This is a genomic window from Micromonospora sp. NPDC000207, from assembly GCF_040300925.1.
In the GTDB taxonomy this organism is placed as follows: Bacteria; Actinomycetota; Actinomycetes; order Mycobacteriales; family Micromonosporaceae; genus Micromonospora.
Window position 1 is genome coordinate 1 of the sequence record NZ_JBEPEQ010000008.1, and the last position, 57130, is coordinate 57130.

Consider the following 57130-nt stretch of genomic DNA (forward strand, 5'->3'; position numbering starts at 1 on the left):
AGACGTGTTCTCTTCAGATATATCTCGCCGCCACCGCCGGTGGGTCAGACGGCCACCGAGGCCAGTGCCGGTTCCACCTCCGCCCAGGACGAGCCGAGTCGGGCCGACCGTTCCACAGCCTCCAGCACCAACTGGACCTGGAGGGCGTCGGCGAAGGACGGGGCCGGGTCGACGCCGAGGGCGATCGCCTCGACGAGGTCCCGCATCTGGTGGGTGAAGGAGTGCTCGTACCCGATGAGGTGCCCCGGCGGCCACCAGGCCGACATGTACGGGTGGTCGCCCTCGGTGACCAGGATCCGGCTGAAGCCCTGTTCCGCGGCGGGTCGCGTCGCGTCGTAGTACTCCAGTTCGTTGAGGCGTTCCAGGTCGAAGACCAGGGTGCCCAGTGAGCCGTTGACCTCGACCCGCAGGGCGTTCTTGCGACCGGTGGCGAACCGGGTCGCCTCGTACGTCGCCACCGCGCCCCCGTCGAGTCGGGCGACGAAGACCGCCGCGTCGTCGACGGTGACCGGCCCGGTCGCCACTGCGGTGTCACCGGTCGGGCCGTCGGCGGCCAGGCCGGTGGATCCGGCCGTCAGCGGCCGTTCCTTGACGAAGGTCTCGGTCACCGCACTGACCCCGGCGATCCGCTGTCCGGTGACGAACTGGGTCAGGTCGATGATGTGCGCCCCGATGTCACCGAGCGCACCGGAGCCCGCCTTGTCCTTCTGCAACCGCCACACCAGGGGGAACTGCGGATCGACGATCCAGTCCTGGAGGTACGCCGCCCGGACGTGCCGGATCGTTCCGAGCCGCCCGTCGGCCACCAGTTGCTGCATCATGGTCACCGCAGGCACCCGGCGGTAGTTGAAGCCGCACATCGACCGGACCCCGGCGGCCTGGGCGACGGCCGCCGCAGCGGTCATCGCCCTGGCCTCGGCGACCGTGTTGGCCAGCGGCTTCTCGCAGAGCACGTGCTTGCCGGCGGCCAGCGCGGCGAGGGTGATCTCCGCGTGGCTGTCCCCCGGCGTGCAGACGTCGACGAGGTCGATGTCGTCGCGGGCGATCAGCTCCCGCCAGTCCGTCATCGCCGACTCCCAGCCGAGCCGGTCGGCCGCGTCGGCGACCTTCTCCGGGTCACGGCCGCAGATCGCTGCCATCCGGACCCGCGCCGGCAGGTCGTAGACGCGGTTCACGGTCCGCCACGCCTGGGAGTGCGCGGCGCCCATGAACGCGTAGCCGACCATGCCGACTCGCAGTTCTCTGTCTTTCGTGGACAAGGTGGGTCTCCCCCCGTACGTCAGAACCCGAGCTTGAGGTAGTTGCTCGCGTTCTCCTTGGTGATCGTCTCGGAGGCGAGCACGATCGTCTTCGGCACCTGGAGCTCCACCAGGTCGGACATGCCCCGGTTCTGGCCGATCAGGCGGGCCAGGCTGACCGCCGACGAGGCCATCGAGGGGCTGTAGGTGACGGTCGCCTTCAGCGGGGTGTTGTCGGCCTGGATGTCCTCCATGGCCTTGCGGGATCCGGCGCCGCCGACCATGACGAACTCGTTGCGGTTGGTCTGGTTGATCGCCGCGAGGACACCGATGCCCTGGTCGTCGTCGTGGTTCCAGACCGCGTCGAGCTTCGGTACGGCCTGGAACAACCCGGTGGCGGCCTGCTGCCCGGAGTCGGCGGTGAACTCCGCCGGCCGACGGTTGGCCACCCGGAACCCGGCCTGGGCCAGGGTCTCGCTGAATCCCCGGGACCGCTCCTGGGTCAGCTCCAGCGAGTCGATGCCCGGGATCTCGCCGATGACCGGGGCGCTGATCCCCTTGGCCTTCATCTGCTCGATGATGTAGTTGGCGGCGGAGACGCCCATGCCGTAGTTGTCGCCCAGGATCTGGGTCCGGTACGCCTTGGCGTCCGGGAACGCCCGGTCCAGGTTGACCACCGGGATGCCGGCCTGCATCGCCTCCAGACCGGCGGCGTTGAGCTCCTTGCCGTCGTGCGGCAGCATCACGATCACGTTGGGCTTCTGCGAGATGAGGGTGGACAGGGCCGCCCGCTGGGCCGCCGCGTCCGCTCCCGCCTCCACCATGTTGAACGTGACGTCCGAGTACGCCTCGGCCTGGGCCTTCGCGTTGCTGGTGATGGCGGCCAGCCAGCCGTGGTCGGCGGCCGGGGCGGAGAACCCGATCGTCACCGCCTGGCCGGGCTCGCTGTTGGCGTTGCCGCCCTCGCTGGTGTTGATCTGTGCCTCGTTGGGGGCGGCCTCGTTGCTTGTGCAACCGGCGAGCAGGACACCTGCGCCGACTGCGGCACCGCCGAAGAGCAACCGGCGACGACTGTGCTGGGTCATGACGACCTCCAGGTGAGGGGGTGGGGGTGGGGGAGGGAGGAGCCGACCCGGCCGAGGGTGCACCGGGCCCGGCCACCGGCAGGGTGGCCGTCGGAGGAAGCGTGGGTGGGGACGGGGCCAGGGGGGATGATCAGGAGGTCTGCGTGCCGCGGTGGCGGGCGATGAACTTGCCCAGGCTGCCGAACTGCACCTGCTGGATCAGCACCGCGGCGACGATGATGCCGCCCTTGACCATGTTCTGCGCCTCGGTGGAGAGTCCGTTGATGGCGAACAGGTTGGTGATGGTGGAGAAGATCAGCACGCCGAGCAGCGAGCCGACGATGGTGCCCCGGCCGCCGCTGAGCAGCGTGCCGCCGATGATCGCCGCGGCGATCGCGTCGAGTTCGTAGAGGTTGGCCATCGCCGCCTGGGCCGAGGTGGCCTGGGCGGTGAGCATGATGGCGGCGATGCCGCAGCAGAGACCGGACAGGGCGTAGAGCAGGACCGTGTGCCGCTTGACGTTGATACCGGCGAGCCGGGCGGCCTCGGGGTTGCCGCCGACAGCCACCGTACGACGGCCGAAGGTGGTCCGGTTGAGCAGGATCCAGCCGCCGAGGACCACAGCGACCAGGATGTAGACCAGCAGCGGGATGCCGAGCAGGCTGTTCGCCGCGATGTCGTTGATGAACGTGTTGTTGGAGACCTGGGTCTGCTTGCCGGAGATCTCGGCGGCCAGACCTCGGGCGGCGACCAGCATGGCCAGTGTCGCGATGAACGGCACCAGCCGGCCGTACGAGATCAGGATGCCGTTGACCAGGCCGACCGCCACGCCGACGGTGAGCGCGGTGAAGATCATGCCGCCCGCGCCGAAGCTCTGGGTGGCGAGGGTGGTGGCCCACACCCCGGACAGCGCGATGATCGCACCGACGGAGAGGTCGATCCCACCGCCGATGATCACGAAGGTCATGCCCACGGTGACCACGCCGACCACCGAGGCGAGCTTGAGGATGGTGAGGAAGTTCCCCCACACCCAGGTGGAGTCGGAGTAGAGGTCGGGGCGGGTGGCGACACCGATGATGACCAGCACCACCAGCACCCCGATCAGGCCGAGGTTGCGCTTGGCACCCTCGCCCCCGTCCCCGCTCCACCAGGACAACCTGGGGGCGGTGGCGGTCTTGCCGACCGCCGCGTGGGTCTCGGCCGGGTCGACGGGTGGGGACTGCGCCGGCAGGTCGGCCGAACGCGACGATGTGGCTGTGGAGGTGGGGGCCTCCTCACTCATGTTGGTACGCCTTCCATCAAGGACCCCGCCATGACGAGGTCGAGCACTGTGTCTTCGTCCAGTTCGCCGGCCGGGGCCTCGCGGATCATGCGGCCCTCCCGCATGACCAGCACCCGGTCGGCCAGGCCCAGCACCTCGGGAACCTCGCTGGAGACCAGCAGTACCCCGACGCCCTGGGCGGCCAGTTCCCGGATCACCTGGTACAGCTCGGCGCGGGCGCCGACGTCGACGCCCCGGGTCGGTTCGTCGAGCAGCAGCAGTCTGGTGCCGCCGAGCAGCCAACGCCCGACCACCACCTTCTGCTGGTTGCCGCCGGAGAGGGTGCGAACGGCCCGGTTGACGTCCAGGGGCCGCAGTTCGAGGTTGTCGGCGATCCGGTCGGCCTCCGCCCGCTCCCTGCCGACGTCGGTGAACCCGAGGCGGGCGTACCGGCTGAAGGTGGCGAGGGTGACGTTGCGGTAGATCGGCTCCCCGAGCAGCAGCGCCTGGCTCTTGCGCTCCTCCGGGGCCATGCCCATCCCGGCCTTCACCGCAGCGCCGACGCTGCCCGGCCGTAGGGCCCGGCCGTCCATCCGGATCGTGCCGGCATCGGCCCGTCGGGCACCGAAGATGGTCTCCATCAGCTCCGACCGGCCGGACCCGACCAGGCCGGCGATGCCGACGATCTCCCCGGCCCGGACGCTGAGCGAGACGTCGTGGAACTCGCCGTCGCGGGTGAGCCCGTCGACGGTGAGCAGCTCCTTGGCAGCCGGTTCGGCGGCCGGGCGCTCGGGGAAGACGTACTCGATGGTGCGGCCGGTCATCCGACTGACCAGGTCCCGGGTGGGGGTGTCCCGGGCCGGGAGGTTCGCCGCCGTGGTCCGGCCGTCCTTGAGGACTGTGACCCGGTCGCCGATCTCCCGGATCTCCTCCATCCGGTGGGAGATGTAGATGACGGCGATCCCCTGGGCGGTCAGCTCCCTGATGATCCGGAACAGGTTGCCGACCTCGTCGTGGGCCAGCACCGCGCTGGGTTCGTCCATGATGATCAGTCGGGCCTCGTGGGAGAGCGCCCGGGCCATGCTGACCACCTGCTTACCGGCGGCGGGCAGCGCCCGCACCATCCGCCCCGGCGGGATCTCCCCGTGCCCCAACCGGGTGAGGATCTCCCGGGTACGCCCCGCCATGTGTCCCCGGCGGACGAAGCCGGCGACCTTCGGTTCGTGGCCGAGGAAGGCGTTCTCCGCCACCGACAGGTCCTCCACCAGGTCGAGTTCCTGGTAGATGGTGGCGATCCCGGCCCGCATGGCGGCCTGGGGGTTGGCGAAGCTGACCGGCTCGCCGCGCCACTCGACCTGCCCGGAGTCGGGGCGGTGCACCCCGGCGAGCACCTTGATCAGGGTGGACTTGCCGGCACCGTTCTGCCCGAGCAGGCAGTGCACCTCACCGGCGCGTACCTCCAGCTGCACGCCGTCGAGCGCCCGTACGCCGGGGAAGGTCTTGACCACGTCGGTCAGTCGCAGGACCACCTCGCCGTCGACGACGTCGGCGGGGGCCTCTACCAGGGGTTCGGAAGGTTGACTCATGATGCCTCCCCGAAGGCGACGTCACTGGCGAGCACCGCTGCTCCGGCGACACCGGCCCGTGGGCCGAGTTCGGACAGGACCACCGGAAGGTTGCCGGTGGCCAGGGGCAGCGACCGGCGGTAGACCACGCTGCGGATCTCGGCCAGCAGGATGTGGCCGAGCTGGGCGAGACCACCGCCGATCACGATCATCGAGGGGTTGACGAAACTGACCAGGCTCGCGAGCACCCCGCCGACCCGTCGACCACCGTCCCGGATCAGGTTGATGCAGGTCACGTCCCCCTCGACGGCGCCCTCTGCGACGTCGAGGGCGGTCACCGCGCCGCGCAGCTGGAGCCGCTCGGCCAACGCGGGTGAGGTGCCGCTGCGGGCGGCCATCGTCGCGTCCTTGGCCATCGCGGCACCGCTGAACAGCGCCTCCAGGCAGCCGACGTTCCCGCAGGAGCAGGTGGGGCCGTGGGAGTCGACCTGGATGTGCCCGATGTCGCCGGCGCATCCGTCGGTGCCCCGGTACACCTCACCGCTGAGGTAGATGCCACACCCTATTCCGGTGCCGATCTTCACGAAGAGGAAGTCGTCGACGGAGTGGGCGACCCCGCCGTGCCGCTCCCCGACGGCCATGATGTTGACGTCGTTGTCGACGACCGCGGGACACCCGTGCTCCCGGGTCAGCAGTTCCCGGACCGGGAACCGGTCCCAGCCGGGCATGATCGGTGGGGAGACCGGGACGCCGTCGCGGAAGCTCACCGGTCCGGGGACCCCGACGCCGACGGCGTGCAGCCGCTCGTACGCCCCGTCGACCCGGGCCTTGTGCAGCAGCTCGTTGACCCGCTGGAGGGTCACCTTCGGGCCGGACCGGATGTCGGCGGTCTCGGCGTACGCGGCGACGGTCTCCAGTCGACCGTCCACCACCTCGACGTCGATGGAGCTGGCCCCGAGGTCCACGGCGGCGAACCGCAGTTGCGGGTTCAGCTCGACGAGGGTGGAGCGTCGGCCGCCCCGGGAGGCGGCGAGCCCGGCCTCGGCGACGTACCCGAGGGCGACGAGTCGTTCCAGCTCGGCCAGGAGTCGGGGGCGGGGCATCGACAGCCGGTCACCCAGCTCGGCCCGGGACACCGCACCCTCGTCGCGAAGCAACCGCAGAAGCCGTACGTGCAGAGGGTCCTCCGACCGCACCGGGCTCACCTCCACACCATGTGCCTGTCACATCGACGAAACGTCGACGTGTTGTGCTCGACACAGTAGGAGCCTTCGGTGAGCCCTGTCCAGAGCTTCGACCAATCTGATCCAAACTTTTGTCCGAACAAGCAAAAGCTTAAAGTGGATCAAGGAAAGAGTTGCGGCCCGTCAGGTTTTCCCTGCAAGGGGTACATGATCAACGCGTTTTGCGGCATCTGGTGGGGTTGATGGGCCCGGCGCGTACCCGGGATGTCGGCATCTGCCAGGGTTCGCGCCGGGCCCTCGGCGGCGACCGCCCTGCCCTACCGCAAGGGGCGACCGCCACCCCCTACCGGCCGGGGCGGGGTGCCCTCGCCCTACCGGCGGAGGCGACCGCCGCCCCCCCTACCGGCGGGGCGGGGTGTTGCGCTTCTTGCGCAACTTGCGGTCGTCGCGGAGCTCGACGTACGGCTCGGTGTCGGGGTCGTGTCCGGCAGCGATGGCCCGACTCCGTTCCAGTTCGGCGTCGAACTCCGCGCCGAGCAGGATCGCGATGTTGCTCAGCCAGAGCCAGACCAGGAAGATGATCACACCGGCCAGGGCACCGTACGTCTTGTTGTAGGACCCGAAGTTGCTCACGTAGAGGGCGAAGAGCCCGGAGATCGCCAGCCAGATCACCACAGCCAGGACCCCGCCGGGGCTGACCCACCGGAACCCGCCGTGCCGGGCGTTCGGCGACGCCCAGTAGAGGATCGCGAACATCAGGCTGACCAGCACCAGGAGCACCGGCCACTTGGCGATGTCCCAGACCGCCACCGCCGTCGAGCCGAGTCCGATCGCCGACCCGACCTGCTCGGCGAAGCGCCCGGTGAAGACCACGATCACCGCGCTGGCCAGCAACAGGGCGCCGATGATCGCGGTGACCCCGACCCGGATGGGCAGGGTCTTCCAGATCGGCCGCCCCTCCGGCACGTCGTAGATCGCGTTCGAGGCCCGCATGAAGGCGGCGATGTACCCCGAGGCGGACCAGAAGGCACCGACCAGACCGATCACCGCGGCGACCCCGGCCAGCCCGCCGTTCTGCTGGGCCTGGCTGATGGCGGCGTCGATGATCTGCCTGATGTTCTCCTCCGGGACGGCCTGTTCCACGGTGTCCCGGACCCCCTGGGTGGCACCGGGCCCGAGCAGGCCGAGCAGCGAGACCAGCACCAGCATCCCGGGAAAGATGCTGAGCACCCCGTAGTAGGTCAGGGCCGCCGCCCAGTCGGTGAGCCCGTCCTCGGAGAACTCCTTGACGGTCCGGCGCATCGTGGCCTTCCAGCCGGTCCCCGACAGGTCGGTCGGACTGTCCGGACCGTCGTCCGGGCCGACCGGACGGTTCGCCCTTCCGTGTCCCGACCCGACCGACGAATCGGCGGCGTCCCGGTCGCGGACGGCCGACCCGTCGGCGGTGACGCCGGACCCGTCCCGGACGACCGACCCGTCGTCGGCGGTGGTCGCCCGGTCGCGGGCGGGCGACCCGTCGGCGGACGGGTCGGCGGAGACGCCGGCCCGGTCACGGGCAGCAGACTCGTCGGCAGCCATCGGTCCTCCCTGGGTATCGCGGTTCTCAACCCCGATGTGCCCCCGGGCCTGGCCTGGTAACCCTCCGACGGTCGGAGGTGACCCGCTAGCGGTAGAGCACCGCGCCCATTCGGCGGGACGCGACGAGCAGCCCCACCACCGTGACCACCACCAGGTAGGCCACGTCGAGCGCCGAAACCCACCCGGTGGTGCCGATCGAGATGTCCCGGATCAGATGCACGGCGCGGTAGAGCGGGGTCGCCTCGACCAGCCAGTGCAGCACCGTCGGGTACGCCTGGGCGGGCACGAACGTGCCGGAGAAGAGGAACAGGGCGAACTGGGCCGATCCGAGCAGGTCCAGGTCCTGCCAGCTTCGCAGGAACGTCGAGACGGCCAGGCCGAGCGCACCGAAGGCGAAACCGACGAGGACCGCCGCCGGCAGGGCGACCAGGGCCCGCAGCACTGTGGTCAGGTCCATCGCCACCATCACCACCAGGAAGGCCGCCGAGTAGACGGTCCCGCGCAGCATCGCCCAGCCCAGCTCGCCGAGGGCGATCTCGAAGGGGCGGATCGGGGTGGCGATCATCCCGTCGTACAGCTTCAGGTATTTGATCTTGCCGAAGAAGGTGAAGGTGGTCTCGGCCAGCGCCCCGGCCATCGCCGACACCGCCAACATCGCCGGTGCGACGAAGGTGGCGTACGCGACGACCTGCCCGCTCGGCAGGGTGAGGTCCCCGATCAGGTTCCCCACCCCGACGCCGATGGAGAAGAGGTAGAGCATCGGCTCGACGAGTCCGGAGGCGACGAGCACCCAGTAGACCGGCTTGAACGCCGCGACGTTGCGTCCGGCGACCGAGGCCGACCGGCGGGCCACGGCCTGGGCGGCCACCAGCCGGGGCAGCACGAGAGCGACCATGACCGCCTCCTAGACGACGAGCCGACGGCGGAACGCCCGGCAGGCCAGGAACCAGCCACCCAGCCCCCACCCGGCGAGATAGAGCAGGTGACCGGGGATCGACCACTGCGGGGCGATGCCCAGCGTGGCCGCCCGGCAGAGGTCCACGGCGTGCCAGAGCGGGCTGAGGTACGCCACCTGACGCAGCACCACAGGCAGCGACTCGACGGGGAAGAAGACCCCGGCGAAGAGCATCATCGGCAGCACCGCGAGCCGGGACAGGATGGTCAGGTAGGTGTCGGTGGGAGCCCAGGCGCTGTACGCGAAGATCGGCGCGGCCAGGGCGAGGGTGAGCAGGGCCAGGACCGGCAGGACCGCCAACGCCCAGACCGAGCGCAACGCCCCGAACGCGGCTGTCACCAGCAGGAACGCCGTACCGGCGGTGAGCACCCGGAACAGGACGAAGGCCAGGTGACCGGTGACGATGTCGCCGACGCGCAGCGGAGCCGCGTACTGACCGAAATAGATCTTGGACCACTGGAACCCGCTGAACACGGGGAACGTCGACTCCAGCGCCGCCACCTGGACGGCTGTGGAGGCGAGCAGCCCCGGGACGAGCCAGTGCAGGTAGCTCACCCCGTCCACCCCCTGGTCGACGTAGGAGCCGACCCCCAGCCCGAACCCGACCACCATCAGCGTCGGCAGGAAGAACGAGGAGAACAGCCCGGCCCGCCAGGTCCGCCGGTAGCTGGTCAGGTAGTAGGCGAGCACCGTCGACGCCGGTACCCGGGGCAGGGCCGGTCCGGTACGGGCCTTCGTCACAGCCACCTGTCAGTCCACCAACGTACGGCCGGTGAGCAGCAGGAAGACGTCCTCCAGGCTGCTACGGCGGACCAGGACGGCGGCCGGTCGCAGGCCCGCAGCCTCGACCTCGGCCACCGCGGCGTCGCCGTCGTGGACGTAGAGCAGGACCCGGTCGGGAAGCACCTCGACCCGGTCCCCCAGCCCGGCCAACCGCTGCGCGTACTCCTCCTGCGACTCGGCGGCGAAGCGGAGCTCCACCACCTCCCGGGTGGAGTACTCCTCGATCAGCGCCCGGGGCGCGCCCTCGGCGACGATCCGGCCGCCGTCCATCACCACGAGCCGGTCGCAGAGCTGCTCGGCCTCGTCCATGTAGTGGGTGGTGAGGACCAGGGTGACCCCCTGCTGCTTGAGCCGGAACAACCGCTCCCAGACCAGGTGTCGCGCCTGGGGGTCCAACCCCGTGGTCGGCTCGTCGAGCAGGACGATCTCGGGCTCGTTGACGAGTGCCCGAGCGATGGTGAGTCGACGCTTCATCCCCCCGGACAGCGGCTCCACCAGGCTGTCCGCCCGCTCGGTCAGCTGTACGAAGTCCAGGAGTTCGGCGGCGCGGGAGCGGGCCGCCCGACGGGAGACGCCGAAGTAGCCGGCGTACACCACGAGGTTCTCCCGGACCGTCAGCTCCGGGTCCAGGTTGTCCAGTTGCGGGCAGACCCCGAGCCGGGCCCGGATCGCGGCCCCGTCCCGGACCGGGTCCTGGCCGAGGATGCGCAGCTCACCACCGCTGGGCGGGGAGATGCACCCGATCATCCGCATGGTCGAGGACTTGCCCGCCCCGTTGGGTCCGAGGAAGCCGAACGCCTCCCCGGCGCGTACCTCGACGTCGATGCCGTCGACTGCGGTGAAGTCGCCGAACCGCTTCACCAGGCCCCGGGCGTGGATGAGTGGGGGTGCGTCGGTCACCGCCCGACCATAGTCACTCCCCGGACGCCTTCGACCCGACCGGGACCAGGCAAAACCGCGAGGTCGGTCACAGGTCGGCGGGGGTGGTGGCGACCCGGGCGGCGGCCACCAGCCGGTCGGTCTCGGCGAGTACCGCCTCGTCGTCACCGGGGGTGCCCGGATCGAACCGGACCGTCCAGGTCAGTCCGTCGACGCCGGGTACCCGCCGGGCCGCGATCCGGCCCGCGCCGCCGGGCAGCGCGTGGTGTTCGGTGTACGCCACCGACTTGGTCACCCGGGCCCGGACCTGGTGGGGCAGCTCCCCCGGGCTGAGCAGCAGGAACCTCTGGATCGGCAGGTCGGCCACCACCAGGTAGCCGTCGCGTTCCCCGACCCGGTCGGCGGCGGTGATCCGCAGTTCCCGCCCCGACCAGGCGGCCTTGAGGATCTCGTGCCAGCCCATCCGCCCCTCGCGTCCGGGCAGCCAGAGCCCCAGGTTGGTGGCGACCACGACGCCGCCGCCCGTACCCTCGCCGGTCGCCGCCCAGGCCAGCACCCGCTCGTCGGTCGCCAGCGGCGGCCGGTCGGCGGCGGGGAGCTTCGGCTTACGGCGGAACAGTCCCAGCACCATCGGAGGTCAGCCTCCCGCAGCTTGTTCGTTGAGGGCACGGGCGTGCTGCTCCAGGGAGAGGAGTTCACCGAAGAGCGCGAAGTACTCGTCCTTGTTGTTGACCGGGTTGACCCGCTGGAGCCTGGACTTCAGCTCCTGGATCCGTCCGTTGACCGACCCCCGTTGCAGTCCGGCCAGCTGGATGGCGACGTAGCGGGGGTCGGGTTCGCCGTCGAGGCGCAACGGCTCCACCGCCAGCTCACCCACCAGCGCCTGGGCACCCAGGTCCGTACAGGCGTCGCGGACCTTCTCGATCCACACGGCTCCGGCGGCGGCCGACGAGGTGCCACCTGCGTCGGCGACGGCGGCCCGGACCGACGCGTGGACGGGATGCCGGTAGTCACCGGCCTCCACCGCGTCGAACATCGGCCCGGCCAGCGCCGGATACTGCAGTGCCAGCTTCAACGCCTCCCGCTCGATGCGGGACTGGGGGCTGTCCACGACCGCCACTGCCGGCGCGCGGCGGGCGGCCGGTGGGGCGGGGGCGGCACGGGTGTCACCGGCGGCGGCCCGGACCGCCCGCTGCACGGTGTCGATCTCCATCCCGAGCAGCTCCTCGGCGAGCTTGCGCCCGTAGCCCTCGCGCTTCTCCCGGTCCTTGATCATGGCGACCAGGGGGGCGGCCCGGCGCATCGCCTCCACCCGACCGTCGACGGTGTCCAGGTCGTACCGGTCGGTGACGTGCCGCAGCGCGAAGTCGACGAGCGGTTCCCGGCGGGCCACCAGGTCACGGACGGCCAGGTCGCCCTTTGCCAGACGCAGGTCGCACGGGTCCATGCCGTCCGGGCTGACAGCGATGAAGGTACGCCCGACGAAGCGCTGGTCGTCCTCGAACGCCCGCAGGGCGGCCTTCTGCCCGGCGGCGTCCCCGTCGAAGGTGAAGATGATCTCGCCGGCCACGTCGTCGGTGTCCAGCAACAGCCGACGGAGCACCCCGATGTGGTCCCCGCCGAACGAGGTGCCGCAGGTGGCCACGGCCGTCGGCACCCCGGCCAGGTGGCACGCCATCACGTCGGTGTAGCCCTCGACGACCACCACCCGACCCTGCTTGGCGATCTCCCGTTTGGCCTGGTCGACGCCGTACAGGACGTGGGACTTCTTGTAGATCGGGGTCTCGGGGGTGTTGAGGTACTTCGGGCCGTCGTCGTCGTCGAAGAGCCTGCGCGCCCCGAACCCGATCACGTCCCCGGTGAGGTCCCGGATCGGCCAGAGCAGCCGACGGCGGAACCTGTCGATCAGGGAACCGGACCGGGAGGGCCGGGACAGCCCGGCGGTGACCAACTCGTCGTGGGTGAAGCCCTGCTGGCGCAGGTGCTTGGTGAGCAGGTCCCAGGCGTCCGGGGCGAAACCGCACCCGTACCGCTCGGCGGCGGCCCGGTCGAAGCCCCGCTGGGCCAGGAACTCCCGCGCGGGGCGGGCCCCGGCGGTGGTGAGCTGCCCCCGGTAGAACTCGACGGCGGCGGCGTGCGCGGCGACCAACCGCTGCTTCTGCCCGTGCGGGGCGCGGGGCCGGGCCGGACCGGCACCGGGCTCGTTCTCCACGTAGCGAAGCTGGATCCCGGAGCGGGCGGCGAGCCGCTCGACGGACTCGACGAAGCTGAGGTGCTCGGCGTCCATCAGGAACTTGATCGCGTCCCCGCCGGCCCCGCAGCCGAAGCAGTACCAGACGTTACGGGCGGGTGAGACGTTGAACGACGGGCTCTTCTCGTCGTGGAACGGGCACAGCCCCTTGAGGTTGCCGCCCCCGGCCGACCGTAGGGTCACGGTCTCGGAGATCACGTCGTCGATCGCGGTACGTTCCCGGACCAGCGCGATGTCCTCGTCCCGAATCCGCCCAGCCATCGCACCCCACCCCCTCGGCCCCCCATCCTGCCCTGCTCGGGTGATCGTGGTCGCCTCGGGTGGGCCCCGACCCCGTACGCGCGGGCGGGCCCGACCCTGCGAACACCGAGGGTGGGCCCGCCATCGACAGCCGTCAGCGGTCGCGTTTACGCAGGTAGCGACGGACCGGAGGGGAGTCCTCCTCGTCGTAGGAGCGGGCGGTGCGCAACGCCTCACCCACGCCGCGTCGCCTGATCCCCGACGGCGGGGGGTTCACCGCCGGGTCCCGGGACATGTCCCGCAGCATGGCGGCGGCGAGACCGAGCATCGCCAGGACGAAGGGGAGCGCCACCATGATCGTCGCCTGTTGGAGGGCGTCCAGCCCACCGGCGAGCAGCAGTGCCGCCGCCACCGCCCCGATCAGGACACCCCAGACGACCACCACCACCCGGTGCGGGCGCAACGCCCCACGGGAGGTCAGCGAGCCGACCACCAGGGAGGCCGAGTCGGCGCTGGTGACGAAGTAGAGCCCGATCAGCACCATCGCCAGGACACTGGTGACAGCGGTCAGCGGCAGCACCTCCAGCAGCCCGAAGAGGGCCTGCTCGGAGCCGTCCGCCGCGTCGGCTACCAGGTCCCGGGCACCGGTGGCCTGGGCGCGCAGGGCGCTGCCGCCCATCACCGCGAACCAGATCGCGCTGGCCCCACTGGGCACCAGGAGGACGCCGACGACGAACTGCCGAACCGTCCGGCCCCGGGAGATCCGGGCGATGAAGGTGCCGACGAACGGCGCCCAGGAGATCCACCACGCCCAGTAGAAGATCGTCCACCCGCCGAGCCAGGCCTGGTCGGTGAAGGCCCCGGTCCGGGTGGACATGCTGACCAGGTTGCTCAGGTAGTCGCCGATGCTGGCCGGAAGCACCTCCAGGACGTACACCGTCGGCCCGACCACGAAGACGAAGAGCATGACGGCGACGGCGAGCACCACGTTGATGGTGGAGAGCCACTTGATGCCCTTGTGCAGTCCGGAGAAGGCCGAGAGTACGAAGGCGAGGGTGAGCGCTGCGATGATCACCAACTCGACCACGTCGCTCTCCTCGACCCCGACGACCAGGTTCAGGCCGGCGGCGATCTGCAACGACCCCAGCCCCAGGCTGGTGGCGGTGCCGAAGACGGTGGCGAAGACCGCGAGCAGGTCGATGCCCTTGCCGATCGGCCCGTCCACCCGGTCACCGATCAGCGGCTGGAAGGCCGACGAGATCCGGTTGTCCCGCCCCTTGCGGAACAGCGAGTACGCCAGCGCCAGGCCGACCACCGCGTAGATCGCCCACGGGTGCAGGGTCCAGTGGAACAGGGTGTACTGCATCGCCGCCGACGCGGCACCCCCGGTCTGGGGCTCCACCCCGGCCGACGGCGGCGGCTCGGCGTAGTGCTGGATCGGCTCGGCGACGGCGAAGAAGACCAGGCCGATCCCCATCCCGGCGGCGAACATCATGGAGATCCAGGCCAGGGTGCTGAACTCGGGTTCCTCGTCGTCGCGGCCGAGCCGGATCCGGCCGAACCGGGAGGCCGCCACCAGCACGGCGAGCACCACGAAGACGTTCGCCGAGACCACGAAGAACCACCCGAAGGTGTCGATCACCCAGTTCAGCCCGGCCTCGCCGAAGCTCGCCAGGGAGTCCCGGCCGAGGAAACCCCAGGCCACCACGGCGAGGACCCCGACGATGCTCAGCGCCAGCAACACCGGATCGGGTCGCCGGTCCGTCCCCGGTCGGGCCGCCGAGTCGGTCGCCTCGGGCGGCTCGGTCGGCTCCGTGGTCTCTGTCGACTCAGTCATGTTTACTCGTCTCACTCATGGGCACGCCCCATACCCATCGTGATCGAGATTCGAACGGGTCAGGTCGAGAATTGCCGAACCTGACCTGCGGCTACACCCCCGCCGTGGGCACCCCGCCGGCCAGGACCCCGGCCTCCTCCACCTCTACCTGACGGTTCCAGTCCGCCTTCGTCGAACGCCACCCCTCGTCGTTAAGACCACGCCGCCAGTACCCGGAGATGGACAGCCACTGCGCCGGTACGCCCCGCTCGACGCGCAGCAGCCGACGCAGCTCCTTGACGAAGGCGGCCTCGCCGTGGACGAAGGCGTGCACGGTCCCCGGCGGGAAGTCCAGCGCCCGTACGGCGGCCACCAACGCCTCACCGACCGGCCGGTCCCCCCGGTGCAGCCAGGTCATCTCCACCGCACCCGGGCTGGTCAACTGCTGCTCGTCGGCCGCCTCGGCGACCTCCACGAAGACCCTGGCGGGGGCACCGGCGGGCAGCCGCTCCAGCGACGCGGCGATCGCCGGCAGGGCGCTCTCGTCCCCGACGAGCAGGTGCCAGTCGGCCTCCGGGCTCGGCGCGTACGCCCCACCCGGGCCGGTGAAGTACACCGGGTCGCCGGGGCGCAGTGCGTCCACCCACGGACCGGCCAGCCCCTCGTCGCCGTGGTGCACCACGTCGATGGTCAACTCGACGGCCACCGGGTCGTACGCCCGCACCGTGTACGCCCGCAGCCGGGGCCAGTGCTCCCGGGGCAGGTCGCGCTTGACGGCGCTCAACTCCATCGGATCCGGGTAGGTCACCCCCGGCACCGGGAACACCAACTTGACGTAGTGGTCGGTGTACTCGCCGACCGGCAGGCCGACCAGCTCCTCGCCGCCCAGCACCAGCCGGACCAGATGGGGGGTGGGCCGCTCGGTGCGTACCACCCGGGCGGTCGTGACGTTCTTCGGGCGCTCCGTCATGCGGTTAGGCTAGCCTAACCGTCCAGCCCTGCCGAGTGCGTGTCCGCTGCTGGGGACCTGTCAGCGGCCGACGACGAGCCGGTCGTGCCACGCCACGGCGGCCCGATCGGTCAGCGAGGCCACCTGGTCGATCACCACCCGGAGCCGGGCCGCGTCGTCGGGAGCGGCCCGCCACAGCGGGGCGAAGACCGGGTCCAACGCCTCCGGGGCGTCCCGCACCAGCGCGGCCACCAGTTCGGTGAGCACCTCCCGCTGACGGGCGTACCTGGCGTCGGCACCGGGACGACGCATCACGTACCGCAGGGCGATCCCCTTCAGCAGGGCGCACTGGGCGCGTACCGGCTTCGGCACGACCAGGTCGGCGGCGTACCGGCGGTGCGGGCCGGGGCCGTACCGGTCCTGGGTGGCGGCCACCGCCGCCGCCACGAACCGACCGGTCAACAGGCTCGTGGTGTCCTTCAGGGCCACCTGCGCCCGGTGACTGCCGTCGTAGTCGGCCAGCCGGGACAGGGCCGGGTCGGCCAGCAGGTCGACCAGGATCGCCGCCAGGTCGTCGACGCTCTCCCCGGAGTACACGGCGGCGACGTCGGCACAGAGCGCGGCCCGCTCGGCGGCGTCGACGAGCAGCGGACGCAGCGTCACGTACCCGCCGTGCACGCCGTCCTCCACGTCGTGCACGGAGTACGCCACGTCGTCGGCCCAGTCCAACACCTGCGCCTCCAGGCAGCGCCGGGTCGGGTCGGGGACCCCCTCGCGCAGCCAGTCGAAGGCGGGGCGGTCGTCGGCGTACACCCCGAACTTGCGCTCACCGGGTCGGCGCGGCCAGGGGTACTTGCCCGTCGCGTCGAGGGCGGCCCGGGTGAGGTTGAGCCCGGCGGAAGAGCCGTCCGGGGCGAGGACCTTGGCCTCCAGCCGGGTCAGCACCCGCAGTGTCTGGGCGTTGCCCTCGAACCCGCCGCACCCGGCGGCCAACAGGTCGAGGGCGGTCTCCCCGTTGTGCCCGAACGGCGGGTGCCCCAGGTCGTGGGCCAGCCCGGCGGTGTCCACCACGTCCGGGTCGCAGCCCAGCCGGGCCCCCATCTCCCGGGCGATCTGCGCCACCTCCAGCGAGTGGGTCAGCCGGGTACGCAGAAAGTCGTCGGTGCCGGCGGTGTGCACCTGGGTCTTGGCGGCGAGCCGACGGAACGCCGCCGAGTGCAGCACCCGGGCCCGGTCCCGTTCGTACGCCGACCGGCCGTGGCCACTGTCCTTGGGGGGCTCGACGACCCACCGCCGCGCCTCCGCGGGCACCGGCGTCGGCTGCGGATCCGGGCGCTCGGGGAAGGTCGGCTGCGCCGCAGGACCCACGCTGCTCACCCCTCGACCCCTCGGTTCGCGCCGCCAGGGGGACACGATCACCTGCACGGTACCCCCACCCCGAGCACTCATCCAGAGTTCAGGACTGTCCATCCGATCATCCGGTCCTGCTGGAATTCGACCCTCGGCCGAGCAGTCCCGCCGGGTGCCGGCCACGTATCCGGGTCAGGAACACCGCGCCTACCGGTACGAGCTGATTCTGATGCGCGAGACCCGAAAACTCCGGCAGGAGGAGGTCGTCGCCACGGACTGCTCCCCACGAGTATCGAGCAGGCCGGTGGGAGCTGGATCACGTGACGTGCAGCTTGTAGCAAATCACTGGTGATCAGGCGAAAATCGCCGAAACCAGGTAGGAGCGCGTAGCGTTGAACGCTGTGAACGACAGACACAGCGGCTAGCCTGTGACCGCCTCCACCAGAGGAGGCACGGGACTCCCCCCATCCCGGAGGTGATCAACATGGCTCGGATCGAAGATGTGGCAGCTTACGTCCTCGACAAACAAGGCCCGATCACAGCGATGAAGCTGCAGAAGCTCTGCTACTACGCGCAGGCATGGAACCTTGTCTGGGAAGATCGACCGCTCTTTGACGCCCGTGTCGAAGCGTGGGCAAACGGTCCCGTCATCGCCGACCTGTACCGGCTGCATCGCGGTCGCTTCGAACTCGGTGCAGGTGACATCGCTGGCGAACCGAAGGCTCTGACACCTGCGGAGCGGGAGACGGTCGACGCGGTCCTCGACTTCTACGGCGGCATGACGGCGCATCATCTGTCGGATCTGACCCATCGAGAGGACCCATGGCTGCAGGCCCGGGAGTCCGCTGGTCTGTCCCCGATGGACCGCGGCACGGCGGAGATCACGACAGCGGCGATGCACGAGTTCTACGTGGCGTTGGCGACGGCCGAAGCAGCGTAGTCTGCCGATGTGAGCAGAGGCTCCGGGAAGCGGGTGCCGGCGGGGAGAATCCAGAAGGGTGCTCCCCGCAAGGCCGTCCCCGCCGTCGCCGCCTCCCCGACCCGAGTACTCGCCGCCGTCGACCAGACCCTGTTCCGCATCCGCTGGAACCACTTCGACTTCCAGGGCCCGTGGTGCATCGGGGCATCGCCGGCCGACGACGTGGTCAAGCTGATGATGCGGCTTCGGGAAATGGAGCGGATGACCCCGCTCCAGGTGTTCTCGGGCGACCCCGGTAAGGACTACGGTGACCCCGCTCGGCTTCCCAACCGGGGCGCACGAGACAAGCTCGTGGATCTGGGCATGGCAGACGAGACCTGCATCAGCAGACTCCGGATCAACGGACCGAGTCGGCTGTACGGGTTCCGGCGAGACCCAGAGTTCTACGCCGTGTTCTGGGACCCCAAGCATGAGATCTGGCCCAGCAACCGCTGACTGACTGCGCCTGCCTTCTGTACCCGACCCCGGACCCCGATCGACGGGGCCCGGGGCAGGGCGGTCAGGCGGTCGGGTTGGTCTGGAGGGCCGCGAGGGTGTGCACCTGGGCCCGGGTATCGGTGTAGAGGCTGGTGTACCCGGCGTAGAGGGTGTCGTAGGTGTCCCGGACGGAGAGGTCGGGGCGGACCACCTGCCCTGGGCGGGTCCAGTCGGTGTCCGGTGGGACCAGCCCGGCCCCCACCGCGGCCAGCAGGGCGTCGCCGTAGCTGGCTCCGATGGTCACCGTCGGCACCTCCTGCTCCCGACCTGTGACGTCACTGACGATCTTCGTCCAGAGTCCACCCTGGGTGCCGCCGCCCACGGCGACCAGCCGACGCACCGGGTTCTCCGGGGTGTCGAGCAGTTCCAGGATCTGTCGGATCCCGAAGGCGATGCCCTCGTAGACGGCCCGGAACAGGTGACCCCGACCGTGCCGGAGGGTCAGCCCGGCGATCACCCCCCGGGCGTCCGGGTCGAAGATCGGGCTGCGCTCCCCGGCGAAGTACGGCAACATCAGCAGCCCGTCGGAGCCGGCCGGCACCTGCGCCGCCTCGGCGACCAGGGTCTCGAACGGCACCTCCCCGACCAGGTCCCGCAGCCAACTGGTCAGACTGCCCGAGGTGGCCATTCCGGCGGCCAGGCAGTAGGTGTCAGGGGCCACCCCGGCGGTGTTCCACAGCTGCGGGTGCCGGGCGACGCCCTCCAACTGTTGGACGAAGAACATGGTGGAGCCGTACATCAGCATCAGGTCGCCGGGGCGGCGGACCCCGACGCTGACCGACTCCGCCCAGGCGTCGACGGTCCCGGCGCAGACCGGGGTGCCCACCGGCAGTCCGGTCGCCTCGGCCGCCGCCGGTGTCACCGCACCGACCACCTCGGACGACCAGGCCAGCCTCGGTGCCGGCAGGTCCGCCATGATCTCGTCGTACCAGGGCCGGTGCCAGTCGCGGGCCTCGATGTCGTAGAGGGGGACCGACTGGCTGGCGGTGTGGTGGTCGAGGACGTACTCCCCGGTCAGCTTGCGCACCACGTACGAGCTGGAGTTGTACCACCGGCGGGCGTTCGCCCACACCTGCGGTTCGTGGCGACGGACCCACAGCGCCTTCGGGCCGACCGCCTGGCTGGTGATCGGCGTGCCGCCACGGCGCAGCACCTCGTCGGCGCTGTACCTGTCGGTCAGCTCGTCGATCTCGGCGGTGGCCCGCATGTCGATGCCGTAGAGGATCGCCGGTCGGACCGGGATGTCCTGCTCGTCGCAGAGGACCAGACAGGGGCCGACCCCGCTGACGCAGACCGCGGCTATCGGGGCGCCCTGGGCGGCGGCACCCAGCTCGGCGGCGATGGACGTCACGTCACCCCACCAGACCGCCTCGGCGTCGACCTCCGCCCACCCGGGTCGGGGCAGCGACATCGACCGGGGTCGGGGGCGTACGGCGGTGGCCACCACGGTGCCCTGCGCGTCGGTGAGCACCCCCTTGCTGCTCCCCGTCCCCAGGTCGATGCCGATCAACAGCGGTTCCACTACAGGTCCACCTCGCCGCAGAGGTGCACCACCAGGCCCAGCTCGGCGAAGAGGGCGGCCTTCGCGGCGAGGGCCCTGTCGGCGGTGGCGGCGTCCGGGGCGTACACCACGTTGAGGTGGTTGGCCTTGTGCCTGCCCATCAGCTGGTCCCGGTCCACGCCGTGCAGGACCGCGTGCATGATCGGCCACTGCGGGTTGGTGGCGTCGAGGCGACGCTGGGTCTCCTCGGCGGGCAGCTCGACGGCGGTGCCCCGACCCAGGTCGACGTGGAGGACACCGTCGGCGATGAAGACCCGGGACCAGACGATCTCCCCCGGCTTGGACACCCCGCTGAGGGTGCCGCCGCCGAGCGGGAAGAACATCGGCGGCTGCCGCATGCTCCAGCTCTTGTCGTAGCCGCCGTTGTGCGAGGCCGGTACGGAACCGGAGATCTCCATGACCCAGACGAACCGGCCGTCGTACTCCTCGCCCCACCTGATGTCGTGCAGGGTGGTCGCCGGGTCGAGCCCCATCGCGGTCCAGATCCGGTTGGTGACCAGCGAGTCCACGGCCACCCCCTCGTCGACCTCGTTGAAGTGCGGCAACGGCTGGTCGGCGTAGAGCTCCCGGGCCCCGTCGCGGCTGCGCACCGGCGGCCGGGAGACGTTGTTGAGCAGCCCCTCGACCAGGTCGCTGGCGGGGACGACGTCCTTGAGGCCCTGCTGGTACTGGATACCGACGGCGTCCAGGCCGAAGTCGTCGGAGATCCGCAGTGCGGCGACGTACATCTTGAACTGGCTGTGCAGCTGGGCGTCGGTCAGCTCGGTGGCCTCGTCGGTGCCGGTGTGGAAGGTCAGCCCGGCGGCGTCCAGCCAGTCCCGGACGGCCTGGGCCTCGGCGTCGGTGACCTTGTTCATCTCGGCGACCAGGGCGCTCTGCGACAGCCGCTCCTTGAAGATGCCCAGCGGGTTGAGCAGCTCGTCGTCGATGATGGCGTTGTACATGCCCATGCAGCCCTCGTCGAAGACCCCGATGATGGCCTTGTCCCGCTTGAGCTGGGTGGCGAGGGCGCGACCGAGGCGTACCTCGTCGGTGTCCGGCAGGGCCGGCAGGTCCCGTACGTGGCTCTGGTCGTGCTCCAGCTTCCCGGTCTCCAGCCAGGTACGCAGCCGGGACAGCGCCCAGTCGTCGGTGAACTTCTCGCTCCACAGGATGGAGTGCTCGACCCCCGCCTTGGTGAGGCTGGCGGTCAGCCCGAGCAGGCCGACCAGGCCGGGGAACTCGCCGCTCCAGTTCGCCACCACCAGGATCGGCCCCCGGTGGGTACGCAGACCGGCAAGCACGTGGTGGCTGTACTGCCAGACCGCCTCGGCGACGATCAGCGGGGCGTCCGGCGGGATCGACTTGAACACCTCGATGCCCTGGCGCTGACTGGCGATGAAGCCGTGGCCGGCCTCCTCGTCGACCGGGTGGGCCCGGTGGACCCGGTGGCCCAGCGAGGTGACAGCCCGTTCCAGGTCGGCCTCGAACTGCCGCTGGGTGGGCCAACAGGTGACGTTGGCGCTGAGCCGCAGGTCACCGCTGGCGACGGTCCAGACCACCCCGGCCTCGGCCTGGGGCTGTTCGGTCAACTCGGGAAAGGCGTAGCTGCTCACGAGAGGCTCCTCGGGGACGGGGTCGGTCGGCAGGGTCAGAGCAGGTCGGCGACGGCGCTCTCCAGCGCCCGCCGGTCGTCGGGGGTGATCGGGTCGAGCGGGGCCCGCAGGCCGCCGGCGGGCAGGCCGCGCAGTTCGAGGACCGTCTTGAGGTGGGCCAGGTCGCCGTGACGGGTGGCGGCCACCGCGCGCAGGGACCGTTCCCGGGCCGCCACGAGGGCCTCGGTGTCGCCGGTGCGCAGGGCGTCCCGGACGGCGAGGAAGGGCTCGGGCAGCACCGAGCTGACCCCGGACACCACTCCGGCGGCACCGGCCGTGACGACCTCGGTGAACTCCGCGTCGGCACCGGAGTAGACGGGCAGCGTCGGGTCGCCGAGCGCGCTCAGGTAGCCGGTCAGCGCCGCCGTCGACTCGCCACTGATCTTGACCCCGGCCAGCCCGGTCCCGACCAGTCGGGCGAGCAGGTCCGGCGAGACCGGGGTGGTGGTCCGGGCCGCGAAGAGGTATCCGTACACCGGGCGACCGTCGGCGGCGGCGACGACCGCCTCGTAGTAGGCGAGCAGGGCGGACTCGGTGGCCGGGAAGTAGTGCGGGGTCAACGCCGCGAACCGGGCCGCCCCCCGGTCGACTGCCGCCCGGGTGAGGCGTACCGCCTGGTGGGTGGAGGCGTGCCCGACGTGCCAGTAGGTCCGGTCGGGGCCGAACGCCTCGGCGGCGGCGGTGCTGACGTCGAGGCGCTCGTCGTCGGTGAGGGTGGTGAACTCTCCCGTCGTGCCGCCCACGAAGACCCCGTCCAGGGGGTGCCGGGCGAGCTGGTCGTAGGCGGCCCGGGTGGCCGAGCGGTCGACTGTGCCGTCGCCGGCGAAGAGGGTCGGCACGGCGCTGATCAGGTTCGCGGCGGGGTGGGCCGTCATGGGGTGCGCTCCGAGGGGTCGAGCAGGGCGAGCACGATGCCGCGCCGCTGCCAGGTGTAGGACACGGCCAGTCGGTCCCCGACGGGGACCAGGCAGGGGTACGAGAACTCGTTCACCCCGGTGGTCGTCACCCCGGAGTCGGCGGGGCGGTAGCCCTCGCCCGCAGTGGAGTCGAGGGACTCCTCCAGGGTCGTCCAGGGGTGGAAGGTCTCCCCGCCGTCGGTGGAGGCGGAGACGACAAGGGGTGCCCGGCTGGCCCAGTCCCCGACCGTCGGGTTGTGGGCCAGGTGGACCGTGTCGCCGAGGCGGGCCACGGCGACGCCGGAGTTGTTGTTCGGCACCGTGTGCAGCGCCCCCGGCGACCAGGTCTCGCCGTCGTCGGCGCTGGTGGCGGCGACGAGCCGACCGGCGGTGCTGCGGGCCAGCAGTCGCACCTCGCCGGTCGGGTTGCGCCAGAGGGCCGGTTGGATGGCCCCGGCACCGGGGAAGGTGTCGTGGTCGAGGGCGATGTCGGGGGTCCGCCGCCAGGTCCGACCGTCGTCGTCGCTGACGTCGACGAAGCAGTCCCAGCGGGGTCGCTCGCCCCACGTCTCGGTGGAGGCCCCGGCGAGCAGCCGCCCGGAGGGCAGCCGGAGCGGCGGGGTGCGGACCGGCCCCCGTCCGCCCCGGTCCGCCTCCCCCACCGGCCGTGGCGGGGACCAGGTCCGACCCCCGTCCCCCGAGACCACCTGGTACGTCACCCAGGCGGAGATGGTCGTACCGACCTTGAACCAGCAGACCAGTTCCCCGTCGGTACGCAGGTGCAGCACCGGGTTCCAGCAGGGACCGAGGTCACCGCTGACCACGACGGGGGTGGACCAGTGGTCCTCGGCCCCGACGGTGAGCTGGATCCGGGAGTCGGGTGCCCCCTCGTGTTCGCCGACGAACCAGGCGACCACGAAGGTGTCCCCGACCGGGCAGACGGTGCTGCCGTGGCACTGCCCCGCCACGTCCCGTACGACGAAGTGCTTCGCCGTCACCGGCTCGCCTCGACGCCCAGCGGCGGGTCGGCAGGGGTGTCGTCGTCCCCCGGGGTCTGCTTGCGGGCCTTGATCCGGGCCCGGATCCGGGGCACCGCGACGGCGAGCACTGCCAGCAGGAGCAGCCCCACCGCGATCGGGCTGGTGTAGATCGTCTCCAGCCCGCCCAGCTCCATCGACCGACGGAAGTTCCGCTCGGCGAGGGGGCCGAGGATCAGGCCGAGGACGATCGGCCCGGCCGGGAAGCCGTACCGGCGCAACATCAGCCCGAGAACGCCGAACATCAGCATCACGCCGACGTCGAAGACGCTGTTGTTCACCGCGTACGTGCCGACGACGCAGAAGGTCAGGATCACCGTCCACAGGAACCGGCTGGGCAGGTCGAGCAGCTTGGCCACGCCGCGCATCCGCAGCAGGCTCAGTCCCAGCGTCAGGACCGTGGCGACGAACATGATGCCGGCGATGGAGTAGACCAGGTCCGGCTGGTTGGTGAACAGGCCCGGACCGGGCTGGATGCCCCAGATGATCATCGAGCCGAGCATGACCGCCATCACGGAGTCACCGGGGACGCCGAGGGCGAGGGTGGTCAGTACGGATCCACCGACACCGGCGTTCGAGGAGCCGTCGGCGGCGGTGAGTCCCTCCAGGGAGCCCTTGCCGAACTTCTCCGGCTCCTTGGAGACCCGCTTGGCCTGGTTCCAGGCGACGATTCCGCCGATGTCCCCGCCGACGGCGGGCAGTACGCCGACCACGGTGCCGACGCCGGAGCCGACGGCCATCGGCTTGACCATCTGCCGGGCCTCCCGCTTGTTCGGCCACCACCGACCGAAGTCGGTGATCGGCTTCTGGGAGGTGTGCCGACGGGAGATCATCTGGCTGAACACCTCGGCGATGCCGAAGAGGCCGATGATCACCGCGATGAAGGGAACCCCCTCGACCAGCTGCGGGATGCCGAAGGTGAACCGGTCCGACCCGTCCATCGGGTCCCGGCCCACGGTGCCCAGGGCCAGGCCGAACAGCCCGGCGATGAGGCCCTTGAGAAGCTGCTTCCCGGAGACCTCGACCATCATCGTCAATCCGAAGATGACCAGGGCGAACATCTCCGGCGAGCCGAACTGCATGGCCACCGTGCTCAGCGGGATCGCGGCCACCATCAGCACCGCGATGCCGACGAAGCCGCCCACCGCCGAGGCGAAGGCCGACGCTGTCAACGCCAACCCGGCCTTGCCCTGTTTGGCCATCGCGTAGCCGTCGAAGGTGGTGGCGATCGACGCCGGCGTACCGGGGGTGTTGATCAGGATGGCCGGGACCCGGTCACCGAACTGCGCCCCGATCAGGATGGTCAACAGCACGGCCAGGCCGGGCAGCGGGTCCATGGTCAGGGTGAAGGCGCTCGCCAGGGCGACAGCCATGGTGGCGGTGATGCCCGGGAAGGCACCGACCAGCATGCCGATCGCCGCGCCCGCAAGGACGCAGAGCATCATCTCTACGGAGAGGAGGGCACCGAAGCCCTCGACCATCGCGTTCACAGCGGAACCCTCAGCAGCAGGCCGAACAGGACATAGATGAGGAGCGTCACCCCGGCGGGGAAGAAGACCAGGTCCTTGATGCCCCGGCCACCCGCGATCCAGGTGAGGGCGGCGACGTACACCAGCCCGGAGACCAGGAAGTGCAGGTAGTACCAGAGCAGGCCGAAGGCCACACTGGCCACGACGAAACCGGCCACCCGTACGATCCCCGAGCGGACGACGGGGCCGTCCTCCTCGTCGTCGACCTTCGGCGTCTTGACGAAGGCCGAGACGATCTGGAGGACCGAGAGGCCCATGATCCCGAAGGCCAGGGCCTCGGGCCAGATACGGGGGCTCACCGCCATCGCCCGGGTCGGCAGCTCGATCGAGCGTGCCAACCCGAGCAGTACGGCGCCCAGCACCAGGAAGACCGCCCCCAGTGCCGCCTCGCGCCATCGCGAGGCGGCACCGTGGTCACCCTTGGTCGTCGGGTGGATGGCAGCCATCAGCCGTAGATCTCACCGAAGCGGTCGAACTCGGCCTGGGTGAACTCGGTGGCCTCGTCCGGCGAGGTGGCCAGCGGGGTGTTGCCGGCCTTGGTCATGACGTCCTTGAAGGTCTCCGAGGAAGCGGCCTTCTGGACGGCGTCGGCAAGGCGCTGCTTGACGTCGTCGGGCAGTCCGGCGGGGGCGCCCATCAGGCCCCATCCACCGATGACCACGTCGATGCCCTGCTCCTTGGCGGTGGGGGCCTCGGGGAGCGAGGCGACCCGCTCGGGGGCCAGCACGGCCAGGATGCGCAGCTGGTTGTTGTTCGCCGCCGAGGCGGACTCGCTGACCCCGGCCATCACGGCCTGGACCTCGCCGGAGACGCCGGCGGCCACGGCGGGGGCACCGCCGTCGTAGGGCACCGGCTTGAAGGTGGCACCGGCCGCCTCGCCGAGGGCGAGGGTGGCGGCCTCCCAGATCGCGCCGGCCCCGGAGTTCGACACGGTGATCGTGTCCGGGTCCTCCTTCGCCGCGGCGATCAGCTGGTCGAGGGTCTGGTACGGGCTGTTGGCCGGCACCGACAGGGTCGCCGGGGCGTTCATGACCTGCCCGAGGATCGTGTACTGCTCGGGCTTGATGTCGGCGCCCTGGTGACCGAGCATGGCCACCTCGACCGGGATGAACCCGATGGAGTAGCCGTCGGCCGGACGGTTCTTGAGGTAGGTCAGGCCGACCCGTCCTCCACCACCGGTCCGGTTCTCCACCACGATCGACCGACCGAGGTCCGCCTCCAGCTCCTTGGCCAGGGTCCGGGCGGTCAGGTCGGAGCCGCCGCCGGCACCGGCGTGCACGACGAGGGTGAGGTCCTTGCCCGGGTAGTTGTCGGAGGACGCCTCGCTGCCGCCCCGGTCGGCGCAGCCGGACAGCACGAGGGTGCCGGCGACGGCGAGAGCGGCGAAACGCAACACACGTGATCTCATTGATCGTTCTCTCTCTGGACGGGGGCGGGGGGAATCGAGGAACGCAGCCGTGAGCAGGTGGTCTGCAGGTGGCGATGGAGCTCGGCCTTGACCTCGGGAACCTTGCCGGCCACGATCAGCCCGGCGAGGTCGTGGTGCTCCCGCGCCGAGGGCGCGAGGTCGGCCAGCCGCTTGCCGGAGGCGTGCAGCAGGCCCTCGATGGTGGGTCGGAACTGGTTCCACAGGACGCTGAGCCGGGTCAGCCCGGCGGACTCGAAGAACGCACTGTGGAACCGGATGTCGGCGGTGGTGAAGGCGGACGAGTCACGATCGGCCAGGGCCGCGTCCATGTCGACCAGGGCGGCCTGCAACGCGACGGCGAGGGCCTCCCGCCGTACGGCGATGGCTCGTTCCACAGCCAGCAGCTCGAATGCCTCCCGCAGCGCCATCAGCTCCTCGATGTCGGCATCGCTCAACGAGCGGGTGACGACGTTGCGGCCGGAGCCCGTGACCAGGCCCTCCGACCGCAGGATCCGGATGGCGTCGCGGACAGGTCCCCGGCTGACCCGGAAGGAATCAGCCAGCTCCTCCTCGACGAGTCGGGTCCCCGAGGTCACGTCGCCCACGATGATCCGGCGGCGCAGTTCGGTGGCCAGCCTCTCGCCGAGGGATTCAACCCTGATCGGCCTGACGTCCAACACGTTTAAAGCCCTCCTGGTAACTGTTAACAGTTAACACTCGACTCTTTCGTCGGTCAACGGTTGGTGACGAGCGAGTTTCTCGAGGTTTCGTACCGATGTCATCCCTGGTCAACCCGGCTGTGCCGGGGTGCGAGGGACCGAGTGGGAGCAGCGGGCCCGGCGGACGGGCGGTGCCCGCGACCGGGCCATCAGACACCGGGAACGGACAGCCGTCAGGCGTCGGAAAGGGCAGGACGGGGACGCCCGGCGCGAGACGGCGCGGCACGGGGACGCCCGGGGTGAGACGGCGCGGCCCGGGGGCGTCCGGCGGCAGAAGGGCACTCGTGCGACAGTGCTGGGGAGCGGTGCCGAGACGGGTCGGCGCGCGCAGGAGGGCACCGGACGGAGCGGCGGGGGCACGTGAGGGTGGTACGGGTGGGCACGCGACAGGCGGTGGGGTGGACGCGCGATCCGGCGCAGTCCCACCGGATGCCGCATCTGGCCAGCCCCCTCAAGCGGGCCAAAACGCCCGTTCGCGCCCAGCCAGGTTACGCGTTCGCAGACCGAACGTCGCGGTGGGAATCGCGCCGGGTGATACTGACAACCTCCGATCAGGCAGCCTTTGTCGACCGATCGACACGCACCCGGGGATCGCGCTTGACACACAGCCACCGGTAGCGTTTCGGAAGCGGAACGTGACCAGTGGACCGGTACGCCTGAACCACGACCTCGAGGAGAGCCGATCGTGAAAGCAGACGCGGTGTTGGTGACGGAGTTGCAGGCGTTGCGCCGCCGTCGGCCGGAGATCAACGGCGGGGTGCTGGCCGGCACCGACGGTCTCCTCATCGCCAGCGATCTGCCCGCCACCGACGCCACCCACCTCGCGGCGATCTCCGCAGCCAGCTTCGGGCTCGGTCAACGGATGGCCGACACCGTCGACCGCAGCGAGTTCCAGGACTTCGTCCTGGCCACCTCGAAGGGGTGGGTGGTGGTCTGCCCCGCCGGGCTCCACGCGCTGTTCACGCTGGTCACCGGCCCCACCGACGACCTCACCCGGCTACGCGGCGAGGCCCGGGAGGTGGCCGACCGGGCCGGTTCGGCCTTCGACGCCCACCGCACCGGCGTGGCCGCCGTCCAGCTCACCCAGGGCTACGGTCCGCTGGCCATGCGGACTCCGATGGCCACCCTGCCGACCCAGCTGCGCCGGACCCGCCCCCCGGCGTGGCGGCGTCCTCCCGTCTGACCCCGGCGTCGCCGACCGGTCGAGGCCGACCGGTCACCGCCGCCGGGGTCGTCGGTCAGCGGCTGTCCGAGCCGGGGTCGTCGAGCACTGCCCGTCCCGCCTCCAGCCGGGCCACCGGGACCCGGAACGGCGAGCAGGAGACGTAGTCGAGGCCGACGTCGTGGAAGAAGTGCACCGAGTCGGGGTCGCCGCCGTGCTCGCCGCAGACCCCGAGCTTCAGGCCCGGCCGGGCGGCCCGGCCCTCCTCGGCGGCGATCCGGATCAGTCGGCCGACCCCGTCCCGGTCGATCGACTCGAACGGCGAGATGCCGAAGATGCCCAGCTCCAGGTAGCGCCAGAAGAACGCGCCCTCCACGTCGTCCCGGGAGAACCCCCAGCCCATCTGGGTCAGGTCGTTGGTGCCGAAGGAGAAGAACTGGGCCGCCTCGGCGATCTGTCCGGCGGTGAGCGCCGCCCGGGGTACCTCGATCATCGTGCCGACCAGCACCTCGACCCCGCTGTCACCCACCACCTCCGCGATGATCTTCTCGGCCTCGGCGCGTACCGTCTCCAGCTCCTGGACCGCGCCGACCAGCGGGACCATGATCTCCGGCCGGGCCGTCGAACCGGCCCTGGTGACACTCACGGCGGCCTCGGTGATCGCCCGGACCTGCATCGCGAACAGGCCGGGGATGACCAGGCCGAGCCGGACCCCGCGCAGGCCGAGCATCGGGTTCTCCTCGTGCATCCGCCGCACCGCCGCGAGCAGGGCCTCCTCCCGGGCCACGTCCTCGCCGCGCTCCTGGGCGACGGCCACGTCCACGGCGAGCTGTTCCAGCGGGGGCAGGAACTCGTGCAACGGCGGGTCGATCAGTCGGACGGTCACCGGTAGCCCGTCCATCTCCCGGAAGATCTCCTCGAAGTCGGCGCGCTGCAACGGCAGGAGGGCGGCGAGGGCCTCGACCCGGTCGGTGTCGGTCCGGGCCAGGATGAGCCGCTCCACCAGCTCCCGCCGGTCCCCGAGGAACATGTGCTCGGTCCGGCACAGCCCGATGCCCTCGGCCCCGAACCGGCGCGCCCGGGCGGCGTCCGCCCCGGTGTCCGCGTTCGTGCGGACCGCCAGCCTCCGCCTGCCGTCGGCGTGTCCCATGATCCGGTGTACGGCCCGGACCAGCGGCTCGTCGCTGGCCGAGGCATCGAGGTCGCCCTCGAAGTAGCGGACCACCTCGGAGGGGGTGACAGGCACCTCTCCCAGATAGACCCTGCCGGTCGTGCCGTCGATGGAGACCACGTCCCCCTCGGTGACCGTCCTCCCGGCGACTGTCAACCGGCGCTGCGGGACGTCGACCTCGATCCCGTCGGCCCCGGAGACGCAGGTCTTGCCCATCCCCCGGGCCACCACTGCGGCGTGGCTGGTCTTGCCGCCCCGGGAGGTGAGGATCCCCCGGGACGCGATCATCCCGTTCAGGTCGTCGGGGTTGGTCTCCCGGCGGACCAGGATCACCGCCTCGCCCTCACCGGCCAGCTCCACGGCGCGGGCCGAGGTGAAGACGACCTTCCCGCAGGCCGCACCGGGGCTCGCGCCGACTCCGGTGGCGACCGGTTCGATGCCGTGGTCGAGCTGGAACCTGGGGAACATCAGCTGCGCCAGTTGGGCGCCGGTGACCCGGTGCAGGGCCTCGTCCAGGCTGATCAGCCCCTCGTCGACAAGCTGGCCGGCGATGACGAACGCGGCGGCGGCGGTCCGCTTGCCGACCCGGGTCTGGAGCATCCAGAGCTTGCCGCGTTCGATGGTGAACTCGATGTCGCACAGGTCCCGGTAGTGCCGTTCCAGCCGGGCCATGATGTCGAGCAGTTCGTCGTAGGAGGACTTGTCGATCCGCTCCAGCTCCTGAAGGGCGACGGTGTTGCGGATCCCGGCGACGACGTCCTCGCCCTGGGCGTTGGCCAGGTAGTCGCCGTAGATCCCCTGGTCGCCGGTTGCCGGGTCGCGGGTGAAGGCGACTCCGGTGCCGGAGTCGGGGCCGAGGTTGCCGAAGACCATGGCGACCACGTTGACGGCGGTGCCGAGGTCGGCGGGGATCCGCTCCTGACGGCGGTAGAGCACCGCCCGTTCGGCGTTCCACGACTCGAAGACCGCCCGGACGGCCAGGTCGAGTTGCTCGCGGGGGTCCTGCGGGAAGTCCCGGCCGGTACGGTCGGCGAAGATCTTCTTGTACGCGTCGACCAACCGGCGCAGGTCGGCGGCGTCGAGGTCGAGGTCGTTGGTGCAGCCCTTGGCGCGTTTGACCTCGTCGAGGGCGTGCTCGAACTCCTCCCCCGGCACCTCGCAGACGGTCTTGCCGAACATCTGGATCAGCCGCCGGTACGAGTCCCAGGCGAACCGTTCGCCGCCGTCGGCGCTTGCGGCGCCCCCGGCCTGGGCGGCCAGCCCGACCACGCTCCGGTCGTTGAGACCGACGTTGAGGACGGTCTCCATCATCCCCGGCATGGAGAACTTCGCCCCGGAGCGGACCGATACCAGGAGCGGGTCGTGCGGGTCACCGAGCCGTCGGCCCATCGCCCGTTCGAGGGCGGCGAGGTGGGCGGCGATCTGCTCGGCCAGCCCGTCGGGCTCCCGCCCGTCGACCAGGTACGCCTGACACGCCTCGGTGGTGATGGTGAACCCGGGCGGCACCGGGAGCCCCAGGTTGGTCATCTCGGCCAGGTTGGCGCCCTTGCCGCCGAGGAGGTCCTTGAGTTCCTTGTTGCCCTCGTCGAAGCCGTAGACGTACTTGTGTCCCGATTGTTCCGTCGTCCGCTCTGCTGTCACCGGAGCCCTCCCACGCACGTCGACCCGACACTTAACGAAGGTTCAGTTTTCGCCCGAAACGCGGCCCACCTGGAGTTCGAGGGGGTTCGCCATCGACGGGTGGGCGAAGGTTAAGCGACTCCGACCTGCTGCGGGACCAATTGGTGACCATGTGCACAGCCGTCACGACCATCCGCTTTCACCCCGGTCCCTGGGAACGATCCCACGCGCACGTTCACGCATATTCGCTGCTCCTCGTATCCTTGACGGCACCCACCGTCAAAATTCGTTTTTGCCATTTCCCACGCGAATACCCCTCGGAGTTGCCAGTGCCCCCCACCCCCGGCGCCCCCGCCCCGTGCCCCGACGCCCGGCCGGACCCCGCCGTCCCGACCCCGAGACCGGCGGTCGAGACGAGCGAGGGCCCGGCCCACCCCGCCCCCGGCACCCGGGCCGAGGCACGGCTGACCGAGGTGGTGCCGGCGCCTGAGCGGGTGGAACCCGCCCCGGAGCAGGACTTCCTCCTCCCGGAGGACGCCGTCGTACGGGTCGGCTGCGGCGCGGGAGCCCGGGACGTCGCCGACCACCTCGCCGACCTGCTCCGCCCGGCGACCGGATACCCGCTGCCGGTGACCGAGACGGCCACCGCCGCGTCGCACGGGGAGATCGCCCTGACCCTGGACGCCGACGCCGGAGACGAACTCGGCCCGCAGGGGTACCGCCTCCGGGTCTCCACCGACGGCGTACGGCTCACCGCCGGCACCGCCACCGGCCTGTTCCACGGGGTGCAGACGCTGCGCCAACTCCTCCCCGCCGCGATCGAGAGCCCCACCCCGGTCGCCGCCGCGTGGGTGCTGCCCGGCGGGACGATCGTGGACCGGCCCCGGTTCGCCTACCGGGGGGCGATGCTCGACGTGGCCCGGCACTTCTTCGGCGTACCCGACGTGCTGCGGGTCGTCGACCACCTGGCCCGATACAAGATCAACCATCTGCACCTGCACCTCACCGACGACCAGGGGTGGCGGATCGCCGTCGACACCTGGCCGCGCCTTGCCACTGTCGGCGGGGCGGGAGCCGTCGGCGGTGGCCCCGGCGGGTACTACACCAGCGACGACTACCGGCTGATCCTCGACCACGCCGCACGGCGACACGTCACAGTCGTGCCGGAGATCGACCTGCCCGGGCACACGAACGCGGCGCTGACCGCGTACCCGCAGCTCGCCCCGGACCGGGTCGGGCCGCCGCCGTACACCGGCACCGAGGTCGGGTTCAGCTACGTCGACCCCACGAGCGAGCAGACGTACGCCTTCGTCACCGACGTCCTGCGGGAGGTGGCGGCGGCGTCACCCGGGCCGTACCTGCACATCGGCGGGGACGAGGCGTTCAAGGTGCCCGCCGACGCGTACGCCCACTTCGTCGAGCGGGTCCAGCGGATCGTCGCCGACCTGGGCAAGACGGTGGTCGGCTGGCACCAGATCGCCCCGACCGACCACGTCGACGGGCGGATCGTCCAGTGGTGGGGCACCGACGGGAACGACCCGACCACCGCCGATGCGGTACGCCGGGGAGCCCGCCTGGTCCTCTCCCCCGCCGACCGCGCCTACCTGGACATGAAGTACGCCCCGGACACCCCGATCGGCCACGACTGGGCCGGTCTGATCGACCTGCACCGGGCGTACGACTGGGATCCGGGGACACACCTGACCGGCGTGCCGGAGTCGGCGGTGCTGGGCGTCGAGGCCCCCCTGTGGACCGAGTCGGTGACCACCCGTACCGAGATCGAGTTCATGCTCTTCCCCCGCCTACCCGCGATCGCCGAACTCGCCTGGTCGCCCCGGGCCACCCACGACTGGTCCGGATTCCGCCATCGGCTGGCCACCCACCTGCCCCGGTGGGACCGGGCGGGCATCACCTACCACCGCGGCACCGAGCTGCCCGGGTCCACCACCGCCACGGTCCCGACACCCCGGACGGAAGCTCAGCCGGACGCTCAGGGGGAGGTGACCCACTCCGGGGCCAACACCGACCAGACCTCGATGTCCTGACGCTGTCCCCGGTACAGATAACTGTCGCGCAGGACCCCCTCCCGGGTCATGCCCAGACGCCGGGCCACCGCGATGCTCGGCGCGTTCGCCGAGGAGACCCGCCACTCGATCCGGTGCACACCCCGCTCACCGATCGCCCAGTCGATCAGGACCCGGCAGGCCCTGGTGACAAGGCCCCGGCCCGCCGCCGACGGCTCCAGCCAGCAACCCGCCTCGGCGGAGCCGTTGCGCACGTCCATGGTCCGCAACAGGACCCCGCCGACCAGCTGACCCCCGGACCAGATCCCGTGGATCCGGCCGGTGTCGGCCGCCGCCCGCTCCGCGTAGGACAGCAGGTACGTCCGGCTCGACTCCAGGTCGGTGACCAGGTCCGGCAGGCCCACGTACCGCCCGATGAACTCCCGACCCCGGTCGATGTGGGCGAGGAACTCCCCGGCCCGCCACGGCTCCAACGGACGCAACTGCGCGCCGTCGCCCAGGTCCACCGCGAACATCCCGCCTCCCGGTTGCACTGTCCTTTCCGACATCGCCGGATCGAGAGTGCCACCTTCGACGACGTGTCGGACACTCCGTCGCATCGGCGGGGTGTCGCCGGTCGCGGTCAGGGGCCAGGGTCGCAGGGACCGGGGTGGTCGGCGATGCGGGGGCACCGGCGGGAGCCCGCGACCCGGGCGTCACACCAGACCCGGGTACGCGCCGACTGATGGTCCTCGGGACTGAGGGTGGCCTCCCCGAAGTCGATCGTGGGCAGGTGCCCCCACGATCCGCGCAGGACACCGACGAGGGCCGCTGCCGCCTCCCGGCTGGTCGAGGTGGTCGGCAGGTGGACCACCCAGCGGGTCCCCGTCGCCGCCGCACCCTGCCTCGGGGCCGGTCGCCGGGGCGGGCCGACCACGAGCGCGTCGACTCGGCGAACCTGTCGAAGCTGCCAGCGGCGTACCGCCCGGCGGATCCGTTCGGCCTCGGACTCGGCGGTGATCCGGTCGCGGTTGAGTCTGTCGAGTTCGTCGGCGATCCGGTCGAGGTACGCGCCGACCCGTTGCGGGTCCAGCCCACGACGTCGAACGTCGAAGGCGACGGCGCGGACGTTGCACGGGTACAGACGGTCACCGGTCGGCTCGGTCACGGCCCTCCTGTTCCTGAGCACGGCGGCACCGGGGCAGGCGGGGACGACCGGTACGACCGCGCGCGCCGCACCGACCGGAGCCCAGCACCCACCCCGGGCCGGGTCTGGATGATCGGGTGCCGGGGGTGCTGTCACCCCCGGCACAGCTCGGGCATTGGAGCCCGGATGAGCCGTTCTGGTGCCAACCCGATCGACTCAAGGGCAACCTATCTCACTAGGTGCGATAGGTCAACTATGGGCAGGAGGTGAGAAGATCGGGGACAGGTGCCAGCCCGAAAGGATCACGCATGTCCCCGATCCCGCTCAGCTACACGGACATCGCCGCAGACATCACGGCGAAGATCACAGCAGGCGAGTACGAACCCGGGGCCAAGCTGCCCTCGTACACGCAACTGGCCGACAGGTACGACGTGTCCTTCTCGACCGCCGCCCGAGCCATCGCTCTGCTACGTGACCGTAAGGTCGTAGTCGGCGCACCTGGACGCGGAGTCTTCGTCGCGGAGGGGCCGTCGTCGTCCTGAGCGGGGGTCGCGGGGTCAGCCGCCGGAGTCGGCGAGTTCGGCGCCGACCGGGGCGGCGTCGTCGTCCCGGCTGGCCAGCCAACCGTCGGGCAGGAAGACCTTGCCGGGCGAGTTGGTCCGGCCCCGGGGCTGGCCCAACGTCTGCACCGGGAACGGCTCCGCCGGATCGAGCTTGCCGAGCAGGTCGTCCAGCTCGGTCAGGCTCTCGATCATCGCCAGGGACCGGCGCAGTTCGCTGCCGACCGGGAAACCCTTCAGGTACCAGGCCACGTGCTTACGGAAGTCGGTGCAGCCGTCGCGCTCACCCCGGGCCGGATTGCGGGACCCGACTGTGAACTGGTCGACAAGCAGCTCCGCGTGCCGGCGCATGGTCAGGGCCACCTCGCCCAGGGTGGGCAACCGCCGTTCCGGGCGTCCGGCGAAGGCGGCCTCCAGGTCGGCGAAGAGCCACGGCCGACCGAGGCAACCCCGGCCCACCACCACCCCGTCCACCCCGGTGTGCGCCACCATCCGCAGGGCGTCGTCGGCCTCCCAGATGTCGCCGTTGCCGAGCACCGGCACGTCGAGCGCCTCTTTCAGGGTGGCGATGGCGTCCCAGTCGGCGGTTCCCGAGTACCGCTGCGCGGCCGTACGCCCGTGCAACGCCACCCAGGCGACCCCGGCGTCCTGGGCGGCCAGCCCCGCCTCGACGTACGTCAGGTGGTCGTCGTCGATGCCCTTGCGCATCTTGACGGTGACCGGCACCCCGGCGGGTGACGCGGCCTCCACAGCGCCGGTGACCAGCCGGGCGAAGAGTCGGCGACGCCACGGCAGGGCCGCCCCGCCGCCGCGCCGGGTGACCTTCGGGACCGGGCAGCCGAAGTTCAGGTCGATGTGGTCGGCGAGCCCCTTGTCGACAACGATCCGCACTGCGGCGGCGGTGGTCTCCGGGTCGGTGCCGTAGAGCTGGAGGCTGCGCGGCCGTTCGCCCTCACCGAAGGCGATCATCCGGAGGGTCTTCGGGTTCCGCTCGACCAGGGCGACCGTCGTGATCATCTCGCAGACGTAGATCCCGCCGCCCTGTTCCCGACAGAGCTGACGAAAACCGACGTTGGTGATCCCAGCCATCGGCGCGAGCACCACCGGCGGCCACACCCGGTGCTCCCCAAGGGCCAACCCCCGCTCCCCGCCCACCCTCTCACTCACCCCCCGATTGTAAGGAAGGGCCCCTTGTTAACGCCTACGGCATAGCGGGTTGCCCCTCTCACCACCGGCGCATAGCACACAACCGTCGATGAGGGGTGCTCGTCCACAGGGGGGCCCGTCATCCACAGGCGCGGCGGTCGGGCCGGACACGACAGCCCTCGGGAGACCATGCTGCGCCGCATGTCCGACTATCCAGCCGAACTCGAACCGACGGCCCAGGCCCAGCAACAGGTCGTCACCCGGGCGCAACTCCTGAACATCGGTTGCACCGACATGTACCTGTACCGCCAGGCCCGTCGAGGCCGCTGGCAACGAGTCCTCCCGGCCACGTACGCCCTGTTCAGCGGCGTACTGACCGAGGAACAGCGACGAATCTCGGCCGCCCTCTACGCCGGAGGGCAGGCGCAGCTCACCGGCCTGGCGGCACTGCGGTGGTACGGCTTCCGGTACGGCCCGCGCACCGAGGCCGTACACCTGGTCGTGCCGCACCACGTGCGACGGCGCTCGGCGGCGTACGCACAGGTCTCCCGGACGCTGACGCCCGACGAGCGGGCGCGGCACCCGGGCCTCTACCCGGTCTGCTCGCCGGCCCGGGCCGTGGTCGACGCCGCCCGCGGCCTGCGGGAGATCCGGCCGGTCCGGGCCATCGTGGCCGAGGCGGTGCAACGCGGGTACGCCGACCTGACCGGCCTGGACGAGGAGATCCGTCGAGCCCGACGCAGCCGTACGGCGCTGGTCCGCAAGGCGTTCACCGAGGTCCTCGCGGGGACCCGGTCGGCACCGGAGGCGGAGTTGCGGGAGTGCCTGGCCGCCAGCGGGATCCTGCCGGACATCCTGTGGAACCCCAGGCTGTCGACCTGGACGGGCGATTCGCTTCCCACCCCGGACGGTTATCTGGCGGACGCGGCGATCGCCCTGGAGGTGGACTCGCAGGAGTACCACTTCAGCCCCGACGACTGGGCCCGGACGCTTCGGCGGCACAACGAGATGAGCCGGCACGGGTTGATGATCCTGCACTTCACCCCGGCGCAGATCAGGCGTGAGCCGGGTCGGGTCCGCCGGACGGTCGAGGAGACGTACGAGTCCCGCCGGGGTGTCGGCGCCACGGTCCGGGTACGCGCCGAACCGCTGCCCGACCCGCCCCTGCCGCGCACCCCTGCACCATCGCCTGGAGTGTGAGAAGGGGCCCCTTCTTTACCGTATGCGTTAAGAAGGGGCCCTTCCTTACACCTTGGTCAGCAGCCGGGGAGGCGCTCGATGAGGTAGCGCTCGACCTGGTCGAGGGAGATCCGCTCCTGGGTCATGGTGTCCCGGTTGCGGATGGTCACCGCGTTGTCGTCGAGGGTGTCGAAGTCGACGGTGACGCAGAACGGGGTGCCGATCTCGTCCTGACGGCGGTACCGGCGGCCGATGGCCTGCGAGTCGTCGAACTCCACCACCCAGCGCTTGCGCAGGTCGGCGGCGAGCCCCTTGGCCTTCGGGGAGAGCGCCTCGTTACGCGACAGCGGCAGGACCGCCACCTTGACCGGGGCCAGCCGGGGGTCGAACCGCATGACGGTGCGCTTGTCCACACCGCCCTTGGTGTTCGGTGCCTCGTCCTCGTCGTACGCCTCAAGCAGGAAGGCCAGCACCGCCCGGGTCAGACCGGCGGCGGGCTCGATGACATACGGGATCCAGCGCTCGCTCTTGGTCTGGTCGAAGTACGACAGGTCGACCCCGGAGTGCTTGCTGTGGGTGGAGAGGTCGAAGTCGGTCCGGTTGGCGATCCCCTCCAGTTCGGCGAACTCGCTGCCACCGAACCGGAACCGGTACTCGATGTCGACGGTCCGCTTGGAGTAGTGGGAGAGCTTCTCCTTGGGGTGCTCGTGGAAGCGCAGGTTCTCCTCGGTCAGCCCCAGGTCGAGGTACCAGTTCCAGCGCTCCTGCAGCCAGTACTCGTGCCAGGTCTCGTCGGTGCCCGGTTCGACGAAGAACTCCATCTCCATCTGCTCGAACTCGCGGGTCCGGAAGATGAAGTTGCCCGGGGTGATCTCGTTGCGGAACGATTTGCCGGTCTGGGCGATGCCGAACGGCGGCTTCTTCCGGGCGACCGTCTCCACGTTCTTGTAGTTGACGAAGATGCCCTGCGCGGTCTCGGGGCGCAGGTAGTGCAGCCCCTCGTCGCTCTCCACCGGGCCGAGGTAGGTCTTCATCAGGCCGTTGAACATCTTCGGCTCGGTGAAGGTGCCCTTGTTGCCGCAGTTGGGGCAGTTCAGGTCGGTCAACGAGGTCAGCGGCTTGCCGTGCTTGTCCTCGTACGCCTCTTCGAGGTGGTCGGCCCGGAACCGCTTGTGGCACGACTGGCACTCGGTGAGCGGGTCGACGAACTCGGCGATGTGGCCGCTGGCCTCCCAGACCCGACGGGCCAGGATGACTGCCGAGTCCAGCCCGACGACGTCGTCGCGCTGCTGGACCATGGTCCGCCACCACTGGCGGCGGACGTTCTCCTTCAGCTCCACGCCGAGCGGACCGTAGTCCCACGCCGATCGGGTGCCTCCGTAGATCTCACTGGAGGGGAAGACGAAGCCCCGGCGCTTGGCGAGGCTGACGACGGCGTCGATACGGTCGGCTGGCATGTGTCTCCTCCTACGCCGACTGGCGGTCGGCGGGGACGACGGTGGACGGTACGGGCAGTTCGGGACCACGGTACGACCACATTCGGTCCCGACGCCCGCACATTACCGGGGCCCGTTCACTCCACCCCGCAGACCTCCATGCCGGCGGTCTGGTCGTTCAGTTCCAGGGCCACCCGTCTGGTGTCCCGGTCGCCGTCGTCGTAGGTGACGTCGACGGCGACGGTGAGGGTGACCTCGTCGACGTCGCGTACCCGGAAGGAGGAGACCTGCGGTTCGGCACCCACCCGCTGCTCGAACTCCGGCTTCGACTCGCGGCGGCGTTCGGCGGGGCAGAGCATGTCGTACGCCTCGCCGTACCGCTTCTCGACCAACGCCTGGTAGTAGTCGTCGGTGACCGCCCGCCCCTGCTCGTCGACGGCCCGGGCGTTCGTCACCCCCAGGCCGATGATCGCCGCACCACCCCCGCCGCAGCAGAGCAGCACGATCAGGGCGCCCACGCCGAGGCCGAGCCAGAGTCGACGGTTGCGCCCCTCGGTGGGGGGCGCGGCGAACGGGGGGTGCACTCCCGGGCCGGGAGGCGGGGGCGGGACCGTCGCCGGAGCTTCGGGCGGTGGGGGTGCCGACGACTCGGGCGGTGGAGGTGTCGGCGTTGCGGGCGGTGGGGGTGTCGGCGTTGCGGGCGGTGGGGGTGCCGGGTACGCCCCGTCGGCCGGCCCGTCGCCTGGCGGCACAGGATACTGCTGAGGGCTGGCCGGTCCGGGATCGGTCATAGGTGCAGGGTAGTGCCAGGGGTTCAGCGGTACGGCTCTGCGGCCCGATCGCTGGCGGTCACCACCACGGCTCCCCCGGGTGCGGCACCGGCAAGCACCTCGTACGCGGACGGCTCGTCGATCGACTCGGCGAGCAACGGAATCGAGTGGATCTTGACGTCGAAGTCCCCCAGCGCCCGCCGGTACGTCCCGACCGACTCCCACTCGGTGACCATGCTCCAGTGGCTCGGGTCGTCGAGTGCCCGGAGCAGTTGTCCACGGAGGTAGCCGGGGCGGGCGGCGAGGGCGGTGAGGGCGGCGTGCGCCCGTTCGGTGAACGTGTCGGTGGCGTCGGTGTCGACGTCCACCACGAACCGGTTGGTGACCAGCACCGGTCTCCTCCTCGTGGAGTCTGTGGGATCCTCGTCGATCCTCGTAGCATCGGTGGATGCAGCGTACGTCCCTCCCTCTGCCGGCCCGCCTGGCCCGGGTGAACCCGACCGGGGTCTTCCTGGCCACCCTGGTGTTGATCCTGGTGGCGCTCTTCGCCCCCGGCCTGCCGGGGGCGACGCTGGCGCTGCTGCTCGCCGCCGCCCTGGTCGCCCTGTCGGTGCTCACCTGGTCGGTGCAGACAGCCACGAACCGGGTGATCCGCCTGGTCGCGGTCACCCTGTTGATCGTGCTCGCCCTGACCAAGCTGCTCTGACCCCGGGGTCGCCCGGTCGGCGTCGGACGCACCTGGGCACCCCACGGTGTCGGCGGGTCGCCCTGGTCAGACACGGCACCGGCGGTCGTGTCATGCAATCATGCGGCTTTGACAATCAATTTCACTAGGCGGAGAGTAGGGCTCATGAACAGGCCTTTCACCTCTCGCACCCTGGCCGCCGCGACCGCCGCACTACTGACCGTGACCGGCGTGACGGCCTGCGGCACCGACGACACCGCAGGCGGCGACCCCGACCGGGTGGACGTGGTGGCCGCGTTCTACCCGTTGCAGTTCGTCAGCGAGCGGATCGGTGGCGAGGCGGTCACGGTGACCAACCTCGCCAAGCCGGGCGCCCACGCACACGACCTGGAGTTGAACCCGAGCCAGGTGGGCGAGATCAGCCGGGCCGACCTGATCGTGTACCTCGACGGGTTCCAGCCCGCCGTCGACGAGGCGATCGAGCAGAACAGCAAGGACCGGGCCTTCGACGTCGCCACCGTGCAGCCGCTGCGCGACGCCGCCCCCGGTGGCCACAGCCACAGCCACGAGGGCGAGGACGGCCACGACCACGAGGACGAGGACGGTCACGACCACGACCACGACCACGACCATGACCACGAGGACGAGAAGAAGCCCGAGGAGGAGAAGAAGCCGGAGGCCGAGCAGCCGGCCGACTCCGACGGGGCGAAGGACCCGCACGTCTGGCTGGACCCGACCCGGCTGGCCACCATCGGCGACAAGCTCGCCGAGCGGCTCGGCCAGGTCGCCCCGGAGCAGGCCGCCGACTTCACCGCCCGCGCCAAGCAGCTCCGGACCGAGCTGGAGCAGCTCGACGGCGAGTTCACCGAGGGCCTGAAGACCTGCCAGCGCCGGGAGATCGTGGTCAGCCACACCGCCTTCGGGTACCTCACCGAGCGGTACAAGCTGGAGCAGATCGGGATCACCGGGCTGACCCCGGAGAACGAGCCGTCCCCGCGCCGCCTGGCCGAGGTCGCCGAGTCCGCCCGGGAGCACAAGGCCACCACCATCTTCTTCGAGACGCTGGTCAGCCCCAAGGTCGCCGAGACCATCGCCACGGAGGTCGGGGCGAAGACCGCGGTACTCGATCCGCTGGAAGGACTGTCGGCCGACAACGATGGCGACTACTTTTCGGTGATGCGCGCCAACCTTGCGGCGCTCCGTACCGCGTTGGGATGTTCGTGAACGAACCTGTCATCACCGTCACGCACGGGGTGGTCGGCTACGACGGCCGCCCCGTGCTGCGTGACGTCTCGGTCGCCGTGACCGCCGGCGAGGTGGTCGCCGTGCTCGGGGCCAACGGGTCGGGCAAGTCCACACTGATCCGGGCGGTGCTCGGCCTGGTGCCGCTCGCCGCCGGCACCGTGGAGCTGTTCGGCACCCCGCTGCGCCGGTTCCGGCAGTGGCACCGGCTCGGCTACGTGCCGCAGCGGCTCGGGGCGGGCAGCGGCGTACCGGCCACCGTCCGGGAGGTGGTCGCCTCGGGGCGGCTGGCCCGTCGGGGCGTCCTGCGCCCGCCCGGGGCCGCCGACCGGGCCGCCGTGGCCGACGCCCTGGACGCGGTGGGCCTCGCCGACCGGGCCGGTGACCCGGTGGCCACCCTCTCCGGTGGGCAACAACAGCGCACCCTGATCGCCCGGGCCCTGGCCGGCCGACCGGACCTGCTGGTCCTCGACGAACCGACCGCCGGGGTGGACGCGGCCAGCCAGGAGGCCTTCGCCGGGGCGCTGCGCGGCTTCGTCGACGGCGGCGGAACCGTCCTGCTGGTGGCCCACGAACTCGGTCCCCTCCGGCCCGTGATCAACAGGGCGGTGGTGGTGCACCAGGGCGGCATCGCCCACGACGGCGCGGTGCCCGAGCCCGCTGGCCACCACGCCGAGCCCGGCCACGACCACGTGCACCCGCACGGTCCCGACGAGCCCGTGGGGCTGTGGAGCAGATGAGCATCGAACTCTTCCAGTACCCGTACATGCAGCGGGCCCTGATCGGCGCGCTGGTGATCGGCCTGGCCGCCCCCGCCCTCGGGATCTACCTGGTGCAGCGGCGGCTGGCCCTGATCGGCGACGGGGTCGGGCACGTGGCGCTGACCGGGGTCGGTGCCGGGCTGCTGTTCAACCAGTCCCCGGTGCTGGCGGCGGTGATCGCGGCCACGCTCGGGGCTGTCACCATCGAACTGGTCCGGGCTCGGGGTCGCACCTCCGGGGATCTGGCCCTGGCGCTGCTGTTCTACGGCGGTATCGCCGGCGGGGTGATGCTGGTCGGGCTCTCCGACAGCACCAGCGCCAACCTCAACACGTACCTCTTCGGGGCGTTGACCACGATCTCCCCCACTGACCTGACCACCATCGCGGTGCTCGGCGCGACGATCACCGTGGTGATGCTGGCGCTGCGCCCGGCCCTCTTCGCGGTCTGTCACGACGAGGAGTACGCCCGGGTCTCCGGCCTGCCGGTGCGGACCCTCAACCTGCTCCTCGCGGTGGCCACAGCGGTGACCGTGACGATCGCCATGCGGGCAGTGGGGGTGCTGCTGATCAGTGCGTTGATGGTGGTGCCGGTGGCGACGGCGCAGCAGGTCACCCGAGGTTTCCTCAGCACCATGGGTGCGGCGATGACGCTCGGGCTGTTCGCCGCCGGTGGCGGGGTCTGGGTGGCTGCGAACGCCGACACCGCCCCCGGTGCCTCGGTGGTCCTGCTGGCCATCGCCTCCTTCCTGGTCGTCGCGGTGCTCGGTGGCCTGTGGCGGGTCGTACGCCGCCGAAACACCCCGGACCCGACTCCGGTCGCCGAACCCTCCGAGGTCGTGCTGCGTTGAGGCGGTTGCCCGGCGGCTGGTGCTAACGGTTACCGTTGCACGGTGACCAGCACGACCGGGTACGACGCGTACGAGGGCGCCAGCGAACTGCTGCGCGCCCTCTCAGCGCCCATCCGGTTGGCCATCGTCAGCGAGCTGGCCGAGGGGGAACGCTGCGTTCACGAGCTGGTGGAGAAGCTCGGGACGACCCAACCATTGGTCTCCCAGCACCTGCGGGTGCTGCGCGGAGCCGGGGTCGTACGCGGCTCGCGACGGGGTCGGGAGATCGCGTACGCGCTTGTCGACGAGCACGTCGCGCACATCGTGGCGGATGCGGTCAGCCACGCCGGGGAGGGATCATGACCGAGGCAGGCACCGGAACCGTCCGCAACACCAGACAGCGGAGCGCGGTCAGCGCCCTGTTGAGCGAGGTCGACGGGTTCCACAGCGCCCAGGACCTGCACGCCATGCTGCGGGAGCGGGGTGAGCGGGTGGGGCTGACCACCGTCTACCGCACGTTGCAGGGGCTGGCCGACTCGGGCGAGATCGACGTGATGCGGATGCCCGGCGGCGACCACCTCTACCGGCGGTGCAGCGAGGGACACCACCACCACCTGGTCTGCCGCTCCTGCGGCCGGACCGTGGAGGTGGCCGGGCCGACAGTGGAGACCTGGGCCGGGCGGGTCGCGGCGCAGCACGGTTACACCGACGTCAGCCACACCCTGGAGATCTTCGGGACCTGCCCGACCTGTTCCGGCTGACCGGCCGGTCTGCCCCGGAAACGGGGACATCGACGGGCGGGCGGGTGCGTGGCACGCTGACCGGCGTGAAAATCTACGCCGACCGTTCCCCCGTCGCCGTCCGTCAACTCCTCACCGATCTCCTCGTCGTCGCCTGGGTGTACGTGTCGATCCGGGGCGCGCTCTGGCTGCACGACCTGGTCGAGAAACTCGCCGTACCCGGGCAGAAGCTGGAGGGGGCCGGGGGTGGGCTGGCCGACAACCTGGCCGACGCCGGTGGGAAGGTCGGCCGGGTGCCGCTTGTCGGCGACGAGCTGACCGCCCCCTTCGAGCGGGCCGCCGGGGCCGCCCGGGCGATGGCCGAGGCCGGCCGCGACCAGCAGGAACTCGTCGACCAGCTGGCCCTGGCCCTGGCGGTGGCGGTGCTGGTCTTCCCGCTCGGTCTGGTGGTGTTCGGCTGGCTGCCGCTGCGGCTGCGCTGGATGCGGCGGGCCGCCTCGGCTGCGGCGCTGGCCGCCGTTCCGGCGGGGCGGGACCTGTTGGCCCTGCGGGCATTGACCAACCAGCCGGTACGGCGGTTGACCAGGGTGTCCCCCGACGTGGCGCAGGCGTGGCGACGCGGTGACGACGCCACTGTCAACGCGTTGGCCGAGTTGGAGCTGCGCCGGTTGGGCGTCCGCACCCGCCGCTGAGTCGCGGGCGGGTCCACCGACGGGGCGCTGCCCCCGGGAGACCTCCAGGGGGCAGCGGACCGGACGCCGTGGCGGTGGGGCCGGGGCCGGGCTCGGCGGCGACGGGGGTCGGACCTCAGGGGTTCGGAGTGTCGTCGTCGTCCTCCAGATCGACCTCGCCCCAGTTGCGCCTGCTGAACGGCAGCGCCACCCAGAACGTCAGGAACCACACGCCGGTGAGGCCGCTGAGCACCAGGGCCACCCACCAGGGCAGGACGAAGTCGGTCACCAGCATGACCCCGCTGACCATGGCGATCAGCATGAAGAAGAGGCCACCGCTGGCCATCCGGTGGGCGAACCGCACCAGCTCCGGCTTGCGACCCTGACGGAACAGCGCCCTGTGGAAAGCCACCGGCGAGATGATCATCGCGGTGGCCGCCGCCGCTGCCAGCAACGCCACGATGTATACGTCGCGCTGGAAGGCGGTGGTCCCGTCCCAACCGGCGCTGAACGGCAGGGTGAGCAGGAAGGCGAAGAGAATCTGCACGCCGGTCTGTGCGACGCGCAACTCCTGGAGCAGGTCGGCGAAGTTACGCTGCCAGCGCTGCTTCTCGGTTTCCGTGGACACGCGCTACCTCCGGGAAGACGTACCGCCCACGGGGGCCACCCCCGTCGAGCGACAACGCCTGTGCCCCGGCCACCACGGCGCGAAACCCACTCACATCTGCCACTGTCGCCACCCCCGGCGCCCCGCCCCGTTGACCTGGGAAATCGTCACGCGCCGATTCGGTGGGAACCCCGCAACCCCCTACTCGTACGGCTGCTTCGGGGCCGGTACCTCCCGCCAGGTCTCCACGTCGACGAACGGGATCTCCGCGTCGTTGACCGGGTCCCGCCCGATCCGGTCGGTGTACCTGCCGACCACCTCCACCCAGGTGTCGTCGGGCAGGCCGGCGGGCACCTGACCGGTCAGCCCCAGCTTCACCGGACGCCCGTCAGCGGCGCAGCAGGAGAGCACCATCCGGGCCAGGATCGGCTGTCCGTCGGGGCCGGTGACGACGAACCCGGTCAGCTGGACCCGCCGGTCCCCGATGGACTCCCCCGCCTCGAACAGCGCCCGGGAGGCGTAGTCGAGGACGGTGATCCTCACCGGGTCGCCGGGCGGGAGAGTCGGGTAGTCGGAGAGTCCGTCGGCGGCCACGGTGGTGCCCGCCCGGCTGACCGAGTACGACCCCAGGGGCGGCGGAGCGACGAGGAGCAGGCCGAGCACCGGCAACAGGAGCAGCCAGCCGACCCGGGGCTCGTGGTGGGTGTGGTCGTCGGCGGAGACCTCGGTGACGCTGCGGGCCGGAGTGGACACCCGTCGGGGCAGGAGGGGGCGCAGTTCGTACCAGAGGGTCATCACGGCGGCGGCGACCAGCGCGAGCCCGGCGGCGACGAGGAACGGCTGCAGCCCCGCCTTGACGTAGCGCAGATGCAGGTCGGTGACCCCGGCCCGGACCACCGCCCCGCCGAACAGGAGCAGGATGACCGCCTGGGCCTGCCGGTTCACAGCAGCACCGCCCCGGTGGCCACGGCCACAGTCACCGCCACCACGAAGGTCGCCGGGGCGAAGCGGTAGGCGAACCGGCGGCCGAAGACCCCGGACTGCATCGCGACGAGCTTGAGGTCGACCATCGGACCCACCACCAGGAACACCAGCCGGGACGTGAGGGAGAACTGGGACAGCGAGGCCGCCACGAAGGCGTCCGCCTCCGAACAGAGGGAGAGCAGGACGGCGAGCAGGGCCAGGGCCATCACCGACAGCACCGGGTCGTCGGCGAGGGTCTGCAACCACCGCTCCGGGACCAGGACGTTGATGCTGGCCGCCGCCATCGCCCCGAGCACCAGGAAACCACCGGCGTGCATGACGTCGTGTCGGACCGCCGACCAGAAGGCCGCGCCCCGGGAGAGTCCGTCCAGGTCGGGCCGGTGCGGCAGCTTGATCCAGTCGGCCCGCCCGAGCCGCAGCCAGAGCCACCCCATGATCACGGCGACGACCAGGCTGGCCAGGCCCCGGGCGACGACCATCTCCGGGTTGCCCGGGAAGGCGACAGCAGTGGCGGTCAGCACGATCGGGTTGATCGCCGGGGCGGCCAGCAGGAAGGCCAGGGCGGCGGCCGGGGTGACCCCACGACGGATCAGCGAACCGGCGACCGGCACCGACCCGCACTCGCACCCCGGCAGGACGAATCCGGCAGCACTCGCCACCGGTACGGCGAGGCCGGGTCGTCGGGGTAATGCCCGCGCCCAGAAGGAGCGGGGCACGTAGACCGCGATCACCGCCGAGAGCACCACCCCGAAGACCAGGAACGGCGCCGCCTGGACCATGATCGAGACGAAGACGGTGGTCCAGGTCTGGAGCCGGGGGTCCGACAGCAGCCCGGCGATCGGGTCCCGGAAGAAGACCAGGAGGATCAGCAGGGCCGCGAGCACCTCGACGGAACCGATCCGGTCACCGAGGAGGCGTCGCCCCCCGTCACCGACCGGGAAGGCACCAGGCGGCGTCCCCGACGGATCCGCCCCCTCGGCCGTGGTGGTCGCCCGCTCGCCGTCGGCCGGTCGCTCGGCCTCGGCCGGTCGCTCGGCCGTGGTGGCCGGTCGGTCGGCGGTGGCCGGGTCGCCGTCGTTCATCAACAGTCCCTCCACCCACGACCCGCGCCCTCGTCGACGCCGCCGGTCTCCACCGGACCGCCGCGGGCGGCGGCGACGGCGGGCCGAGCCTACTTCTCGGCAACGGGTCGCGTCGATACGGCCACGCCGAGGGTGTGGACGACGTCCGCAACCGCGTGGTGAACGCCGTCACGAGCAGCGAAAAGATCACTTTGCCGGGCCAAACTCCGCAGTGTTAGCGTCACGAGACAACTTCAACTCCGACAGGGGAGCGCACAGCGCTGAGAGTGTGGGCCACCACCCGCAGACCCTCGAACCTGATCTGGGTAATTCCAGCGCAGGGAGCTCGGTCGACCTTCAGCCGCCGCGTCGCCGTCCGGTGACCCGGACGCGGCGTGCGTCTTCTCCTGGTTCGTTTCCGGAACTGGGAGCATCCACGTGAGCCACACCGACAACAACCGCTGGCGGACCATCGACATCGTGGTCGCCGCCGTGATCGCCGTCTCCTTCGGGGTGATCTTCTGGGCCTGGGGCCTGCTCTGGCGGGCCGTCGATCCGGCCTTCGCCGCCGCCCCGGCGAGCCAGGCCATCATGTACGGCGTCTGGCTGGTGCCCGCCGTCCTCGGTGGGCTGGTGATCCGCAAGCCCGGAGCCGCCCTGTTCTGCGAGGCGGTCGCCGCGACGGTCTCCGCGCTGCTCGGTGCGGAGTGGGGCGGGATCACCATCGTGCAGGGGCTGATCCAGGGACTCGGGGCCGAGTTGGCCTTCGCCGCGTTCCGGTACCGCTCCTTCCGGCTGCCGGTGGCGGTGCTGGCCGGGGCCCTGACCGGGCTCAGCGCGGCCCTGTTCGACTTCTTCACCTGGAACGTCGAGTACGCGCTGGTCAGCTACCGTCTGCCGTACGCCGCCCTGACCGTGGTCAGCGCCGCCCTGATCGCCGGGGTCGGCGGACACTACCTGACCCGGGCCCTCGCCGGGACCGGTGTGCTCGACCGGTTCCCGGCCGGCCGCGACCGGACCCTGGTCTGACCCCCGCCGCCGGCCGGTCGACCCCGTTCGCCGACGGGTCGACCGGTCAGCCCGATGTCGACGAGCGGGAGGGAGCCGGCGCGTGAGCATGGTGCAGGTACGCGGCTTCGGGTGGCGGCACGCGGGGCGCAGGCGGTGGGCGGTACGCGGGGTGGACCTGCGGGTGGAGCGCGGTGAGCGGGTCCTGCTGCTGGGGCCCTCCGGGGCGGGCAAGTCCACCCTCCTGGCGGCGTTGGCCGGGCTGCTGCCCGACGACTCCGGTGAGCAGGAGGGCACCGTCGAGATCGACGGGATCGACCCCCGCAAGGACCGGGAGCGGGTCGGCATCGTCTTCCAGGATCCGCAGACCCAACTGGTGATGGCCCGCAGCGGCGACGACGTCGCGTTCGGGCTGGAGAACCGGGGGGTCCCGGCCGACCAGATCTGGCCCCGGGTCGACGCGGCGCTGCGTCGGGTCGGCTTCCCGTACCACCGGGACCGGCCCACGGCGGCGCTCTCCGGCGGCGAACAGCAACGCCTGGCCCTGGCCGGGGCGCTCGCCCTGCGCCCCGAACTCCTGCTCCTCGACGAACCGACGGCGAACCTCGACCCGGACGGGGCGGAACTGGTCCGCGACGCGGTCCACACCGCGCTGGACGAGGAGACCACCCTCGTGCTGGTGGAGCACCGGGTCGCGGAGGCACTGCGCCTCGTCGACCGGGTGGTGGTCCTCGAAGCGGGGGGTGGGGTCCGGGCCGACGGGACGCCGGAGGCGGTCTTCGCCGCACACGGCGACGCCCTCGCCGCCGAGGGGGTCTGGGTGCCGGGCCGTCCGGTCCCGCCGCGTCGGGCCCGCACCCCGGCGGGTGCCGCGTTGCTCACCGCCGACGGGCTCGGCCTGCCACCCCGGCTGGCCGCCACCGACCTGACGGTACGAGCCGGTGAGGCGCTCGCCGTACGCGGCCCGAACGGGGCCGGCAAGTCCACCCTGGCGCTCCTGCTCGGCGGACTGCTGCGCCCCGGGACCGGCCGGGTGACAGCCACCGTCGACCTCGCCGGTCGGGACGCCCGGACGCCGCCGCACCGGTGGCGTGCCCCGGCACTGGCCGGTCGGATCGGGTCGGTGTTCCAGGACCCGGAGCACCAGTTCGTGACCAGCACCGTCCGAGACGAGCTGGCCCTGGGTCCCCGCCGTACCGGCCGGACACCGGAGCAGGTCCGGGTCCAGGTGGACGCCCTGCTGGACCGGCTGCGGCTGACCCGGCTGGCCGACGCCAACCCGTACACCCTCTCCGGTGGGGAGGCGCGGCGGTTGAGCGTGGCGACAGCGCTGGCCACCGCCCCCCGCCTGCTGATCTGCGACGAGCCCACCTTCGGTCAGGACCGACGGACCTGGCTGGAGCTGGTGGACCTCCTCGCCGAGCTGCGCGACGCCGGACACGGGATCGTCACCGTCACCCACGACCCGGACTTCGTCGCCGCCCTCGCCGACCGCACCGTCACCCTGCGACGTGCCGACGACGTCGCGGGCACCGGAGGTGTCGATGCTCCAGGTTGAGCCGGTGGCCGCACCGGGAGCGCCGCTGGCCCGACGCAACCCGGTGGCGAAGCTCGCGGCGGCGCTCGTCTTCTCGATCATGCTGATCGTCACCCTGGACCCGGTCGCCCCCGCCGTCGCCATCGCCGTCGAGCTGGCGGTGCTGCCGCTGTTCGGGGTCCGGTACCGGGTGCTGGCCCGCCGGGCGTGGCCGCTGCTGATCGGCGCGGTGGGCGTCCTCGTCACGCTGGTGCTCTTCGCCGCCGACCGGTCCGGGCCACCCCTTGTCGAGCTGGGTCCCGTGCTGGTCACCTCGGGGGTGCTGGTCACCGCCCTCGGCCTGGTGTTGCGGATGTTCGCGGTGGCGCTGCCCGGGGTGATCGTCTTCGCCACCACCGACCCGACCGACCTGGCCGACTCCCTGGTCCAGAACGCGAAGGCCCCCGCCCGGTTCGCCATCGGGGCCCTGGCGGCGTTCCGTCTGGTGCCGCTGCTGGCGCAGGAGTGGCAGATGATCAGCATGGCCCGCCGGGCCCGTGGAGTCGACGCCGGACGCAACCCGGTGGCCAAGGTCCGGCTGTTCGCCTCGACCGCGTTCACCCTGCTGGTCGGCGCGATCCGGCGGGGCACCCGACTGGCGGTGGCGATGGACGCCCGGGGCTTCGACGCGGACACCCCGCGTACCGTCGCCCGGCGGCAACGGTTCACCACCGCCGACGCCCTCCTGGTCCTCGGGGCTGCGGCGCTGGCCGGTGGGGCGCTCGCGGTCAGCGTCGCCCTGGGCACCTTCCGCCCCCTGATCGGCTGATCCCCGGCGGTGTCGGCACGGGGCGGGACCGAGGAGACCGCGTCAGATAGGCATGGGTGGACCGTAACCCGAAGGTGCGCCACCACGCACCCGCATCAACCGTCCCGGCCCGACGCGACCACCTGCTGACACCGCGTCGATCTCCCCGCCGGCCTGCTCGCCGGCCACGATACGGTCTCCTTCAGCAGGCCGACGTGGAAGGTGGCGGAACGGATGACTGAACAGCCGACGGCGCAGATCGGCGTGACCGGGCTGGCGGTGATGGGCCGTAACCTGGCCCGGAACCTGGCCCGCAACGGGTTCACCGTGGCGGTGCACAACCGCTCCCCGGAGCGCACCCGCAAGCTGGTTGCCGAGCACGCCGACGAGGGCGTGTTCGTGCCGGCCGAGTCCCTGGCCGATTTCGTCGCCGCACTGGAGCGGCCACGTGCGGTCATCATCATGGTCAAGGCGGGTGCCCCCACCGACGCGGTCATCGACGACCTGGTCCCCCTCCTCGAAGAGGGCGACATCGTCATCGACGCGGGCAACGCCCACTTCGCCGACACCCGACGCCGCGAGGAGACGCTGCGCGGCCACGGGCTGCACTTCGTCGGCACCGGCGTCTCCGGTGGCGAGGAGGGAGCGCTGCTCGGGCCGAGCATCATGCCCGGTGGCTCCGCCGAGTCGTACGCGAAGCTGGGCCCGATCTTCGAGAAGATCGCCGCTCAGGTGGACGGCACCCCGTGCTGCGCCCACGTCGGGCCGGACGGTGCCGGGCACTTCGTCAAGATGGTGCACAACGGCATCGAGTACGCCGACATGCAGCTCATCGCCGAGGCGTACGACCTGCTCCGGGCCGGTCTGGGTGCGAAGCCGGCGGAGATCGCGGAGATCTTCCGCGAGTGGAACACCGGTGAGCTGGAGTCCTTCCTCATCGAGATCACCGCAGACGTGCTCGCCCACACCGACGCCGACACCGGTGCGCCCTTCGTCGACGTGGTGCTGGACCGGGCCGAGCAGAAGGGCACCGGCCGGTGGACGGTGCAGAGCGCCCTGGACCTCGGTATCCCGATCACCGGCATCGCCGAGGCGACGTTCGCCAGGTCGCTGTCGGGGCACGGCGGGCAGCGGGAGGCCGCCAGGCAGGCGTTCCCCGACGCGGGTGAGCCGTGGCAGGTCACCGACCGGGACGCGTTCGTCGAGGACGTCCGGCGGGCCCTGCTCGCCTCGAAGATCGTCGCGTACGCGCAGGGCTTCGACCACATCCGGGCCGGGAGCACCGAGTACGACTGGAACATCGACCTGGGCAGCACCGCCACCATCTGGCGGGGCGGCTGCATCATCCGGGCCCGCTTCCTGGACCGGATCAAGCAGGCCTACGACGACCAGCCGGACCTGCCGAGCCTGCTGGTGGCGCCCTACTTCGCCGAGGCGGTCAGCGCCGGGGTGCCGAGTTGGCGTCGGGTGGTGGCGGACGCGGCCCGGGCCGGGGTGCCCGCACCGGCGTTCGGCTCGTCGCTGTCCTACTTCGACGCGCTGCGGGCCGAGCGGCTGCCGGCCGCGTTGATCCAGGGGCTGCGGGACAACTTCGGAGCCCACACCTACCAGCGGGTGGACCGCGACGGCAGCTTCCACACCCTGTGGGCCGCCGGTCGGACCGAGGTCACCGGCTGACCTCTGGCGACACCGTCCCCGTCCCGGTCGCCGCAGGGTCGGCCGGGGCGGGGACACACACGAGGGCCGTCTCGTGCCGACGTCGACCACGTCGGCACGAGACGGCCCTCTCCCCTGTGTTGGGTCGTCCCCCGACCCTGTTCCCCCGGCGTCACCCGTCCGGGTTCGTCACCAGAACCGGCGGCGCCTGGCCCGCTGTGGGCGCAGCACGTCTGCGCCCCTGCCGAGCAGGCGGCTCGCCCGCGACGGGCCACGACGGGCCTCCAGCGAGTGGCTGAGTCGGCGTGCCCCGGCGGCTGCCAACGGCACCGCCACGGCCATCACCGCCCACTGGCCGACACGTTTGCGGATCATCCTGGTTCACCTCCGTCAGTGGCTCCTGACCTCAGTGGTACCCAGTCACCGCCCGCGCTAAGCCTCCTGCGGCCAGCGACGACACACGGTCTGCGCGACGGGTCAGACCTGCGCGACACACCAGGTTTCCGCGACGGGTCAGGTCCGCGCGACGGGTCAGGTCCGCGTCGGTCCGGCGGCGACCGGGGCGACCGGGTTGGGCAGTGCCCCGCCGAAACGGCGGTCCCGCTGGGCGTACAGCTCGCAGGCGTACCACAGGTGCCGACGGTCGAAGTCCGGCCAGAGGGTGTCGAGGTAGACCAGCTCGGCGTAGGCGGTCTGCCAGAGCAGGAAGTTGGAGATCCGCTGCTCCCCGGAGGGGCGCAGGAAGAGGTCCACCTCGGGGACCTCCGGGTGGTAGAGGTACTTCGCCACCGTCTTCTCGGTGACCTTGGCCGGGTCCAGTCGACCGGCGGCGGCGTCCCGGGCGATCGCGGCTGCGGCGTCGGCGATCTCCGCCTGCCCGCCGTAGTTGACGCAGAACTGGAGGGTCAACCTGGTGTTGTCCTTCGACATCTCCTCGGCGGTCTGCAACTCGGAGATGACGCTCTTCCACAGCCGACCGGCCCGCCCCGACCAGACCACCCGCACCCCCAGCTCGACGAGCTGGTCCCGACGGCGGCGGATCACGTCCCGGTTGAAGCCCATCAGGAACCGGACCTCGTCCGGCGAGCGCCGCCAGTTCTCGGTGGAGAACGCGTACGCCGACAGGTAGGGGATGCCCAACTCGATCGCGCCCTCGACGGTGTCGAAGAGGCTGTGCTCCCCCTGCTCGTGGCCCCTGGTCCGGGGCAGGCCACGCTCCTTGGCCCACCGGCCGTTGCCGTCCATCACGATCGCCACGTGCTTGGGCAGCGCCTCCGACGGCAGCGCCGGAGGGCGGGCACCGGACGGGTGCGGGGTCGGGGGCACCGGCTCTCGCCGACGGGTCGACTTGGATCGGATCACTCGGTCATCTCCCTGGGTACGCCGTCCCCAGCGGTCTTCGGGGTCGGTCCGGCCGTCGGGGCACCCCGGTCGACCAGCGGCAGCGAGCGTAGCGCGCGTTCCAGGTGCCACTGGAGGTGCGCCGCCACCAGTCCGCTGCACTCCCGGCGTACCCCCTGGTCGGTGGCGTCGGCGATCCGCCAGTCCCCGGAGGTCAGCGCGGACATCAGGTCGACGGTGGCCGGGGCGGGATGGGCCGCGCCGGGCGGTCGGCAGTCCGGACAGACAGCACCCCCCGCCGGTACGGAGAACGCCCGGTGCCGCCCCGGGGTGCCGCAGACCGCGCAGGCGACCAGCGCCGGAGCCCAACCGGCCAGGGACATCGCCCGCAGCAGGTACGCGTCGAGCACCAGGGTCGTGGCGTGCTCCCCCACCGACAGGGCCCGCAGCGCGCCGAGGGTGAGCTGGAACAACCGCAGCGACGGCTCCCGCTCGACGGGGGTGAGCCGTTCGGCGGTCTCGGCGACGGCGCTGGCCGCCGTGTAGCGGGAGTAGTCACCGAGGAACCGCTTGCCGAACAGGTCGATCCCCTCGACCTGGCTGACGCTGTGCAGGGAACTGCCGTGCTCCCCCTTCGGGTCACCGGCCAGTTGCAGGTCGACGTGTCCGAACGGCTCCAGCCGGGCACCGAACTTGCTGGTGGTCCGCCGGACCCCCCGGGCGACCGCCCGCAACCGGCCGTGCCGCCGGGTCAGCAGGGTGATGATCCGGTCGGACTCACCGAGCTTCTGCACCCGCAGGACCACCGCGTCGTCGCGGTAGAGCTGTCGACGGTATCCGGCCATCCGGTCATTGTCCCCTGCCGACCGGCGTCGACGCGCACCTCCCCCGGCCCGGGATCACCGGGTCCGCGCCGCCGCGCCCTCCTCCTCGACGGCCGGGGTCTGCTCCGTCGGGCCGGGCGGTTCGGCCCGCGTCGACGGCTCGTCGGCTCCGGTGCTCCGGGGTGCCGGGCGGGAACCGCCCGGGAGGAGTTGCGGTGGACGCCCGGCTGCCACGTCCTCCACCCAGCCCACCAGGGCGGTGACCACGCCGACCAGGGCGAAGACCAGCGCCACCCGGATGGCCAGACCGACCGGATCCTGGTGGGACCAGCCGACCACGTCCACCAGCGGGGTCAGTGCGACGACGAAGGGCATGTGCCAGAGGTAGACGGTCAGCGCCCGCCTGTTGAACACGGTCACCGTCCGGCCGAAGACCGCGTTGCGGTCCACCCAGGCGGCGCCGGAGGGTGCCCGACCCAGCGCCACCAGGATGAAGGCGGCCGACCAGAGGGCGTTGCCGAGGGGGATGTCGTTGATGTCGTACCCCCGGTTTCCGGGGTGGGTGAGGATCCAGGCCGCGCCCGCCCCGCCGACCAGGACCACGACCGGGACGAACACCCGGTTGGCCAGCCGACGCAGCATGCCGTCGTGGTGGGCGAAGCCGAGCAGCCAGGCCCCGAAGTAGAGGGCGAACTCCCGGACCACCAGTGACGGTTCGGCCAACACCCCCATCTCGATCGACACCAGGACCAGGTACGGGGCGAGCAGGGTGGGCAGCGGGGCCCGACGGAACAGCCAGAGCGCCACCGGGGAGGCGAGGACGAACCAGAGGTAGTCCCGCAGGTACCAGATCGGGCTCAGGGCGAGGGCACCCCAGCCGTTGGCCGGCGGGTCGGCGACCGGGAAGAGCCAGAGGACCACCCGCCAGGTCGGTTCCAGGCCGGTGAGGAGCATCGCGGGTACGAACAGCACCGCCACCACCCACAGCGACGGCAGCAGCCGCCGGAGTCGGCGGCCCACCGCCGGTGCCCCGGTACGGCTCAGCGAGGCGGCCATCAGGGACCCGGCGAGGGCGAACATCACCGACATGGCCGGGAAGATCAGCGTCAGGCTGGCCCATCCGGTGACGTGGTAGACCACGACCCGGACGATGGCCAGGAAACGGAGAAGATCCAGGTAGCGGTTACGCATCAGGCGGCTTCCGAGGCGGGGGCAGGAAGACACAAACCCCTCTACCCTGGGTCGTGGGCCTGGGAAACAGCTATTAAACCCGCCTCCCCGTGACATATCCCACCCACGCCGCCCGAACATAAGGTGCCAAACGGGCGGACCGCCCAGGGGCGGCGACGGTTCGGAACCTCAGAAGCCGAGCTTGCGCAGCTGCTTCGGGTCGCGCTGCCAGTCCTTGGCCACCCGTACGTGCAGATCCAGGTAGACCCGGGTGCCGAGCAACTCCTCGATCTGCCGCCGGGCGGTCGTCCCGACCTCCTTGAGCCGGCTCGCCCGGTGACCGATCACGATCGCCTTCTGGCTGGACCGCTCGACGTACACGTCGGCGTAGATCTTGATCAGCGAACCCTCGGGGATCATCTCCTCGACCACCACGGCGATCGAGTGCGGCAGCTCGTCCCGGACCCCCTCCAGCGCCGCCTCCCGGATCAACTCCGCCACCATGACCTGCTCCGGGTCGTCGGTGAGCATGTCGTCCGGATAGAGCTGCGGCGACGGCGGAAGATAGTCGGTCATCACGTCGACCAGGGTGTCCACCTGGTGCCCGGAGACCGCGCTGACCGGCACCACGGCGGCGAACTCGCCCAACTCGCTGACCGCCAGCAACTGCTCGGCCAACCGCTTCTTGTCCACCAGGTCGGTCTTGGTCACCACGGCCAGGACGGTGGCCTTCAACTCGGCCAGCTCGCCGCTGATGAACCGGTCCCCCCGCCCCACCGGCTCGTTCGCCGGGATGCAGAGACCGATCACGTCGACCTCGCTCCACGTGGTGCGGACCAGGTCGTTGAGGCGCTCGCCCAGCAGCGTACGGGGACGGTGCAGACCGGGGGTGTCGACCAGGACGAGCTGCGAGTCCGGCCGGTGCAGCACCGCCCGGATCACGTGCCTCGTGGTCTGCGGCTTGTTCGAGGTGATGGCGATCTTCTGGCCGACGATCGCGTTCGTCAGTGTCGACTTCCCCGCGTTCGGGCGACCCACGAAACAGGCGAAACCAGCCCGGTACGGCCGCTGCCCGGAAACCTCGGTCACCGTCGGCCCCCCGCCGTCGCGCCGCCTGCCGCCCCAGCACTCCTGCTCATTCGTTCACCGTGCCGAGGAGGGTGCCGTCTGGGGCGGCCACGTGGATCGGAGCGTCGGCGGCGAGGTCCCGCACCGCCGCGTGCCCCGCACCGTCGAGCGTCGACGCCTCGGTCACCACGACGGCGGCCTCCAACCGGGTGGCCCCGGCGGCGACAGCTGCGGCGACAGCGAGCTGGAGCGCGGTGAGGGTCAGCGACGGCAGCGACACGCTCGCCCCGGCGTACGTCCGCCCGTCCTGGTCACGAACCGCCGCGCCCTCGACCGCCCCGACCCGACCCCGTGCACCCCGGGCCAGCACCACCAGCTTGGTGTCCTCGGCGCCCAGCACGGCGGAATCGGACGGGGTGGGCCGGGCCGGTGCAGCAGATGGCTCAGGCATCAGCGGATTGCCTCTTCTCGGTGTGGTTGTCGTCGTCACGGGGGTCGCCCTGCGGACCGCCTCCCCGCTCGGGTCGTCCGTCGGCGGCAGTCACCCGGGTGACCACCAGGGTGTCGATCCGGTTGCGTCGCCCGGTGGTGCCCTCCGCCACCAACCGGAGCCC

56 protein-coding genes, 1 pseudogene and 1 riboswitch (1 of these 58 cut by a window edge) are annotated in these 57130 nt (G+C 71.3%); of the genes and pseudogenes, 18 read left to right on the forward strand and 39 right to left on the reverse strand.

Going from position 1 to position 57130, the window contains the following annotated elements:
• Positions 1–44: 44 nt before the first annotated feature.
• The 14 genes from ABT336_RS03910 to ABT336_RS03975 all read right to left on the reverse strand — a co-directional run bounded on the left by ABT336_RS03910 (position 45) and on the right by ABT336_RS03975 (position 17074).
• Positions 45–1226: a Gfo/Idh/MocA family protein gene (locus ABT336_RS03910; protein ID WP_502891101.1), complete on the reverse strand. Its 1182-nt coding sequence runs from the start codon at positions 1224–1226 to the stop codon at positions 45–47.
• A gap of 53 nt (positions 1227–1279) precedes the next feature.
• Positions 1280–2323 (reverse strand): substrate-binding domain-containing protein, encoded by a 1044-nt coding sequence (locus ABT336_RS03915; protein ID WP_350894978.1) that lies wholly within the window; start codon positions 2321–2323, stop codon positions 1280–1282.
• A 130-nt stretch (positions 2324–2453) separates the two neighbouring features.
• Positions 2454–3584, reverse strand: a complete 1131-nt coding sequence (locus tag ABT336_RS03920) for an ABC transporter permease (protein ID WP_350894979.1) — start codon at positions 3582–3584, stop codon at positions 2454–2456.
• Positions 3581–5149 carry a sugar ABC transporter ATP-binding protein gene (locus ABT336_RS03925; RefSeq protein ID WP_350894980.1) on the reverse strand — a complete coding sequence of 523 codons (1569 nt, stop codon included), beginning with the start codon at positions 5147–5149 and terminating at the stop codon, positions 3581–3583. The genes ABT336_RS03920 and ABT336_RS03925 overlap by 4 nt, the downstream gene beginning before the upstream one ends.
• On the reverse strand, positions 5146–6324 hold the full coding sequence (locus tag ABT336_RS03930; RefSeq protein ID WP_350894981.1) for an ROK family protein: 1179 nt from the start codon (positions 6322–6324) through the stop codon (positions 5146–5148). The genes ABT336_RS03925 and ABT336_RS03930 overlap by 4 nt, the downstream gene beginning before the upstream one ends.
• 387 nt (positions 6325–6711) lie before the next feature.
• On the reverse strand, positions 6712–7890 hold the full coding sequence (locus ABT336_RS03935; RefSeq protein WP_350894982.1) for a YihY/virulence factor BrkB family protein: 1179 nt from the start codon (positions 7888–7890) through the stop codon (positions 6712–6714).
• A gap of 85 nt (positions 7891–7975) precedes the next feature.
• Positions 7976–8785 (reverse strand): ABC transporter permease, encoded by an 810-nt coding sequence (locus ABT336_RS03940; RefSeq protein ID WP_350894983.1) that lies wholly within the window; start codon positions 8783–8785, stop codon positions 7976–7978.
• Between the two features lie 9 nt (positions 8786–8794).
• Positions 8795–9592, reverse strand: a complete 798-nt coding sequence (locus ABT336_RS03945) for an ABC transporter permease (RefSeq protein ID WP_350894984.1) — start codon at positions 9590–9592, stop codon at positions 8795–8797.
• Between the two features lie 3 nt (positions 9593–9595).
• The gene (locus tag ABT336_RS03950; RefSeq protein WP_350894985.1) at positions 9596–10528 is read right to left on the reverse strand and encodes an ABC transporter ATP-binding protein; all 933 of its coding nucleotides are present in this window, start codon (positions 10526–10528) and stop codon (positions 9596–9598) included.
• A gap of 67 nt (positions 10529–10595) precedes the next feature.
• Positions 10596–11132: a hypothetical protein gene (locus ABT336_RS03955; RefSeq protein WP_350895041.1), complete on the reverse strand. Its 537-nt coding sequence runs from the start codon at positions 11130–11132 to the stop codon at positions 10596–10598.
• Between the two features lie 12 nt (positions 11133–11144).
• A complete protein-coding gene (gene dnaG / locus ABT336_RS03960) occupies positions 11145–13019 on the reverse strand; it encodes a DNA primase (RefSeq protein WP_350894986.1) in 1875 nt (624 codons plus the stop codon).
• Between the two features lie 133 nt (positions 13020–13152).
• Positions 13153–14835, reverse strand: coding sequence for a BCCT family transporter (locus tag ABT336_RS03965; RefSeq protein ID WP_350894987.1), 1683 nt, complete (start codon positions 14833–14835; stop codon positions 13153–13155).
• 91 nt (positions 14836–14926) lie between these two features.
• Entirely contained in the window at positions 14927–15784 is an 858-nt protein-coding gene (locus ABT336_RS03970; protein WP_350894988.1) for a siderophore-interacting protein, read from the reverse strand.
• 60 nt (positions 15785–15844) lie between these two features.
• Entirely contained in the window at positions 15845–17074 is a 1230-nt protein-coding gene (locus ABT336_RS03975; RefSeq protein WP_350895042.1) for a deoxyguanosinetriphosphate triphosphohydrolase, read from the reverse strand.
• A gap of 523 nt (positions 17075–17597) precedes the next feature.
• Here ABT336_RS03975 and ABT336_RS03980 point away from each other — a divergent pair.
• Positions 17598–18053: a Panacea domain-containing protein gene (locus ABT336_RS03980; protein WP_350895043.1), complete on the forward strand. Its 456-nt coding sequence runs from the start codon at positions 17598–17600 to the stop codon at positions 18051–18053.
• Between the two features lie 9 nt (positions 18054–18062).
• Complete coding sequence (locus tag ABT336_RS03985; RefSeq protein WP_350894989.1) at positions 18063–18527, forward strand: hypothetical protein; 465 nt, start codon at positions 18063–18065, stop codon at positions 18525–18527.
• 64 nt (positions 18528–18591) lie between these two features.
• Here ABT336_RS03985 and ABT336_RS03990 read toward each other — a convergent pair whose 3' ends face one another.
• Genes ABT336_RS03990 through ABT336_RS04025 form a run of 8 tightly spaced genes read right to left on the reverse strand, consistent with a single transcriptional unit; the run spans position 18592 to position 27314 of the window.
• On the reverse strand, positions 18592–20091 hold the full coding sequence (locus ABT336_RS03990; protein ID WP_350894990.1) for an FGGY-family carbohydrate kinase: 1500 nt from the start codon (positions 20089–20091) through the stop codon (positions 18592–18594).
• Positions 20091–21725 (reverse strand): fucose isomerase, encoded by a 1635-nt coding sequence (locus ABT336_RS03995; RefSeq protein WP_350894991.1) that lies wholly within the window; start codon positions 21723–21725, stop codon positions 20091–20093. The genes ABT336_RS03990 and ABT336_RS03995 overlap by 1 nt, the downstream gene beginning before the upstream one ends.
• A gap of 35 nt (positions 21726–21760) precedes the next feature.
• The gene (locus tag ABT336_RS04000) at positions 21761–22639 is read right to left on the reverse strand and encodes a dihydrodipicolinate synthase family protein (RefSeq protein WP_350894992.1); all 879 of its coding nucleotides are present in this window, start codon (positions 22637–22639) and stop codon (positions 21761–21763) included.
• A complete protein-coding gene (locus tag ABT336_RS04005; RefSeq protein WP_350894993.1) occupies positions 22636–23658 on the reverse strand; it encodes an exo-alpha-sialidase in 1023 nt (340 codons plus the stop codon). The genes ABT336_RS04000 and ABT336_RS04005 overlap by 4 nt, the downstream gene beginning before the upstream one ends.
• The gene (locus ABT336_RS04010; protein ID WP_350895044.1) at positions 23655–25178 is read right to left on the reverse strand and encodes a tripartite tricarboxylate transporter permease; all 1524 of its coding nucleotides are present in this window, start codon (positions 25176–25178) and stop codon (positions 23655–23657) included. The genes ABT336_RS04005 and ABT336_RS04010 overlap by 4 nt, the downstream gene beginning before the upstream one ends.
• A gap of 5 nt (positions 25179–25183) precedes the next feature.
• Entirely contained in the window at positions 25184–25672 is a 489-nt protein-coding gene (locus ABT336_RS04015) for a tripartite tricarboxylate transporter TctB family protein (protein ID WP_350894994.1), read from the reverse strand.
• A complete protein-coding gene (locus ABT336_RS04020; RefSeq protein ID WP_350894995.1) occupies positions 25672–26634 on the reverse strand; it encodes a tripartite tricarboxylate transporter substrate binding protein in 963 nt (320 codons plus the stop codon). The genes ABT336_RS04015 and ABT336_RS04020 overlap by 1 nt, the downstream gene beginning before the upstream one ends.
• Positions 26631–27314 (reverse strand): GntR family transcriptional regulator, encoded by a 684-nt coding sequence (locus tag ABT336_RS04025; protein ID WP_350894996.1) that lies wholly within the window; start codon positions 27312–27314, stop codon positions 26631–26633. Before ABT336_RS04025 ends, ABT336_RS04020 begins: the two co-directional genes overlap by 4 nt.
• A gap of 724 nt (positions 27315–28038) precedes the next feature.
• Here ABT336_RS04025 and ABT336_RS04030 point away from each other — a divergent pair.
• Positions 28039–28536 (forward strand): roadblock/LC7 domain-containing protein, encoded by a 498-nt coding sequence (locus ABT336_RS04030; protein WP_350894997.1) that lies wholly within the window; start codon positions 28039–28041, stop codon positions 28534–28536.
• 55 nt (positions 28537–28591) lie between these two features.
• Here the strand turns inward: ABT336_RS04030 and ppdK are convergent, their stop codons facing one another.
• On the reverse strand, positions 28592–31327 hold the full coding sequence (gene ppdK / locus ABT336_RS04035) for a pyruvate, phosphate dikinase (protein WP_350894998.1): 2736 nt from the start codon (positions 31325–31327) through the stop codon (positions 28592–28594).
• Between the two features lie 308 nt (positions 31328–31635).
• Between ppdK and ABT336_RS04040 the strand changes: the two genes are divergently transcribed.
• Positions 31636–33351: a beta-N-acetylhexosaminidase gene (locus ABT336_RS04040; RefSeq protein ID WP_350895045.1), complete on the forward strand. Its 1716-nt coding sequence runs from the start codon at positions 31636–31638 to the stop codon at positions 33349–33351.
• On the opposite strand, the gene ABT336_RS04045 is transcribed toward ABT336_RS04040, so the two are convergent.
• Positions 33297–33845 carry a GNAT family N-acetyltransferase gene (locus tag ABT336_RS04045; RefSeq protein WP_350894999.1) on the reverse strand — a complete coding sequence of 183 codons (549 nt, stop codon included), beginning with the start codon at positions 33843–33845 and terminating at the stop codon, positions 33297–33299. The two genes, ABT336_RS04040 and ABT336_RS04045, sit on opposite strands and share 55 nt — an antisense overlap.
• Positions 33846–34270: 425 nt before the next feature.
• Positions 34271–34477: pseudogene (locus tag ABT336_RS27480) on the reverse strand (DivIVA domain-containing protein); the annotation flags it as partial.
• Between the two features lie 287 nt (positions 34478–34764).
• On the opposite strand from ABT336_RS27480, the gene ABT336_RS04055 reads away from it, so the two are divergent.
• Positions 34765–34998, forward strand: a complete 234-nt coding sequence (locus ABT336_RS04055; protein WP_350895001.1) for a winged helix-turn-helix domain-containing protein — start codon at positions 34765–34767, stop codon at positions 34996–34998.
• 15 nt (positions 34999–35013) lie between these two features.
• Here ABT336_RS04055 and dusB read toward each other — a convergent pair whose 3' ends face one another.
• Positions 35014–36183 (reverse strand): tRNA dihydrouridine synthase DusB, encoded by a 1170-nt coding sequence (gene dusB / locus ABT336_RS04060; protein WP_350895002.1) that lies wholly within the window; start codon positions 36181–36183, stop codon positions 35014–35016.
• A gap of 180 nt (positions 36184–36363) precedes the next feature.
• Here dusB and ABT336_RS04065 point away from each other — a divergent pair, with 180 nt between their 5' ends.
• Positions 36364–37362 (forward strand): hypothetical protein, encoded by a 999-nt coding sequence (locus ABT336_RS04065; protein WP_350895003.1) that lies wholly within the window; start codon positions 36364–36366, stop codon positions 37360–37362.
• A 56-nt stretch (positions 37363–37418) separates the two neighbouring features.
• Here ABT336_RS04065 and ABT336_RS04070 read toward each other — a convergent pair whose 3' ends face one another.
• Together ABT336_RS04070 and ABT336_RS04075 are read right to left on the reverse strand one after the other, a co-directional pair.
• Entirely contained in the window at positions 37419–38798 is a 1380-nt protein-coding gene (locus tag ABT336_RS04070; RefSeq protein WP_350895004.1) for a glycine--tRNA ligase, read from the reverse strand.
• A gap of 116 nt (positions 38799–38914) precedes the next feature.
• Positions 38915–39361, reverse strand: a complete 447-nt coding sequence (locus tag ABT336_RS04075) for an Rv0361 family membrane protein (protein ID WP_350895005.1) — start codon at positions 39359–39361, stop codon at positions 38915–38917.
• 53 nt (positions 39362–39414) lie between these two features.
• Here ABT336_RS04075 and ABT336_RS04080 point away from each other — a divergent pair, with 53 nt between their 5' ends.
• Positions 39415–39570 (forward strand): hypothetical protein, encoded by a 156-nt coding sequence (locus ABT336_RS04080; protein ID WP_350895006.1) that lies wholly within the window; start codon positions 39415–39417, stop codon positions 39568–39570.
• Positions 39571–39591: 21 nt separating this feature from the next.
• Here the strand turns inward: ABT336_RS04080 and ABT336_RS04085 are convergent, their stop codons facing one another.
• Positions 39592–39939 carry an antibiotic biosynthesis monooxygenase family protein gene (locus ABT336_RS04085; RefSeq protein ID WP_350895007.1) on the reverse strand — a complete coding sequence of 116 codons (348 nt, stop codon included), beginning with the start codon at positions 39937–39939 and terminating at the stop codon, positions 39592–39594.
• Positions 39940–39995: 56 nt separating this feature from the next.
• On the opposite strand from ABT336_RS04085, the gene ABT336_RS04090 reads away from it, so the two are divergent.
• The 7 genes from ABT336_RS04090 (at position 39996) to ABT336_RS04120 (ending at position 44494) form a co-directional block, all read left to right on the forward strand.
• A complete protein-coding gene (locus ABT336_RS04090; protein ID WP_350895008.1) occupies positions 39996–40253 on the forward strand; it encodes a hypothetical protein in 258 nt (85 codons plus the stop codon).
• 144 nt (positions 40254–40397) lie between these two features.
• Positions 40398–41456 carry a metal ABC transporter substrate-binding protein gene (locus tag ABT336_RS04095; RefSeq protein WP_350895009.1) on the forward strand — a complete coding sequence of 353 codons (1059 nt, stop codon included), beginning with the start codon at positions 40398–40400 and terminating at the stop codon, positions 41454–41456.
• Positions 41453–42214, forward strand: a complete 762-nt coding sequence (locus ABT336_RS04100; RefSeq protein ID WP_350895046.1) for a metal ABC transporter ATP-binding protein — start codon at positions 41453–41455, stop codon at positions 42212–42214. Before ABT336_RS04095 ends, ABT336_RS04100 begins: the two co-directional genes overlap by 4 nt.
• A gap of 2 nt (positions 42215–42216) precedes the next feature.
• Positions 42217–43083 carry a metal ABC transporter permease gene (locus tag ABT336_RS04105; protein ID WP_350895047.1) on the forward strand — a complete coding sequence of 289 codons (867 nt, stop codon included), beginning with the start codon at positions 42217–42219 and terminating at the stop codon, positions 43081–43083.
• 42 nt (positions 43084–43125) lie between these two features.
• On the forward strand, positions 43126–43425 hold the full coding sequence (locus ABT336_RS04110) for an ArsR/SmtB family transcription factor (RefSeq protein ID WP_350895010.1): 300 nt from the start codon (positions 43126–43128) through the stop codon (positions 43423–43425).
• On the forward strand, positions 43422–43823 hold the full coding sequence (locus ABT336_RS04115) for a Fur family transcriptional regulator (protein ID WP_350895011.1): 402 nt from the start codon (positions 43422–43424) through the stop codon (positions 43821–43823). Before ABT336_RS04110 ends, ABT336_RS04115 begins: the two co-directional genes overlap by 4 nt.
• 65 nt (positions 43824–43888) lie before the next feature.
• On the forward strand, positions 43889–44494 hold the full coding sequence (locus ABT336_RS04120; RefSeq protein ID WP_350895012.1) for a hypothetical protein: 606 nt from the start codon (positions 43889–43891) through the stop codon (positions 44492–44494).
• A 115-nt stretch (positions 44495–44609) separates the two neighbouring features.
• On the opposite strand, the gene ABT336_RS04125 is transcribed toward ABT336_RS04120, so the two are convergent.
• The 3 genes from ABT336_RS04125 to ABT336_RS04135 all read right to left on the reverse strand — a co-directional run bounded on the left by ABT336_RS04125 (position 44610) and on the right by ABT336_RS04135 (position 47146).
• Positions 44610–45101 carry a DUF6328 family protein gene (locus ABT336_RS04125; protein ID WP_350895013.1) on the reverse strand — a complete coding sequence of 164 codons (492 nt, stop codon included), beginning with the start codon at positions 45099–45101 and terminating at the stop codon, positions 44610–44612.
• A 180-nt stretch (positions 45102–45281) separates the two neighbouring features.
• Positions 45282–46025: a TIGR03943 family putative permease subunit gene (locus ABT336_RS04130; RefSeq protein WP_350895014.1), complete on the reverse strand. Its 744-nt coding sequence runs from the start codon at positions 46023–46025 to the stop codon at positions 45282–45284.
• Positions 46022–47146, reverse strand: coding sequence for a permease (locus ABT336_RS04135; RefSeq protein WP_350895015.1), 1125 nt, complete (start codon positions 47144–47146; stop codon positions 46022–46024). The genes ABT336_RS04130 and ABT336_RS04135 overlap by 4 nt, the downstream gene beginning before the upstream one ends.
• 234 nt (positions 47147–47380) lie before the next feature.
• Positions 47381–47487, forward strand: a riboswitch (TPP riboswitch).
• 76 nt (positions 47488–47563) lie between these two features.
• Between ABT336_RS04135 and ABT336_RS04140 the strand changes: the two genes are divergently transcribed.
• From ABT336_RS04140 to gnd, 4 genes are all read left to right on the forward strand, one after another.
• Complete coding sequence (locus ABT336_RS04140; protein ID WP_350895016.1) at positions 47564–48154, forward strand: ECF transporter S component; 591 nt, start codon at positions 47564–47566, stop codon at positions 48152–48154.
• 82 nt (positions 48155–48236) lie between these two features.
• Positions 48237–49691 (forward strand): ABC transporter ATP-binding protein, encoded by a 1455-nt coding sequence (locus ABT336_RS04145; RefSeq protein ID WP_350895017.1) that lies wholly within the window; start codon positions 48237–48239, stop codon positions 49689–49691.
• A complete protein-coding gene (locus ABT336_RS04150; protein ID WP_350895018.1) occupies positions 49678–50478 on the forward strand; it encodes an energy-coupling factor transporter transmembrane component T family protein in 801 nt (266 codons plus the stop codon). The genes ABT336_RS04145 and ABT336_RS04150 overlap by 14 nt, the downstream gene beginning before the upstream one ends.
• A gap of 213 nt (positions 50479–50691) precedes the next feature.
• Entirely contained in the window at positions 50692–52134 is a 1443-nt protein-coding gene (gene gnd / locus ABT336_RS04155; RefSeq protein ID WP_350895019.1) for an NADP-dependent phosphogluconate dehydrogenase, read from the forward strand.
• A 168-nt stretch (positions 52135–52302) separates the two neighbouring features.
• Here the strand turns inward: gnd and ABT336_RS04160 are convergent, their stop codons facing one another.
• From ABT336_RS04160 to ABT336_RS04190, 7 genes are all read right to left on the reverse strand, one after another.
• On the reverse strand, positions 52303–52488 hold the full coding sequence (locus ABT336_RS04160) for a hypothetical protein (RefSeq protein ID WP_350895020.1): 186 nt from the start codon (positions 52486–52488) through the stop codon (positions 52303–52305).
• 156 nt (positions 52489–52644) lie between these two features.
• Positions 52645–53439: an isoprenyl transferase gene (locus tag ABT336_RS04165; protein ID WP_350895048.1), complete on the reverse strand. Its 795-nt coding sequence runs from the start codon at positions 53437–53439 to the stop codon at positions 52645–52647.
• Between the two features lie 32 nt (positions 53440–53471).
• Complete coding sequence (gene recO / locus ABT336_RS04170) at positions 53472–54299, reverse strand: DNA repair protein RecO (RefSeq protein WP_350895021.1); 828 nt, start codon at positions 54297–54299, stop codon at positions 53472–53474.
• A 54-nt stretch (positions 54300–54353) separates the two neighbouring features.
• Positions 54354–55469 carry an acyltransferase family protein gene (locus tag ABT336_RS04175; protein ID WP_350895022.1) on the reverse strand — a complete coding sequence of 372 codons (1116 nt, stop codon included), beginning with the start codon at positions 55467–55469 and terminating at the stop codon, positions 54354–54356.
• Between the two features lie 168 nt (positions 55470–55637).
• Positions 55638–56537, reverse strand: coding sequence for a GTPase Era (gene era, locus ABT336_RS04180; protein WP_350895023.1), 900 nt, complete (start codon positions 56535–56537; stop codon positions 55638–55640).
• A 46-nt stretch (positions 56538–56583) separates the two neighbouring features.
• A complete protein-coding gene (locus tag ABT336_RS04185) occupies positions 56584–56967 on the reverse strand; it encodes a cytidine deaminase-like protein (protein ID WP_350895024.1) in 384 nt (127 codons plus the stop codon).
• Positions 56960–57130, reverse strand: the 3' end of a protein-coding gene (locus tag ABT336_RS04190) for a hemolysin family protein (protein ID WP_502891102.1). It continues 1245 nt past the right edge of the window; 171 of the gene's 1416 nt are visible here — the last part of the coding sequence; its start codon lies beyond the right edge, outside the window — the gene reads right to left on this strand; it ends in the stop codon at positions 56960–56962. Before ABT336_RS04190 ends, ABT336_RS04185 begins: the two co-directional genes overlap by 8 nt.

Coding starts and splice junctions, on each gene's coding strand:
- ABT336_RS03910 (WP_502891101.1), bottom strand. CDS start 1,226: ATGGTCGGCTACGCGTTCATGGGCGCCGCGCACTCCCAGGCGTGGCGG.
- ABT336_RS03915 (WP_350894978.1), bottom strand. CDS start 2,323: ATGACCCAGCACAGTCGTCGCCGGTTGCTCTTCGGCGGTGCCGCAGTC.
- ABT336_RS03920 (WP_350894979.1), bottom strand. CDS start 3,584: ATGAGTGAGGAGGCCCCCACCTCCACAGCCACATCGTCGCGTTCGGCC.
- ABT336_RS03925 (WP_350894980.1), bottom strand. CDS start 5,149: ATGAGTCAACCTTCCGAACCCCTGGTAGAGGCCCCCGCCGACGTCGTC.
- ABT336_RS03935 (WP_350894982.1), bottom strand. CDS start 7,890: ATGGCTGCCGACGAGTCTGCTGCCCGTGACCGGGCCGGCGTCTCCGCC.
- ABT336_RS03940 (WP_350894983.1), bottom strand. CDS start 8,785: ATGGTCGCTCTCGTGCTGCCCCGGCTGGTGGCCGCCCAGGCCGTGGCC.
- dnaG (WP_350894986.1), bottom strand. CDS start 13,019: ATGGCTGGGCGGATTCGGGACGAGGACATCGCGCTGGTCCGGGAACGT.
- ABT336_RS03965 (WP_350894987.1), bottom strand. CDS start 14,835: ATGACTGAGTCGACAGAGACCACGGAGCCGACCGAGCCGCCCGAGGCG.
- ABT336_RS03970 (WP_350894988.1), bottom strand. CDS start 15,784: ATGACGGAGCGCCCGAAGAACGTCACGACCGCCCGGGTGGTACGCACC.
- ABT336_RS03980 (WP_350895043.1), top strand. CDS start 17,598: ATGGCTCGGATCGAAGATGTGGCAGCTTACGTCCTCGACAAACAAGGC.
- ABT336_RS04000 (WP_350894992.1), bottom strand. CDS start 22,639: ATGACGGCCCACCCCGCCGCGAACCTGATCAGCGCCGTGCCGACCCTC.
- ABT336_RS04010 (WP_350895044.1), bottom strand. CDS start 25,178: ATGGTCGAGGGCTTCGGTGCCCTCCTCTCCGTAGAGATGATGCTCTGC.
- ABT336_RS04015 (WP_350894994.1), bottom strand. CDS start 25,672: ATGGCTGCCATCCACCCGACGACCAAGGGTGACCACGGTGCCGCCTCG.
- ABT336_RS04020 (WP_350894995.1), bottom strand. CDS start 26,634: ATGAGATCACGTGTGTTGCGTTTCGCCGCTCTCGCCGTCGCCGGCACC.
- ABT336_RS04045 (WP_350894999.1), bottom strand. CDS start 33,845: ATGTTCGCGGTGGACCTGGGCGACGGCGCGCAGTTGCGTCCGTTGGAG.
- ABT336_RS04055 (WP_350895001.1), top strand. CDS start 34,765: ATGTCCCCGATCCCGCTCAGCTACACGGACATCGCCGCAGACATCACG.
- ABT336_RS04065 (WP_350895003.1), top strand. CDS start 36,364: ATGTCCGACTATCCAGCCGAACTCGAACCGACGGCCCAGGCCCAGCAA.
- ABT336_RS04070 (WP_350895004.1), bottom strand. CDS start 38,798: ATGCCAGCCGACCGTATCGACGCCGTCGTCAGCCTCGCCAAGCGCCGG.
- ABT336_RS04090 (WP_350895008.1), top strand. CDS start 39,996: ATGCAGCGTACGTCCCTCCCTCTGCCGGCCCGCCTGGCCCGGGTGAAC.
- ABT336_RS04095 (WP_350895009.1), top strand. CDS start 40,398: ATGAACAGGCCTTTCACCTCTCGCACCCTGGCCGCCGCGACCGCCGCA.
- ABT336_RS04115 (WP_350895011.1), top strand. CDS start 43,422: ATGACCGAGGCAGGCACCGGAACCGTCCGCAACACCAGACAGCGGAGC.
- ABT336_RS04135 (WP_350895015.1), bottom strand. CDS start 47,146: ATGAACGACGGCGACCCGGCCACCGCCGACCGACCGGCCACCACGGCC.
- ABT336_RS04150 (WP_350895018.1), top strand. CDS start 49,678: ATGCTCCAGGTTGAGCCGGTGGCCGCACCGGGAGCGCCGCTGGCCCGA.
- gnd (WP_350895019.1), top strand. CDS start 50,692: ATGACTGAACAGCCGACGGCGCAGATCGGCGTGACCGGGCTGGCGGTG.
- ABT336_RS04160 (WP_350895020.1), bottom strand. CDS start 52,488: ATGATCCGCAAACGTGTCGGCCAGTGGGCGGTGATGGCCGTGGCGGTG.
- recO (WP_350895021.1), bottom strand. CDS start 54,299: ATGGCCGGATACCGTCGACAGCTCTACCGCGACGACGCGGTGGTCCTG.
- ABT336_RS04175 (WP_350895022.1), bottom strand. CDS start 55,469: ATGCGTAACCGCTACCTGGATCTTCTCCGTTTCCTGGCCATCGTCCGG.
- ABT336_RS04185 (WP_350895024.1), bottom strand. CDS start 56,967: ATGCCTGAGCCATCTGCTGCACCGGCCCGGCCCACCCCGTCCGATTCC.